At 62.6% G+C, this 55952-nt stretch carries 60 protein-coding genes and 1 tRNA gene (1 of these 61 running past the window's edge); 54 read left to right on the forward strand and 7 right to left on the reverse strand.

Translation table 11 applies throughout. The annotated features are described in order from the left end of the window. Positions 1-549: 549 nt before the first annotated feature. From rplB to ruvB, 40 genes are all read left to right on the forward strand, one after another. Entirely contained in the window at positions 550-1380 is an 831-nt protein-coding gene (gene rplB / locus NFR19_RS01685; RefSeq protein ID WP_251212048.1) for a 50S ribosomal protein L2, read from the forward strand. Between the two features lie 18 nt (positions 1381-1398). Then, positions 1399-1671, forward strand: coding sequence for a 30S ribosomal protein S19 (rpsS, locus tag NFR19_RS01690; RefSeq protein ID WP_251212049.1), 273 nt, complete (start codon positions 1399-1401; stop codon positions 1669-1671). 12 nt (positions 1672-1683) lie between these two features. Further along, positions 1684-2025 carry a 50S ribosomal protein L22 gene (rplV, locus tag NFR19_RS01695; protein WP_251212050.1) on the forward strand — a complete coding sequence of 114 codons (342 nt, stop codon included), beginning with the start codon at positions 1684-1686 and terminating at the stop codon, positions 2023-2025. A 3-nt stretch (positions 2026-2028) separates the two neighbouring features. Next, on the forward strand, positions 2029-2745 hold the full coding sequence (gene rpsC / locus NFR19_RS01700) for a 30S ribosomal protein S3 (protein ID WP_251212051.1): 717 nt from the start codon (positions 2029-2031) through the stop codon (positions 2743-2745). Next, positions 2746-3171: a 50S ribosomal protein L16 gene (rplP, locus tag NFR19_RS01705; RefSeq protein WP_251212052.1), complete on the forward strand. Its 426-nt coding sequence runs from the start codon at positions 2746-2748 to the stop codon at positions 3169-3171. It abuts the gene before it with no gap. After that, a complete protein-coding gene (gene rpmC, locus NFR19_RS01710; protein ID WP_251212053.1) occupies positions 3172-3366 on the forward strand; it encodes a 50S ribosomal protein L29 in 195 nt (64 codons plus the stop codon). A 12-nt stretch (positions 3367-3378) separates the two neighbouring features. After that, positions 3379-3639, forward strand: coding sequence for a 30S ribosomal protein S17 (gene rpsQ, locus NFR19_RS01715; RefSeq protein ID WP_251212054.1), 261 nt, complete (start codon positions 3379-3381; stop codon positions 3637-3639). A gap of 42 nt (positions 3640-3681) precedes the next feature. Next, positions 3682-4050, forward strand: a complete 369-nt coding sequence (gene rplN / locus NFR19_RS01720; protein ID WP_165062843.1) for a 50S ribosomal protein L14 — start codon at positions 3682-3684, stop codon at positions 4048-4050. A gap of 12 nt (positions 4051-4062) precedes the next feature. Then, entirely contained in the window at positions 4063-4404 is a 342-nt protein-coding gene (rplX, locus tag NFR19_RS01725; protein ID WP_432762713.1) for a 50S ribosomal protein L24, read from the forward strand. 257 nt (positions 4405-4661) lie between these two features. Next, complete coding sequence (gene rplE / locus NFR19_RS01730) at positions 4662-5213, forward strand: 50S ribosomal protein L5 (protein WP_432762714.1); 552 nt, start codon at positions 4662-4664, stop codon at positions 5211-5213. 73 nt (positions 5214-5286) lie between these two features. Beyond that, the gene (locus NFR19_RS01735; RefSeq protein ID WP_251212055.1) at positions 5287-5472 is read left to right on the forward strand and encodes a type Z 30S ribosomal protein S14; all 186 of its coding nucleotides are present in this window, start codon (positions 5287-5289) and stop codon (positions 5470-5472) included. Between the two features lie 110 nt (positions 5473-5582). Then, entirely contained in the window at positions 5583-5981 is a 399-nt protein-coding gene (gene rpsH / locus NFR19_RS01740) for a 30S ribosomal protein S8 (protein ID WP_251212056.1), read from the forward strand. A gap of 15 nt (positions 5982-5996) precedes the next feature. Next, a complete protein-coding gene (gene rplF, locus NFR19_RS01745) occupies positions 5997-6536 on the forward strand; it encodes a 50S ribosomal protein L6 (RefSeq protein ID WP_251212057.1) in 540 nt (179 codons plus the stop codon). Between the two features lie 12 nt (positions 6537-6548). Then, the gene (rplR, locus tag NFR19_RS01750) at positions 6549-6920 is read left to right on the forward strand and encodes a 50S ribosomal protein L18 (protein WP_251212058.1); all 372 of its coding nucleotides are present in this window, start codon (positions 6549-6551) and stop codon (positions 6918-6920) included. Between the two features lie 10 nt (positions 6921-6930). Further along, positions 6931-7452, forward strand: a complete 522-nt coding sequence (gene rpsE / locus NFR19_RS01755; RefSeq protein WP_251212059.1) for a 30S ribosomal protein S5 — start codon at positions 6931-6933, stop codon at positions 7450-7452. Between the two features lie 2 nt (positions 7453-7454). Continuing rightward, positions 7455-7646, forward strand: a complete 192-nt coding sequence (rpmD, locus tag NFR19_RS01760) for a 50S ribosomal protein L30 (protein ID WP_251212060.1) — start codon at positions 7455-7457, stop codon at positions 7644-7646. A gap of 40 nt (positions 7647-7686) precedes the next feature. After that, positions 7687-8136: a 50S ribosomal protein L15 gene (gene rplO / locus NFR19_RS01765; RefSeq protein WP_251212061.1), complete on the forward strand. Its 450-nt coding sequence runs from the start codon at positions 7687-7689 to the stop codon at positions 8134-8136. Then, the gene (gene secY, locus NFR19_RS01770; protein WP_251212062.1) at positions 8130-9410 is read left to right on the forward strand and encodes a preprotein translocase subunit SecY; all 1281 of its coding nucleotides are present in this window, start codon (positions 8130-8132) and stop codon (positions 9408-9410) included. Before rplO ends, secY begins: the two co-directional genes overlap by 7 nt. Before the next feature lie 203 nt (positions 9411-9613). After that, on the forward strand, positions 9614-10243 hold the full coding sequence (locus tag NFR19_RS01775; protein WP_251212063.1) for an adenylate kinase: 630 nt from the start codon (positions 9614-9616) through the stop codon (positions 10241-10243). 237 nt (positions 10244-10480) lie between these two features. Continuing rightward, a complete protein-coding gene (locus tag NFR19_RS01780) occupies positions 10481-12718 on the forward strand; it encodes a cytochrome C oxidase Cbb3 (RefSeq protein WP_251212064.1) in 2238 nt (745 codons plus the stop codon). Between the two features lie 77 nt (positions 12719-12795). Next, a complete protein-coding gene (gene nagB, locus NFR19_RS01785; protein WP_251212065.1) occupies positions 12796-13527 on the forward strand; it encodes a glucosamine-6-phosphate deaminase in 732 nt (243 codons plus the stop codon). A gap of 230 nt (positions 13528-13757) precedes the next feature. Beyond that, positions 13758-14705 (forward strand): ABC transporter permease, encoded by a 948-nt coding sequence (locus NFR19_RS01790; protein WP_251212066.1) that lies wholly within the window; start codon positions 13758-13760, stop codon positions 14703-14705. A gap of 178 nt (positions 14706-14883) precedes the next feature. Beyond that, positions 14884-16833, forward strand: a complete 1950-nt coding sequence (locus tag NFR19_RS01795) for a dipeptide/oligopeptide/nickel ABC transporter permease/ATP-binding protein (protein ID WP_432762716.1) — start codon at positions 14884-14886, stop codon at positions 16831-16833. Then, complete coding sequence (locus NFR19_RS01800) at positions 16830-17867, forward strand: ABC transporter ATP-binding protein (protein WP_251212068.1); 1038 nt, start codon at positions 16830-16832, stop codon at positions 17865-17867. The genes NFR19_RS01795 and NFR19_RS01800 overlap by 4 nt, the downstream gene beginning before the upstream one ends. Before the next feature lie 86 nt (positions 17868-17953). Beyond that, positions 17954-18913, forward strand: coding sequence for a dihydrodipicolinate synthase family protein (locus tag NFR19_RS01805; protein ID WP_251212069.1), 960 nt, complete (start codon positions 17954-17956; stop codon positions 18911-18913). Positions 18914-19036: 123 nt separating this feature from the next. Beyond that, positions 19037-20083 (forward strand): FtsB family cell division protein, encoded by a 1047-nt coding sequence (locus NFR19_RS01810; protein WP_251212070.1) that lies wholly within the window; start codon positions 19037-19039, stop codon positions 20081-20083. Further along, positions 20083-21057, forward strand: a complete 975-nt coding sequence (locus NFR19_RS01815; RefSeq protein ID WP_251212071.1) for a Ppx/GppA phosphatase family protein — start codon at positions 20083-20085, stop codon at positions 21055-21057. The genes NFR19_RS01810 and NFR19_RS01815 overlap by 1 nt, the downstream gene beginning before the upstream one ends. Before the next feature lie 76 nt (positions 21058-21133). Continuing rightward, positions 21134-22189, forward strand: coding sequence for a polyprenyl synthetase family protein (locus NFR19_RS01820; protein WP_251212072.1), 1056 nt, complete (start codon positions 21134-21136; stop codon positions 22187-22189). Between the two features lie 19 nt (positions 22190-22208). Then, entirely contained in the window at positions 22209-23102 is an 894-nt protein-coding gene (locus NFR19_RS01825; protein ID WP_251212073.1) for a peptidoglycan-binding domain-containing protein, read from the forward strand. A gap of 11 nt (positions 23103-23113) precedes the next feature. Continuing rightward, a tRNA-Leu gene (locus tag NFR19_RS01830) sits at positions 23114-23197 on the forward strand. Between the two features lie 31 nt (positions 23198-23228). Further along, positions 23229-23723: a PH domain-containing protein gene (locus NFR19_RS01835; RefSeq protein ID WP_432762715.1), complete on the forward strand. Its 495-nt coding sequence runs from the start codon at positions 23229-23231 to the stop codon at positions 23721-23723. Then, positions 23724-25724, forward strand: a complete 2001-nt coding sequence (locus NFR19_RS01840) for a PH domain-containing protein (protein ID WP_251212075.1) — start codon at positions 23724-23726, stop codon at positions 25722-25724. It begins immediately after the preceding gene. Between the two features lie 242 nt (positions 25725-25966). Further along, on the forward strand, positions 25967-27232 hold the full coding sequence (leuC, locus tag NFR19_RS01845) for a 3-isopropylmalate dehydratase large subunit (RefSeq protein WP_251212076.1): 1266 nt from the start codon (positions 25967-25969) through the stop codon (positions 27230-27232). 26 nt (positions 27233-27258) lie between these two features. Continuing rightward, positions 27259-27753: a 3-isopropylmalate dehydratase small subunit gene (locus tag NFR19_RS01850; protein ID WP_251212077.1), complete on the forward strand. Its 495-nt coding sequence runs from the start codon at positions 27259-27261 to the stop codon at positions 27751-27753. A 164-nt stretch (positions 27754-27917) separates the two neighbouring features. Continuing rightward, positions 27918-29024: a 3-isopropylmalate dehydrogenase gene (gene leuB / locus NFR19_RS01855; protein WP_251212078.1), complete on the forward strand. Its 1107-nt coding sequence runs from the start codon at positions 27918-27920 to the stop codon at positions 29022-29024. Positions 29025-29120: 96 nt separating this feature from the next. Next, on the forward strand, positions 29121-30440 hold the full coding sequence (gene hisS / locus NFR19_RS01860; RefSeq protein WP_251212079.1) for a histidine--tRNA ligase: 1320 nt from the start codon (positions 29121-29123) through the stop codon (positions 30438-30440). Between the two features lie 186 nt (positions 30441-30626). Then, positions 30627-32414: an aspartate--tRNA ligase gene (gene aspS / locus NFR19_RS01865; RefSeq protein WP_285813426.1), complete on the forward strand. Its 1788-nt coding sequence runs from the start codon at positions 30627-30629 to the stop codon at positions 32412-32414. Between the two features lie 136 nt (positions 32415-32550). Further along, the gene (gene ruvC, locus NFR19_RS01870; RefSeq protein ID WP_251212080.1) at positions 32551-33087 is read left to right on the forward strand and encodes a crossover junction endodeoxyribonuclease RuvC; all 537 of its coding nucleotides are present in this window, start codon (positions 32551-32553) and stop codon (positions 33085-33087) included. Continuing rightward, positions 33084-33674: a Holliday junction branch migration protein RuvA gene (gene ruvA / locus NFR19_RS01875; RefSeq protein ID WP_251212081.1), complete on the forward strand. Its 591-nt coding sequence runs from the start codon at positions 33084-33086 to the stop codon at positions 33672-33674. The genes ruvC and ruvA overlap by 4 nt, the downstream gene beginning before the upstream one ends. A gap of 83 nt (positions 33675-33757) precedes the next feature. Further along, on the forward strand, positions 33758-34822 hold the full coding sequence (ruvB, locus tag NFR19_RS01880) for a Holliday junction branch migration DNA helicase RuvB (RefSeq protein WP_349665495.1): 1065 nt from the start codon (positions 33758-33760) through the stop codon (positions 34820-34822). Positions 34823-35039: 217 nt separating this feature from the next. Here the strand turns inward: ruvB and NFR19_RS01885 are convergent, their stop codons facing one another. The 5 genes from NFR19_RS01885 to NFR19_RS01905 form a co-directional block, all read right to left on the reverse strand. Beyond that, a complete protein-coding gene (locus NFR19_RS01885; RefSeq protein WP_251212082.1) occupies positions 35040-35243 on the reverse strand; it encodes a cold-shock protein in 204 nt (67 codons plus the stop codon). Positions 35244-35392: 149 nt separating this feature from the next. Next, positions 35393-35827: a hypothetical protein gene (locus tag NFR19_RS01890; RefSeq protein WP_251212083.1), complete on the reverse strand. Its 435-nt coding sequence runs from the start codon at positions 35825-35827 to the stop codon at positions 35393-35395. A 70-nt stretch (positions 35828-35897) separates the two neighbouring features. Next, complete coding sequence (gene queA / locus NFR19_RS01895) at positions 35898-36983, reverse strand: tRNA preQ1(34) S-adenosylmethionine ribosyltransferase-isomerase QueA (RefSeq protein WP_251212084.1); 1086 nt, start codon at positions 36981-36983, stop codon at positions 35898-35900. Beyond that, complete coding sequence (locus tag NFR19_RS01900; RefSeq protein WP_251212085.1) at positions 36980-37174, reverse strand: hypothetical protein; 195 nt, start codon at positions 37172-37174, stop codon at positions 36980-36982. The genes queA and NFR19_RS01900 overlap by 4 nt, the downstream gene beginning before the upstream one ends. After that, the gene (locus NFR19_RS01905; RefSeq protein ID WP_251212086.1) at positions 37167-37925 is read right to left on the reverse strand and encodes an epoxyqueuosine reductase QueH; all 759 of its coding nucleotides are present in this window, start codon (positions 37923-37925) and stop codon (positions 37167-37169) included. Before NFR19_RS01905 ends, NFR19_RS01900 begins: the two co-directional genes overlap by 8 nt. 66 nt (positions 37926-37991) lie before the next feature. Between NFR19_RS01905 and NFR19_RS01910 the strand changes: the two genes are divergently transcribed. The 4 genes from NFR19_RS01910 (at position 37992) to NFR19_RS01925 (ending at position 42632) form a co-directional block, all read left to right on the forward strand. Further along, on the forward strand, positions 37992-38915 hold the full coding sequence (locus NFR19_RS01910; protein WP_251212087.1) for an HAD family hydrolase: 924 nt from the start codon (positions 37992-37994) through the stop codon (positions 38913-38915). Positions 38916-38921: 6 nt separating this feature from the next. Then, on the forward strand, positions 38922-40067 hold the full coding sequence (tgt, locus tag NFR19_RS01915) for a tRNA guanosine(34) transglycosylase Tgt (RefSeq protein ID WP_251212088.1): 1146 nt from the start codon (positions 38922-38924) through the stop codon (positions 40065-40067). A gap of 12 nt (positions 40068-40079) precedes the next feature. Beyond that, positions 40080-41414, forward strand: coding sequence for an MFS transporter (locus tag NFR19_RS01920; protein WP_251212089.1), 1335 nt, complete (start codon positions 40080-40082; stop codon positions 41412-41414). 105 nt (positions 41415-41519) lie between these two features. Further along, positions 41520-42632, forward strand: coding sequence for an aminoglycoside phosphotransferase family protein (locus NFR19_RS01925; RefSeq protein ID WP_251212090.1), 1113 nt, complete (start codon positions 41520-41522; stop codon positions 42630-42632). A gap of 72 nt (positions 42633-42704) precedes the next feature. Here NFR19_RS01925 and NFR19_RS01930 read toward each other — a convergent pair whose 3' ends face one another. Continuing rightward, positions 42705-43490 carry a tyrosine-protein phosphatase gene (locus tag NFR19_RS01930; RefSeq protein WP_251212091.1) on the reverse strand — a complete coding sequence of 262 codons (786 nt, stop codon included), beginning with the start codon at positions 43488-43490 and terminating at the stop codon, positions 42705-42707. A gap of 260 nt (positions 43491-43750) precedes the next feature. On the opposite strand from NFR19_RS01930, the gene secD reads away from it, so the two are divergent. Next, the gene (gene secD / locus NFR19_RS01935; RefSeq protein WP_251212092.1) at positions 43751-46624 is read left to right on the forward strand and encodes a protein translocase subunit SecD; all 2874 of its coding nucleotides are present in this window, start codon (positions 43751-43753) and stop codon (positions 46622-46624) included. Continuing rightward, entirely contained in the window at positions 46621-46953 is a 333-nt protein-coding gene (locus NFR19_RS01940) for a DUF1292 domain-containing protein (RefSeq protein ID WP_251212093.1), read from the forward strand. Before secD ends, NFR19_RS01940 begins: the two co-directional genes overlap by 4 nt. Here NFR19_RS01940 and NFR19_RS01945 read toward each other — a convergent pair. Then, positions 46916-48439, reverse strand: coding sequence for an ABC transporter ATP-binding protein (locus tag NFR19_RS01945; RefSeq protein WP_251212094.1), 1524 nt, complete (start codon positions 48437-48439; stop codon positions 46916-46918). The two genes, NFR19_RS01940 and NFR19_RS01945, sit on opposite strands and share 38 nt — an antisense overlap. A gap of 144 nt (positions 48440-48583) precedes the next feature. Here NFR19_RS01945 and NFR19_RS01950 point away from each other — a divergent pair, with 144 nt between their 5' ends. From NFR19_RS01950 to atpF, 8 genes are all read left to right on the forward strand, one after another. Then, positions 48584-50035, forward strand: coding sequence for an FAD-dependent oxidoreductase (locus NFR19_RS01950; RefSeq protein WP_251212095.1), 1452 nt, complete (start codon positions 48584-48586; stop codon positions 50033-50035). Further along, positions 50032-52695 carry an FAD-dependent protein gene (locus NFR19_RS01955; RefSeq protein WP_251212096.1) on the forward strand — a complete coding sequence of 888 codons (2664 nt, stop codon included), beginning with the start codon at positions 50032-50034 and terminating at the stop codon, positions 52693-52695. The genes NFR19_RS01950 and NFR19_RS01955 overlap by 4 nt, the downstream gene beginning before the upstream one ends. Positions 52696-52806: 111 nt before the next feature. Beyond that, complete coding sequence (rpiB, locus tag NFR19_RS01960) at positions 52807-53244, forward strand: ribose 5-phosphate isomerase B (RefSeq protein WP_251212097.1); 438 nt, start codon at positions 52807-52809, stop codon at positions 53242-53244. Between the two features lie 144 nt (positions 53245-53388). Beyond that, positions 53389-53862 (forward strand): deoxycytidylate deaminase, encoded by a 474-nt coding sequence (locus tag NFR19_RS01965; protein WP_251212098.1) that lies wholly within the window; start codon positions 53389-53391, stop codon positions 53860-53862. A gap of 234 nt (positions 53863-54096) precedes the next feature. Continuing rightward, the gene (locus tag NFR19_RS01970) at positions 54097-54378 is read left to right on the forward strand and encodes a hypothetical protein (protein WP_251212099.1); all 282 of its coding nucleotides are present in this window, start codon (positions 54097-54099) and stop codon (positions 54376-54378) included. A 17-nt stretch (positions 54379-54395) separates the two neighbouring features. Continuing rightward, positions 54396-55181, forward strand: a complete 786-nt coding sequence (gene atpB, locus NFR19_RS01975) for a F0F1 ATP synthase subunit A (protein WP_251212100.1) — start codon at positions 54396-54398, stop codon at positions 55179-55181. 135 nt (positions 55182-55316) lie between these two features. Then, on the forward strand, positions 55317-55535 hold the full coding sequence (gene atpE / locus NFR19_RS01980; RefSeq protein WP_251212101.1) for an ATP synthase F0 subunit C: 219 nt from the start codon (positions 55317-55319) through the stop codon (positions 55533-55535). A 53-nt stretch (positions 55536-55588) separates the two neighbouring features. Continuing rightward, positions 55589-55952 carry the 5' portion of a F0F1 ATP synthase subunit B gene (gene atpF / locus NFR19_RS01985; RefSeq protein WP_251212102.1) on the forward strand. Its footprint extends 248 nt past the window's final position, so the window shows 364 of its 612 coding nt (coding positions 1-364); the start codon lies at positions 55589-55591; the stop codon falls past the right edge of the window.

The raw sequence follows: 55952 nt of genomic DNA on the forward strand, positions 1-55952 counted from the left end.
GCAAGAGTCGTAAGGGGCATACGAAGCGCAAGCGATGTATGCGGCATAAGGGCGCGTGGAGCTGAGCGTTGGGTGTTCAGCTCTACCGTTCTTTCAAGGTTCACTCGTCGTTCGATCATGCGTCCGAATGAGGGCGGCAGCTACATATATATGGAGATATATGAATGAGGACGACAGCTGCATGGAGGTATACCTATATAAAGGTATACCTCCATTTTCGTTTGCCAGCTGCTTCCGCGTATGCACCATACTCATTCATCACTTGCTTTCGCGTACGCACCATCTTTGTCCATCGCTTGCTTCTGCGCATGCACCGTCTTCATTCGCCATTCGTTCGACATTTCTTTTGTTCGGAAGGAACATTCTGTGCTACACTACTCATTCGCGTCTGTCCGTGTATAGACACACCCGGGCGCGTGGTAAGGCCGCGTCGCAGTTCAGAGCCTCTTACTCTGACGAAGTGGCCATGGTCTTGCCGGAACGTAAGGAAGAAACGGCTGGTGTGCGGAGAGGCGCGCGAGCAGTCGTTTCAAAGAAGAAGGGAACAACGTGGGCGTTAAGCAGTACAAGCCGACCAGCCCCGGGCGTCGCTTCCAGACGGTTTCCGACTTCGAGGAAATTACCACCTCGAAGCCCGAGAAATCGCTGCTGGCGAAAAAGCCCAACAAGGCAGGTCGCAACAACAACGGGCGCATCACCACGCGCCACAAGGGCGGCGGAGTGAAGCGCCGTTACCGCATCATCGACTTCAAGCGCGATAAGGATGGCGTACCCGCGAAGGTCGCCACCATCGAATACGATCCCAACCGCTCGGCGCGCATCGCGCTTTTGCACTATGTGGACGGCGAGAAGCGCTACATCATCCACCCCAAAGGCCTGAAAGTGGGCGATACGGTCATGAGCGGCCAAGAGGCCGACATCAAGCCTGGCAATGCTCTGCCGCTGGAGTTCATCCCCGTAGGCACGCTGGTGCACTGCGTTGAGCTACAGCCCGGCAAAGGTGCCAGCATGGCCCGCTCTGCTGGTACCAGCATCCAGCTGATGGGCAAAGAGGGTAAATACGCCATCCTGCGCATGCCCTCATCTGAGATGCGCCGCGTGCTGCTGACCTGCCGCGCAACCATTGGCGAGGTGGGCAACGCCGAGCATTCCAACATCAAGATCGGCAAGGCTGGCCGCAACCGCTGGAAGGGCATCCGTCCCACCGTTCGCGGTACCGTCATGAACCCGGTCGACCACCCGCACGGCGGCGGCGAGGGCAAGAACAAGACCTCCGGCCGTCACCCGGTCACCCCGTGGGGCGTTCCCACGAAGGGTCACCGTACCCGCAACAAGAAGAAGGCTTCGAGCCGCCTCATCATCAGGCGCCGCAAGAAGTAACCGAGCAAGGAGATCGAATTGAGCAGAAGTCTGAAGAAAGGCCCATTCATTGAGCCGCGCCTTCTCGGTCGAATCCAGGCGATGAACGAGGCAGGCGAAAAGAACGTCATCAAAACATGGAGCCGCGCAAGCACCATCTTCCCGGAGATGGTCGGTCACACCATTGCGGTGTACGACGGCCGCAAGCACGTGCCCGTGTATGTAACTGAGAGCATGGTCGGCCACAAGCTGGGCGAATTCGCGCCCACCCGCACCTTCAAGGGTCATTCCGCCGACAAGGGAAAGCGATAGGAGGCGCCGCACATGGAGGTTAAAGCAGTTTCCAAGTACGTTCGCGTGTCTCCGCGCAAGGCCCGCGTCGTCGTGGATCTGATCCGCGGCAAGCAGATCGAGAACGCCCGCGAGATCCTGGCGTTTTCCGAGCGCGCGATCGCCGAGACGGTGTTGAAGACGCTGAACTCGGCCGTGGCCAACGCAGAGCACAACAACAACCTTCGCGCCGACAACCTGGTCGTGAAGACGGCATTCGTGGACGAGGGCCCCACGCTCAAGCGCATTCGTCCGCGCGCCAAGGGCAGCGCTTCCCGCATCAACAAGCGCACCAGCCACATCACGATCATCGTCGCACCGCGAGAGGAGGCTTAAAGCATGGGTCAGAAAGTAAGCCCTACCGGTTTCCGCCTGGGCATCACCGAGGACTGGCGCAGTCGCTGGTATGCCGATAAGAACTACAAGGAGACCCTGGAGAACGATCTTGCTATCCGTAAGTTCCTGGATAAGCAGCTGGCCCGCGCCGCCGTCTCCAAGACCGAGATCGAGCGCGCTGGCGACAAGATCACCGTCACCATCACCACGGCTCGCCCGGGCATCGTGATCGGCAAGAAGGGCGCCGAGATCGACGCACTGCGCAAGAAGCTGGAGAAGGTCGCCAATGGCACCGTCGCCGTGAACGTGGTGGAGATTCGCCGCCCCGAGCTGGACGCTGAGCTGATCGCTCAGAGCGTGGCCGAGCAGTTGGAGGGCCGCGTGGCTTTCCGTCGCGCCATGCGCAAGGCAGTGCAGTCTGCCCGCAAGTCCGGTGCCAAGGGCATCCGCATTCAGTGCTCGGGCCGCCTGGGTGGCGCCGAGATGAGCCGTCGCGAGTGGTATCGCGAAGGCCGCGTGCCGCTGCAAACGCTGCGCGCTAAGATCGATTACGGGTTCGCCACCGCGAACACCCAGATGGGCGCTATCGGCGTGCAGGTGTGGGTGTACCACGGCGATGTGCTGCCCGGCCAGAAGGCACCCGAACCGGCGCTGGAAGGCTCCAGCCGTCCGGAGCGTCGCGGTGGCCGCGGCCGTCGCAACGAAGGAGGTCGCAGATAAATGCTAATGCCTAAACGTGTGAAGCACCGCAAGGTGCAGCGCGGCTCTATGAAGGGCAACGCCAAGGGCGGCACGAAGCTGAACTTCGGCAGCTATGGCATTCAGGCCCTGGAGCGCCATTGGATCACCAACCGCCAGATAGAGGCTGCCCGTATCGCCATGACCCGTCACATGAAGCGTGGCGGCAAGGTGTGGATCAGCATCTTCCCAGATAAGCCCATCTCCAAGAAGCCCGCTGAGACCCGCATGGGCAAGGGCAAGGGCGCGCCCGAGGCGTGGGTGGCTGTGGTCAAGCCCGGCCGCATCATGTTCGAGATCGACGGCGTGGACGACGAGACCGCACGCGAGGCGCTTCGCCTGGCCATCATGAAGCTGCCCATCAAGTGCAAGATCGTCACTCGCGAGAGCCAGAAGCAGGAGGACTAAATGAAAGCATCAGAGATCCGTGAGCTTTCTGCAGAAGACTTGACCGAGAAGCTCAAAGACGCCCGCGCAGAGCTGTTCAACCTGCGCTTCCAGATGGCAACCAGCCAGCTGGACAACACCGCGCGGGTCAAGCAGGTCAAGAAGGACATCGCGCGCATCCTCACCGAGCAGCGTGCCCGCGAGTTGAGCGCGTAAAGGAGCAGATAGATGTCAGAAACCAGGAATCTACGCAAGGTGCGTCAGGGCGTTGTGGTCAGCAGCGCTAACGACAAGACCATCGTGGTTGCCGTGGAAGAGCGCAAGCCGCATCCCATCTATGGCAAGATGATCACCACCACCAAAAAGTACCATGCCCACGACGAGGGCAACGAAGCCGGCAACGGCGACACCGTTCAGATCATGGAGACCCGCCCGCTTTCCAAGATGAAGCGCTGGCGTCTCGCCAAGATCGTCGAGAAGGCCAAATAGCGGCTGCTTGCGAGCACTGCTTACCGTAGTAGGAGGAATAGCATGATTCAGATGCAATCCATGCTCAACGTGGCCGACAATTCCGGTGCCCGCCGCGTCCAGTGCATCAAAGTGCTGGGCGGCAGCAAGCGCCGTTACGCCGGCCTGGGCGACGTCATCGTGTGCTCCGTCAAGGAAGCGCAGCCCAATGGCGCCGTCAAGAAGGGCGAGGTTGTGCGCTGCGTCATCGTGCGCGTGAAGAAGGAAGTTCGTCGCGCCGATGGCAGCTACATCAAGTTCGACCAGAACGCATGCGTGCTGATCAACAACGATGGCACGCCGCGCGGTACGCGTATCTTCGGGCCGGTTGCCCGCGAGCTGCGCGATAAGAAGTACATGAAGATCGTGTCGTTGGCACCGGAAACGCTGTAGGAGGTGCTGAAGATGACGAAGAAGACGAACGAGCGCAACGTGCTGCCCATCAAGAAGGGCGACACCGTCACCGTGCTCGCCGGTAAGGACAAGGGTAAAGAAGGTAAGGTTCTGCGCACCGTGCCCGAGACCGAGCGCGTGGTGGTGGAGAAGGTCAATATGATGAAGAAGGCCATGCGTCCCACGCAGGCCAATCCGCAAGGCGGTATCTCCACCATAGAGGCCCCGCTGGCGGTCAGCAACGTGATGCTGGTGTGCCCGCATTGCAAGAAACCCACGCGTGCTGCGCGCCGTCGTACCGACGAGGGCAAGAAGATTCGCGTGTGCAAGAAGTGCGGCAAGGATATCGACTAGTTCCGTCGGCCTCGACGGCCGCCGGAATTGCTTGACGCTGACGTACTGGCGAACAAGCAAGTCACTTATTGCGGAAGAGCGGTCGCGGATATCACCGCAGCGCGATTCTGCAGCGCAAGAAGAACGTGATACCTCGTCGCATTCTTCGATGCGCGAAGCCAAGCGCAAGGCGATACCCGCGACCGCTTGGGAAGAATGCCTTTAAGGGCAGGAGGTCGGAAACCCCCTGCCGAGCGAAAACGAAGGAGAGCAAGACTATGGCAGAGATGCCCCGTTTGAAGAAGAAGTACCTGGACGAGGTCCGTGGGAACCTTCAGAAGGAACTCAACATCGACAACGTGATGGACGTTCCGCGCCTGAAGAAGATCGTCGTGAACATGGGCGTGGGCGAAGCTGCTCAGGACAGCAAGCAGCTGGAAGGCGCCATCAACGACATTCGCGTCATCACCGGTCAGCAGCCCATGGTCTGCAAGGCCAAGAAATCCATCGCAGGCTTCAAGCTGCGCGAGGGCCAGCCGATCGGCTGCAAGGTGACCCTGCGCGGCGACCGCATGTGGGAGTTCTTCGACCGCCTGGTGGCAACCGCCATTCCGCGTATCCGCGACTTCCGCGGCATGTCTCGCACCAGCTTCGATGGGCGCGGCAACTACTCTATGGGCGTGACCGAGCAGTTGATCTTCCCGGAGATCGACTACGACAAGATCGATCACACGCGCGGCATGGATATCACATTCGTTACGAGCGCGGCAAACGACGAGGGCGCCCTTCAGCTGATGAGCGACCTCGGTTTCCCGTTCAAGAGCAAGTAAAGCGGCTGGCCCTGAGGGGCCTTCCGTGTAACCTCGACCCGGGCCTGGCAGGCCCACAAGAAAGAAGGAATGCATGGCTAAGAAATCGATGATTGCCAAGGCCAAGCGCGAGCCCAAGTACAGCACGCGTCAGCACAATCGCTGCATGCGCTGCGGTCGTCCTCGCGGCTACTATCGCAAGTTCGGCCTGTGCCGTATCTGCTTGCGCGAACTGGCCAACGAAGGCAAGCTGCCCGGCGTCACCAAGTCCAGCTGGTAAACGACACGGTCGACGCAATAAGGGTGTGCCCGCGCCGCAGGCGCAGCCGCTATGGGCGGCATGCGAACCGAGGCGCTGTGGCTCATCACTGAACAAAGGAGAAACCTGAAATGACAATGACCGATCCTATAGCAGACATGTTGACGCGCGTGCGCAACGCCCAGTCTGCGGCAAAGGACACCGTGTCCATGCCCACCAGCAAGAAGCTGGTCGAGATCGCGCGCATCATGGACGAAGAGGGCTACATCAACGGCTACGAGGTGGAAAACGGCGAGCCGCGCGGCACGCTGACCATCACCTTGAAGTACGGCCCGAAGAAAGAGAAGACCATCCGCGGCATCAAGCGCATCAGCAAGCCGGGTCTTCGCATCTACGCTGGCAAAGACGAGCTGCCCCGCGTGCTGGGCGGTTTGGGCACGGCCATCATATCCACCTCTAACGGCGTCATGACCGATCGCGATGCTCGCAAAAAGGGCATCGGCGGCGAGGTCATCGCCTACATCTGGTAGGAAGGGGACACGCATATGTCACGTATCGGCAAGATGCCCATTCCCGTACCGTCCGGGGTGGAAGTGAAGATCGACGGCACCACGGTGACCGTCAAGGGCAAGAAGGGCGAGCTCACCCGTACCTTCCAGCCCACCATGATCATCAAGCAGGAGGGCGACGAGGTTCTGGTCAGCCCTGCCAACGATGAGCGCCAGACCAACGCCTATTGGGGCCTGACCCGCAGCTTGCTGCACAACATGGTGGTGGGCGTCTCTGAGGGTTACAGCAAGAAGCTGGAGCTGGTGGGCGTTGGCTACCGTGCCGCGCTCAAGGGCCGCGACCTGGAGATGCAGCTGGGCTTTTCCCATCCGGTGCTGGTGAAGGCGCCGGAGGGCATCACCTTCGAGGTGCCCTCGCAGACCGAGATCACCGTATCGGGCGCCTCTAAGGAGCAGGTGGGCCAGGTGGCCGCCGACATCCGCAAATGGCGCAAGCCTGAGCCGTACAAGGGCAAGGGCATTCGCTACGAAGGCGAGTACGTCCGTCGCAAGGCCGGCAAAGCCGGTAAGGAATAAGGGAGGCTGGACATGCAGAAGAACATCCTCAAGCGCCAATCCGGCCTGGCCCGCCGCCATCGCCGTGTTCGCGGCAAGATCAGCGGCACCGCTGCGCGCCCGCGCCTGTGCGTGACCCGCAGCAACAACAACATCTACGCTCAGGTGATCGACGACGTGGCCCGCGTTACTATTTGCGGCGCGTCCACCATGGGCGCCGACTTCAAGAAGACTGGTGCGAAGGCTTCTACGGTGGCAGGCGCCGCCGAGCTGGGCACCATCATCGGGAAGTTGGCGCAGGAGAAGGGCGTCAAGGAAGTCGTGTTCGATCGCGGTGGCAATCTGTACCACGGGCGTGTTAAGGCCCTGGCTGACGCAGCCCGCGAAGCCGGCCTTAAGTTCTAGGAGGAGACGAATGGCCCGTAAACAACAGGAAAACGCTGTTCCCGAGCTGGAAGAGCGCGTCGTTAGCATCAACCGCGTCTCCAAGACCGTCAAGGGCGGCCGTCGCATGCAGCTGACGGCGCTCGTCGTGGTGGGCGACGGCAAGGGCAAGGTCGGCCTTGGCCTTGGCAAGTCGCAGGAAGTGCCCAACGCCATCAAGAAGGGCGTGGAGGACGCGAAGAAGAACATGTTCACCGTGCCCCTGACCGACGAGGGCAGCGTGCCGCATGAGATCATCGGCGAATACGGCGCTGGCCGCGTGTTGATCAAGCCAGCTGTGCCTGGTACTGGCGTTATGGCTGGTGGCCCGGTGCGCGCCATCATGGAACTCGCTGGCGTGAAGAACGTCATCACCAAGAGCCTGGGCACGTCCAACGCCATGAATATCGTGAAGGCTGCTGCCGAAGGCCTGAAGGCCATGGAAAGCCCCGAGACGGTGGCTGCTCGCCGCGGCACCACGGTGGACAAGATGTTCGGCAGGAAGGATAAGTAGCCATGGCTGAAGCGAAGAAGACCCTGCGCCTCACGCAGGTGAAAAGCCAGATCGGCCGCAAGTACGATCAGGACCGCACGCTGCGTGCCCTGGGCTTGGGCCGCATCGGCAAGACGCACGATATCGTGGATAACGAGTCCGTGCGCGGCATGATCTTCAAGGTCAAGCACCTCATCGAGGTAGAAGAGATTTAAGTGAAAGCGAGCGCCTGAGGGCGCGACAAAAAGGAGCAACATGGAGATCAAAGATCTGAAGCCCGCAGAGGGTTCCACTCATCGCAAGAAGCGCGTTGGCCGCGGCCCCGCATCCGGCAAAGGCAAGACCGCCGGTCGTGGCATGAACGGCCAGAAGAGCCGCGCTGGTGGTGGCAAGGGCAACGGTTTCGAGGGCGGCCAGACGCCGCTGGCTCGTCGTCTGCCGAAGCTACCAGGCTTTCGTAATCCCAACAAGGTGTACTACATCGCGGTGAACGTGAGCCGCCTGGATGCGAAGTACGACGCGGGCGAGACCGTGGATGCCGACAGCCTGAAAGCCAAGGGCATCATCAAGCACACTACTGACCCGGTGAAGGTCCTCGGCGACGGCGAGATCACGAAGGCGCTCACCGTCAAGGTGGACAAGATCTCTGCTTCGGCGAAAGCCAAGATCGAAGCAGCTGGAGGAAAGGTCGAAGAGCCTTGCTAAGCTCGATTATCGACGCGTTCAAAGTACCGGAACTGCGCAAGAAGATCCTCTTCACGCTGGCTATTCTTGCGCTGTACCGCTTTGGCGCTTACGTGCCGGTCCCCGGCATTCCGTTCAACGAGTTCGCCACCGCCTATCAGGATTCCGGCGTTGCCATGAGCATGCTCGACCTGTTCACCGGTGGCGCGCTTTCCAACTTCAGCGTCTTCTCGCTGGGCATCATGCCCTACATCACCGCATCCATCATCATGCAACTGATGCAGGGTGTCATTCCGGCCGTGGGCCGCTGGGCCAAGGAAGGCGACTCGGGCCGCAAGAAGATCACGCAGGTCACGCGTTACCTGACGCTGGGCCTGGGCCTGATCAATGCGGTCGGTTATCTGTTGCTGTTCCAGTCGCCTGCATACGGCGTCACGTTCAGCGACCAGGTGCCCTATGCGCTGACGGCCACCATCATCGTGTTCACGCTGGTGGCGGGCACGGCATTCATCATGTGGATGGGCGAGCTCATCACGCAGCGCGGCATCGGCAACGGCATGTCGCTGATCATCTTCATCAGCATCGTCAGCGGCGTTCCGCCTGCCATCTTCAGCTCCATCAACCTGACGGCTGATCTGGGTATGGGCATCGCCGTGACCGTGTTGATCCTCATCGTGGTGCTGGCGTGCATTCCGGTCATCATCTTCATCGAACGCGCACAGCGCCGTATTCCGGTCAACTACGCCAAGCGCGTGTCCGGGCGCAAGATGATGGGCGGCCAGAGCACCTACATTCCATTGAAGGTGAACGCAGCGGGCGTTATCCCCATCATCTTCGCAAGTTGTATCCTGTATCTTCCGGCACAGCTGGCGGCCATCTTCAACGTGGGTTGGCTGACCACGTTCGCTGATTGGTGCTCCACTGGCTGGCTGAACTGGATCCTGACGCTGCTGCTGATCGTGTTCTTCTCGTACTTCTACACCTCCATGGTGTTCAATCCCGAGGAAACGGCTGACAACCTGCGCAAGCAGGGTGGCTTCATTCCGGGCGTGCGTCCGGGGTCGGCCACGGTCACCTACATCAAAAACACACTGCGGCGCATCACGCTGCCAGGTGGCATCTTCATCGCGTTGATCGCGGTGGTGCCCACCATCATCTTCTTCTTCACGAACAACCAGCTGATCCAGTCGTTCGGCGGTACGTCCATTCTGATCATGATCGGCGTGGCGCTCGACACGATGAGCAAGGTGGAGAGCCAGTTGAAGATGCACAACTACGAAGGATTCTTCAAGTAGGATTCAACCTGCATCTGGGAGGACCCTGCTGGCATGCTCGGTCGCTCGAACAGTCCTCGCTCGGCGGGAATGTCCACTGGACGTTCCCGTTTGCTGCGTGACTTGCTTGGTGAGCACGCCACCAGGGTCCAATCGGTTGGAGGACATCCCATGGCGATCGGTGTGGTTGTGCATCGTTCGCTTATAAATCGAAAGGATTAAGGATGAATATCGTGCTTTTGGGCGCTCCCGGCGCTGGGAAGGGCACACAAGCTGCCAAGTTGGTGGAGCAGGAGGGCCTGTGCCACATCTCCACGGGCGACATCCTGCGTCAGGCGGTGAAGGATCAGACCGAACTGGGCATGAAGGCGAAGGCATTCATGGACGCGGGCGATCTGGTGCCTGACGAGCTGATCATCGACCTGATGCGCGAGCGCATCCAGCAGCCCGACACCGCGAAGGGCGTTATCCTGGACGGGTTCCCGCGCACGACGACGCAGGCGGTGGCGCTGGATACCATGCTGTCCGATCTGGGACGTCCGCTGGATGCGGCGTTGCTGATCGACGTGGACCCCGAGGTGATCGTGGGCCGTCTGACCAGTCGGCGCATGTGCCGCGATTGCGGTGCTATTGGTACGGCAGCTGATGGTGATGCGTGCCCGAAGTGCGGTGGCGAGATGTATCAACGCGACGACGACAATGAGACCACGGTACGCAACCGCTTGGATGTATACGAGAAGTCCACGAGTCCGCTGATCGACTATTATCGCGGATGCGATCTGCTGGTCACCATTGATGGCGACCGCGATCCGGAAGTCGTGTACGCCGATGTGAAGCAGGCGCTTGATCTGTAAAGCTGCTTTCGTTCGCGCAGATCGGCATGAACGCGGTGCTTGAGTTGTAAGATTGCTTGCGCGGACAAGCATGAAGACGCCGCTTGAGTCGCAGAGCGCTTTTTCTTGAGCATATTGTTTTGAATGGAGGGAAGTCGCAAGTGGCTTCCCTTTCTTGATGTTGCGCACTTTCACTCTTTCGTACCTTCGCACCAACCGTGCGCTTCCCGCAGCGCCCGCAGCATATATAATCAACCCATGCCAACTATCTGGGAAAACCTGTGCTATTTCTGCCGACGCATGATCGTGCCCTACCGGCGCGTCATCGGGTACATGGCGAAATGGGTGGGCATCATGGTATGCGTGGCGTTGGCGCTCGAGGTGCTCGTCTTCAACTTCAACTACTTCGCCACCGCAGGCTACCAGCCGCTGAACATGCGGTCCCACATCAAGCTCTACGAAGGCCCCGACGAAACCTTCCGCATCACCGAGGCGCGCAACACCATCGAGTTCAAGAACCTCAATAAAGAGGTGCACAACATCTACCTCGATTTCGCCGCCGACCAACCAGCCCAGAACGTGCCCATCAAGATCCAGTTCACCGACGAGGCGCACCTCACGTACTTCGACAGCACGGAATACTCCGAAGGCGTGCCGGTGGTCGATGTTGCCACCAACTCGTGGCAAAGCCAGTTCATCAACCTCAACACCACCGGGCTCATGAACAACCTCAAGATCGAAGTGGTGGGTGACGACGTGCAGTACCCAGTGCGTCTGCGCACCATCATTTTGAACGCGCACCATCCGTTCATCTTCAGCGGGTTGCGGTTTGGCCTTACGCTCGGGGCGCTGCTGGTGGCGTTCATGTTCCGCCCGAAGAGCGTGCTGTATCGCCTGCGCATCGTGGAGCACCCCCGACGGTCGAAGGCGGGCATCATCGCCGCGAACGTGGTGGAAGTGGCCATCATCTGCGCGCTTCTGTTCTACGGCAGCAATCTGGTGGGCGTGGCCACGCCAGGCTACAACCAGGGTGACTGGGATGGCCAGTCCATCGTCAACACCTTCGAGGTGGGCGGCGACAACGCCCAGCAATACGCCGAGCTGGCGAAGAGCTTCACCGAAGGTAAGCTCTATCTGGAAGAAGAGCCGCCGCAGTGGCTGCAAGACATGGCCGACCCCTACGACAAGGGCGCGCGCGACGAGGCGCAAAAGGAAACGGGCGAGCCCTATCTATTCGATGTGGCGTACTACGAGGGCCACTACTACGTGTACTTCGGCGTGGTCCCCGTGCTCCTGTTCTACCTGCCGTTCTATCTGCTGACCGGGGCGAACTTCCCCACGGCCATAGGGGTGCTGGTGGCGGCCATCATGTTCACGCTGGGGTGCTCGGCCATGCTCGACCGCTTCGCGCGCTATCACTTCAAGCGCGTGAGCCTGGGCGTCTACCTGCTGGTGCAGATACCCATCATCTTCTGCAGCGGCGTGCTGTACCTGGTGAAGTTCCCCACGTTCTATTCGCTGCCCATCGCGTGCGCCATGGCGTTTTCCGTGTGGGGCCTGTATTTCTGGATGCGCGGGCGCGAGAGCAGTCGACGCTGCCTGATGTTCGCGTTGGGGTCGCTGTGCATGGCGCTGGTGGCGGGGTGCCGTCCGCAGTTCTTGCTGCTGAGCTTGCTGGCCATACCGCTGTTCTGGCGCACCTATCTGACGAAGCGCCGCCTGTTCACGCGCGCGGGCGCCCGCGAGTTCGCCTGCCTCGTACTACCCTACGTGGTGGTAGCCGTGGGCATCATGGCGTACAACTACGCGCGCTTCGGTGGCTTCACCGATTTCGGCGCCAACTACAACTTGACCATGAACGACATGACGCAGCGCGGCTGGGTCTGGGGGCGGCTGCCCGGCGCGTTCTTCAGCTACTTCCTCCAACCGGCGAACATGGTGGGCGTCTTCCCGTTCTTGCAGCCAGCCTCGTTCGCAACCACCTACATGGGCCAAACCATCAAAGAGGTCACCTTCGGCGGCATCTTCGCGTGCCTGCCGGTGCTGTGGGTGCTGTTCTTCGCCGCGCCCATCGTGCGTTTGCGCAACGCCCAGCGCGCAACGCGCACCATCAGCGGCGTCATCGTGTGCCTGCTGGTCAGCGGGGTGGCCATTGCCATGGTGGACGCGCAAATGGCGGGTATTTTGCAGCGGTACTATGCCGATTTCAGCTTCATGTTCCTGGCGGCGGTGGTGCTGCTCGTGTTCATCGTGAACGAGAACGTAGCCGACGATCCGCTGCCAAGCCGCCTCGTGCCCGCACCCGACACGGCGGCTCCCATGCCGCTGGGCGATCGGCGCACGCGCGCGCTGATGACCCGGGCGCTGCTGGCGCTCGCGGCGCTGAGCGTTGCGTACAGCCTGCTGCTGTGCTTCGTTCCCGAGACGGGGTGGTATTCTGATATCTATCCTTGGGCATACCAAGATGTGCTGGAGACGTTCCTGTTCTGGACCTGATCGCGCAGGCCCGGGTACAACGCCGAAGGCGGGAAGCGCAGGCGAGAGAGAGCGGCCGCATGCCGCAGGAGGCGAACATGGAATTCATCATCACCGAAACCTACGATCAGATGAGCCGTGCGGCAGCGGATGCCATAGCGGCGAAGGTGCGCTCGTGTCCCGATTGCACGCTGGGGCTCGCCACGGGGTCCACCCCCATCGGCACCTATGCTTGCCTAGTGGCCGACCATAAGGACGGCACGCTTGATTTCAGCGACGTGACCACGTTCAACCTGGATGAGTATGCCGGTCTTGCGCCGGAGCACCGCCAGAGCTACCGCTACTTCATGAATGACAACTTGTTCGACCATGTGAACATCGACAAGGCGCGCACGCATGTGCCCAACGGCGCCAATGCCGACGCCGATGCGGTCTGCAACGGCTACGAGCAGGCCATCTGGGACAACGGCGGCATCGACTTGCAGCTGTTGGGCCTGGGTCACAACGGGCACATCGGCTTCAACGAGCCAGCTGACGCCTTTCCGGTGGGCACCCATGCGGTGCAGCTGACCGAGAGCACCATCAATGCGAACAGCCGCCTGTTCGACAGTATCGACGATGTGCCGCGCAGTGCCTACACCATGGGCATCGGCACCATCATGGGGGCGCGCGAGGTGCTCGTGGTGGTCAGCGGGGCGGATAAGGCCGATATCGTGGCGAAGGCGTTCTGCGGGCCGGTCGTGCCGCAGGTGCCCGCATCGGTGCTGCAACTGCACCCTGCGTGCACGGTCATCTGCGATGCGGAGGCGGCATCGAAGCTGCCGCGTTAGAGACTAAGGTGTCCGCATCGAAGCTGCCGCGCTAGAGACTGAGGCGCTGGTGCAGTTCGTGCGGCCCTGCTCGGCTTTGCCCGATCTCATCAGCTCTCGCGTGGCTTCGCCCGATCCCGTCTGTTTTCGCTCGATTCTGCACGCGTTCCCCGCTGCTCTTTGATTAGCGCTATCACGGCACCCGTTTCTCGTGTACACTAAGGCGGTAACGTCAAGGTAAGGGGAATCGCGTGAATAACCTACTTCGTTTGATAGGTAATCGCATCCTGTGGTTACCTGTCATGATCTTGGGTGTCACCATCCTCGTGTTCTTCATCATGTCACTCTCGCCTATCGATCCGGCATATTCGGTTCTGGGCGAGAATGCCACGGTGGAACAGGCGCAGGCCTATCGCGAGCAGATGGGACTCAACGACCCGATCATCGTTCAGTACGGCAATTTCCTGTTAGGGCTTTTCCAGGGTGACCTCGGAACGTATGGCGCGTCGCGCATGAGCGTGACCGACCGCGTGCTCGAGGCGCTGCCCGTTACGCTGCAGCTGACCTTCATGGGTCTTATCTTCGGCGTGATCGTGGCTGTCATCTTGGGCGTGGTCTCGGCGCTGTACCGCGACCGCTGGCCCGATCAGGTCATCCGCATCCTGTCCATCGCCTGCATCGCAACGCCGTCCTTCTGGTTGGCGGTGCTGCTGATCCTGGCGTTCCAGGGCGTTTTGCCCGCATCGGGCAAGCTGCCTGATCTCTTCGTCGACCCCAGCGGCTGGTTCATGCGCATGTTGCTGCCCGCCATCTCGCTTGGCGTGCCGGTAGCAGGCCAGCTGACGCGCGTGGTGCGCACGTCCATGGTGGAGGAGCTGGACAAGGACTACGTTCGCACGGCGCTCGGCGCGGGCATCCCGAAAAGCGTGGTCGTGGCGCGCAACGTGCTGCGCAATGCGCTCATCACGCCCGTTACGGTGCTGGGCCTGCGCATCGGTTACCTCATCGGTGGCGCGGTCATCATCGAGGTCATCTTCAACCTGCCTGGTATGGGCATGGCCATCGTGTCGGGCATCCAGTCGAACTACCTGTACCTGGTGCAGGGCGTGGTGCTCACCGTGGCCATCGCATTCATCATCATCAACATCATCGTCGATATGCTCTACATCCTTATCGACCCGCGCATAAGGACGGTGTAGCATGGCCTCAGACGAGCTGTATACCCCTAAAGACGAAGCGAAGGCGCCCCTGTACGGCACCGACGCTGCGGCAGCGGCCACCGAGCCAGCTGCTGGTGGCCCTGAGTTGGGCCCGAAGCTGCGCGAGAAGACCACCGAGAAACTGGAAGGCAAGGTGCGCTTCCGCCGCTGGAAGAACATGCCCATCAGTTCGCGCGTGGCGCTGATCATCCTGATCGTCATCGTGCTGATCGCGGTGTTCGCGAACTTCCTGGCACCGTATAACCCCTACGAGATCACCGTGGCGCGCGAAGCGCCCGATGCTGCGCACCTGTTCGGCACCGACGACAAGGGCCGCGACGTGCTCTCGCGCATGATGTACGGCGGGCGCTACTCGCTGGTCATCGGCTTGGGCGCAACGGCGTTCGCGCTGGTGGTGGGCAGCATCATCGGCTCGCTGGCAGCCGTGGTGCGCAGCTGGATCTCTAACCTGATCATGCGCATCCTGGACATCATCATGTCCTTCCCGGGCATCGCGCTGGCCGCCACGTTCGTCATCGTGTTCGGCAATTCGGTGCCCTCGCTCATCTTCGCCATCGGTTTCTTGTACATCCCGCAGATCGCGCGTATCGTGCGCGCGAACGTCATGAGCGAGTACAACCAAGATTACGTGCGCGCGGTCATCGTATCGGGGGCGCGCGCTAATTGGATCTTGGTGAAGCACGTCATTCGCAACTGCATCGCACCAGTGCTGGTGTTCACCATCGTGCTGGTGGCTGACGCCATCGTGTTCGAGGCGTCGCTGTCGTTCATCAGCGCGGGCATTCCCGAACCCACGCCCACCTGGGGCAACATCCTGGCTGACGCGCGCGACGGCGTGCTGGCAGGGCGCTGGTGGCAGGCGCTGTTCCCGGGCCTTGCCATCATGATCACGGTGCTGTGCCTCAACATCTTCTCCGAGGGCATCACCGACGCCATGGCCGCACCGGCGAAGGCGCCGGTGGACGCGGGCGACGACAAGCTGGCCGGTGGCCGCGAGGCCGACCGCATGGTGGCCGATCCGAAGCTGGCTTATGCCGCGCAGGCTGAGATGCTGGAGAAGCGGCTGGATGCCCTGCGCGCCATCGAGGCGCAGCGCAACGACCGATTCACGGCCAAGACCGACGTACCGCCGGTGCTCGAGGTGAAGAACCTGTGCATCCGCTTCCCGCGGCATGGTGACGTGAACGTGGTGGACAACGTCAGCTTCGTGGTGCGCCCGCGCCAGACTATGGGCTTGGTGGGCGAGTCGGGATGTGGCAAATCCATCACCAGCCTTGCCATCATGGGGCTGCTCGATCGCAGCGCCACCATCACCGGTGAGGTGCTCTATAACGGCGAGAACCTGCTGAAGCTCAACGATCGCGAGATGAATCGTCTGCGCGGCCGCGAGATCGCCATGATCTATCAGGACGCGCTGAGCTCCCTCAACCCGTCCATGCTGATCCGTGCGCAGATGAAGCAGCTGACCAAGCGCGGCGGCACGCGCAGTGCCGAAGAGCTGCTTGAGCTGGTAGGCCTCGATCCGAAGCGCACGCTCGATTCCTATCCGCACGAGCTCTCCGGTGGTCAGCGCCAGCGCGTGCTGATCGCTATGGCGCTCACGCGCGACCCGAAGGTCATCATCGCCGACGAGCCTACCACCGCGTTGGACGTGACCGTGCAAAAGCAGGTGGTCGATCTGTTGAACCGCCTGCAAAAGGAACTGGGCTTCGCCATGGTGTTCGTCAGTCACGACCTGGCGCTGGTGGCCGAGGTGGCCAATTCCATCACGGTCATGTACGCCGGTCAGGTGGTGGAGCAAGGTCCGGTGATCGACATTCTGACCAACCCCATCCACGAGTACACGCGCGGCCTGCTGGGCAGCGTGCTCTCCATCGAGGCGGGCGGCGATCGTCTCCATCAGGTGCCGGGCAGCGTGCCCAGCCCGAAGGATTTCCCCGAGGGCGACCGCTTCACCCCGCGCAGCAGTCATCCCGACAAGGTGTCGCCCATTCGCCCGAAGCTCAAGCGCTACCAGGATACCGATCATTACTTCGCCGAGCTGCCTGACAGCGAGTTGGCGCGCCTTGGCATAGAGCCCTATGTACCAGGAGGTCCGATCGAATGAGCGACCGTAAAACCCTCAGCGAAGAGATGGTAGCCGCCGCGGGCGGGGCTCTTGCATCCGACAAGGCGAAGGTGCGCAGCGACGCCGAGCTGTATGAACGCGCAACGATCGAAGCGGGCGGTGCGGCTACTGATGCGTGCGGCACGGACACCGATGGCGCGGTCGCGTGCGAGACGCCAGCAAGCCACGAGGCGATCGAGGCGGAAGAAGAGGCATTCGAGCGCGAAGGCGTTGAGCCCATCATCTTCTTGGATAACATCGAAGTGACGTTCAAGACGCGCACGGGCAGTCTGCTGCATCCGAATCTGGTGCATGCGGTGCGCGGTCTTACCTTGAAGCTATGGCCTGGCGAGACCATCGGCATCGTGGGCGAGTCCGGATGCGGCAAGTCCACCACGGCCAACGTCATGTGCGGCTTGCAGTCGCCGACCTCGGGCCGCGTGTTCTTCAAAGGCAAGGACGTCACCCATCGCACCGCAGCCGACCGTCGCGTCATCGGGCGCGTGATCTCGGTGGTCTTCCAAGACCCCGCCACGGCGCTGAACGCGCGCATGAGCGTACGCGAGCAGTTGCTCGATCCCATGATCGTGCACAAGGTGGGCACCAAGGAAGAGCGCGAGCGCCGCGTGCATGACCTGATCGGCATGGTCGGCCTGCCGCAGAGCGCCCTTGAAGCGTTGCCGGGCCAGCTGTCCGGCGGCCAGCGTCAGCGCGTTGCTATCGCGCGTGCGCTCGCCCTGAAGCCCGACGCCATCATCGCCGACGAGCCCACCAGCGCGCTCGACGTGTCGGTGCGTGCGCAGATCCTCAATCTGCTGATGGATCTGAAGAAGGAACTGGGCCTTGCCATGGTGTTCATCAGTCACGACATCCAGACCGTTCGCTACATTTCCGATCGCATCATCGTCATGAATGCGGGGCGCGCGGTGGAACGCGGTACCGCCGAGCAGGTGTTCAACGATCCGCAGGACAGCTACACGCGCCTGCTGTTGGGCGCCGCGCCGTCGCTGCTCCACCCGGAACTGGGCAAATGATGTTGCTGAGAAGCTCCCGATGCGGGGGCTTCTCATTTGTTGTACCATAACCTGCTCTACCATCGAAACGAAAGCGAAAGGCCGACATGGAAGATCTGAAGAAGTTCAGCGGTGTCATCCCTCCGGTTATCATTCCTCTGAAAGGCGATCGCACGCTCGACCCGGTATCGTTCGAGCGCAGCATTGACCGCATGATCGATGCGGGCGTGCACGGGTTGTTCTTCTTGGGGTCAAGCGGGGAAGTGGCTTTCCTGACCAACGATGAGCGCGAGCGCGTGCTGCGCGCCGCTCTGGAGATCGTGGATGGTCGGGTGCCGGTTCTGGTAGGCATCATCGATATGGAGACGATGCGCGTGATCGACCAGGCCAAGCGCGTGTCGCGCTGCGAGGGCGTGGATGCGCTCGTGGCAACAGCGCCATTCTATGCGCTCGGCGGTCCAACCGAGACAGAGCGGCATTTCCGTGCCATTCGCGAGAGCACCGAGCTGCCGTTGTTCGCCTACGACTTGCCGGTGAGCGTGCATACGAAACTCAACCCCGAGATGCTGATCCGCTTGGGCACCGATGGCGTGCTGCAAGGCGTGAAGGATTCATCCGGCGACGATGTGCAATTCCGCTGGCTCATGATCGAGAACGAGGAAGCGGGCCATCCCATGCAGCTGCTGACCGGGCACGAGGTGTGCGTGGACGGCGTGCTTCTGGGTGGTGCCGATGGCAGCGTTCCCGGCCTGGCGAACATCGATCCGCACAGCTACGTGGAGATGTGGCACTGCGCGAAGAAGGGCGAGTGGGATCGCGTGACCGAACTGCAGGATCATCTCGCACGTCTGATGATGATGACGCGCCGCGTGAAGGCCACCGTCGGCTTCGGCGCGGGCGTGGGCGCTTTCAAGACGGCGCTGTGGCAGATGGGCATCTTCGAGACGAACCAGATGCGCGAGCCGGTGGCTGCGCTGCAGGGCGAAGACGTCATGTCCATCGTCCGCGTGCTGCGCGAAAACGGCGTGGTTCCCAAGGATTCCCTCATGCGTCAAGCATGGGATTGAAGCCGTTCTGCATTATTTTGACGCTTCCGGATGCGCGGGTTCCCCAGCGGGCTCGCGCATGCTAAGCTATAGACGCTCTTTATCGCATCACTGCAGCTGAAACACACCATGCCAAGGAGCAGTTTGGCCACAAGGAACAACATCGTCACGTTTGAAGAGGCGCGCCGATCAGCGAAGCGGCGCCGACCTGCCGTTTCTGGGTCAGTCTCTGTTTCCGAATATGCGGTCACCACCAAACTTGAAGAGAAGAAGTCGACGCGTGGCATGCGCACGCGCAAACGTGTTCATGCTGAGAAAGCGCCGGTCGAGAAGGCATCTGCGCGCACGACGGCTGTCAGCGCCTCGACGAGTGCGCGCCTCGCAGCAACCAGCGCCCCGACGAACATGCTCACGCGCATCGTTTCGGCAGGGCGCAAGCACGTCGCATCCGGTGCTGCGCGCGCTGAGGCACCCGCGCCTGAGCGCAGCGCCACTCGCACGTCGCAAACGGCGCGAACAGAGATGCGCAGCACTGCGCACGAATCGGCAAAGCGCTCCAACAAAGAGGCAGCCAAGCGCCGCCGCGGCAAAGCCCGTGCCGAGAAGAAGTTCACGAAGCTCTACGGCAAAGGCGAGGCGAGCGCGTCCGCTTCGAACTCGGAGGGCGGCCCGCGCGCGGCGGTGTATCAGGCCAAGATGGGCGCAAAGCATCGCAAAGCGGCGCAGGCGTTGCAGCAAAAGGCCGCTCAAGGCATCTCGGCCGCATCCGGCTTCATCGGCGGCATCACGCTGCCCGATCTCAAGGCGCTGCCCAAGCGCACGGTGCGCATCTTGACGGTCATCGGATGCGCTGCGTTTCTGACGTTCATGCTGTACGCGCCAGCGCAGCAATGCTACCAGCAGGTGCGCGAGCGCGACCGGGTGGCTGCCGAGTACGCAGCGGTCATGGACCGCAACCAGGCGCTGGCTGATTCGGTGGATATGTTGCAAACCGAAGAGGGCATCGAGGACAAGGCGCATGCTGAATACGGCATGGTGAAGGATGGCGAAGAGGCCGGCAGTGTCAGTGGCATCGACGTACAGAGCAGCACCGATTTCGTGGCGAACGTGGTGCCGGGAGGCGTAGCGGCGCCTGATACCTGGTATTCCGGCGTGCTCGATCTGCTCTTTGGGTATTCCAATCCGCAATGATGGATGACACGCATACCACCGGCCTGCGTGATGGGCGCTATGCCGCCATCGACATCGGCACGGTGACCTGCCGCATGATGGTGGCAGATGTTCGCGCGGGTCGTCTTGAAGTGCGCACGAAGGAGTACTGCATCACCAATCTGGGCGAAGGTGTTGATGCGACGCATCGGTTGCGGCCTGAGGCCATGCAACGGGTCGAAGAGGCGCTGCGAACGTTTCTGGCGGTTCGCGCACGCTACGAGGTGCCGCGGTGCAACGCCATGGTCGTGGCCACTTCGGCTGTCCGTGATGCTGAGAATGCGGATGCGTTTCAGGAGATGCTCGCCCGCTTGGGCTTGCCGTTGCGCGTGATCAGCGGTGCCGAAGAGGCGGCGCTCACCTTCGCGGGCGCGACGGCCGCGTTCGCAGGTCAGCGCGTGATGGTGGTGGATGTGGGCGGCGGCTCCACGGAGCTTTCCATCGGGCGTGCGGGCGCATCTGCCGAGGTTGCGCATTCGTTCGACATTGGCTGCCGCCGAGCTACCGAGCGTTTCCTTCACGCTGACCCGCCCTCGCGCGCACAGCTGGAAGCGACACGCGCCTGGATGCAGACTGCGTTCGACGCGTGGCTTGCGGGGGTGCGCGGGCAGGGCATCGCGCCAGCGGATCGTATGATCGCGGTGGCGGGCACTGCCACAACGGCGGTGAGCATTCGCGAGCAGATGGCGGTCTATGACAGCGAACGGGTGGATGGCGCGCGCGTGTCGGCGATTGAGCTGCGCGACATCGCCGAGCGTTTGGCGGCGCTGCCCCTGGCGCAACGTCGGCAGGTGGTGGGTTTGGACCCAGGCCGCGCGCCCGTCATCGTAGCGGGCATGTTGATTCTCGAATCTGTGATGCATGCGGCCCAGATGGACGCGTTTACCGTCAGCGAATCGGATATACTGGATGGCATGATCCTGCGGCTTGCAGCTGAGGCAGCCGAGCAGCCCTGAACACGGGGCGGCATGTTCAGATGTGCACCGCAGCGGCAATCGTTTACGCATACAATGCACAAGCCAGATGAGGACTATGAGAACAGCAAGCGAGCTTCTGAATACCGCGACAGAACCCTTCGACAGCTTCGAGGCCTATCTCGATTGCTACGCCGAAGATGTGGGAGAATTGGTGAATCAGTACATCCAGCGGGGCAGCCATCCCGATATGGACCGCTATCTCTACGATCCGCTGATGACGTACAGCAAGAATGGCGGCAAGCGCCATCGACCGCTGATCACGTTCGCGGCATGCCTGGCGGTGGGGGGAGATGTTGATCGCGCCACCTCGGCGGCAGCGTCCGTCGAGCATTTCCACACCGCCGCGCTCATTCATGATGATATCGCCGACGAGGCCGAGATGCGTCGCGGTGAGCCATGCCTGCACCTGACGGAGGGTGAGGGCCTTGCCATCAACATGGGCGATTTAGCATTGGCGCTGGCGGTGGGCCCGGTGATCGACGACCCGCTGCTGGATGATACGCAGAAGATACGCGTTACCAGCGAGCTCATCACCATGACGCGCCGCACGGTGGAAGGCCAGGCCATGGACATCGGTTGGGCGCGCGATGGTCGCTACGATATCACGCCTGAGGATTATCTGGTGATGGCCACGCATAAGACCGCGCACTATTCCGGCGCGGTGCCATTGGCGATCGGCGCCATCGTGGGAGATGGCACCGAAGAGCAGATACAGGCGTTGCGCGACTATGGCCTGCGCACGGGCTTGGCGTTCCAGATACAGGACGATCTGCTGAACCTGGTGGGGGCCGAAGAGGCCACGAAGAAGGATTTTCGCAGCGATATCACCGAGGGCAAGCGCACGCTGATGGTGGTGCATGCGCTCCAGCATCTGGACGGCGCACCGCGCGCTCGGCTCATCGAGATACTCTCATCGAAGGAGCGGCAGCCCGAGGGGCTGGCCGAAGCGGTCGAGCTGATGGAGCATGCCGGGTCCATTTCGTATGCGCGCGAATACGCCGAGGGGCTTACCGACAGCACCAAGGGACACCTGATCGAAGTGGTGGCGCCGAGCCCTGCGCGCGATCTGCTCATCGGCATGGCTGACTGGTTCGTGAAGAGATTGAAATAGACAACAGGTAGGCGACGATATGGCGGCGATGGATTCTATCAAGCGCGGCGACACGGGAGCGGCGGTTGAAGATGTGCAGGAGCGCTTGGCGTTGCTGGGACTGCTCGCACCCGAGGCGGTCAGCGGCGTGTTCGACGAGGCCACCGCGAAGGCGTTGAGCGCGTTTTGCCGCGCGCAGGACATGCCCCCTTGTGACGAGGTGACCAGCAAGGTATGGGCGGCGCTGGTGGATGCCACCTATCATATGGGTGACCGTACGCTGTACCTGCGCATGCCTTACTTACATGGCAACGACGTGCTGGAATTGCAGCGGGCGCTGGGCGCGCTCGGGTTCGCCTGCGGGGCAGATGATGGCATCTTCGGTGCCATCACCGAGATGGCGCTGCGCAAGTTCCAGGTGAACATGGGCCTGCCCTCCGATGGCATCGCGGGCGCCTACACGTTCGCGGCGCTGCGCCATCTGGAGCATTCCTGGGCCGGCAAGGAGCCGCCTCACGCCACGCGCAGCTTGGGTTTCGCGCGCGCCGCTGATGTGCTCGAGGCTCATGCGCTTTGCCTGTTCGGCACCGACAGCTTCACGCGCGAAGTGGCGCAGCGCATGTCGAATCTGGCGCTTGCCACCAATCCGGCATCGCGCATCGTCAGCGCTGACGCGCTTTCAGTGGCGCCTGACGAGGACATGCTGCTGGTGCAGATCGCCTTGGAGCCGGGAGAAGATGCGGTGCCTGAGGTGATCTACGACGAAGAGACGCTGCCACGTCGGTTGTCAGCGGCCATTCAGACCGCGCGTGCCGCGAAACCGCTGCGCGTGAAGGTGGTGCTGCCGGGGCCAAGCTGGATGGATGCGGGCGAGCAGCGCTCGGCCCAGCACTATGCCATCACGCTTCTGGATGGGCTGTGCGCCGTGCTGTAGAATGAACGTGTGGGGGCGTGGTGGAATGGCAGACACCGAGGTCTTAAAAACCTCTGCCGCAAGGCGTGCGGGTTCGAGTCCCGCCGCCCCTACCAATCTTTGATCGTATCTGCTGCGTAAGGAAGGATGCTCATGCGCGAGATGCCGCACGAAATGTTGGACCCCAAGATCAAGAACGTGTGGCGCATCAACGATGCCATCTGGATCGTGGTGTGCTTTCTGGCTTGCTTCGTCCCGTTCGTCATCGTGGCCAGCAGCGAAGATGGATCGTGGGCCATGGTGGTCATGGCGGTCATCGCTGCGCTGTTCGCGGTGTTCGCCATCATCTTCTTGGTCGTGCTGCCGCCGATTCGCTATGCGCGTTGGCGCTACGAGATGTCAAGCGATTTCCTTGATATCGCGCGGGGCATCATCTGGCGCAAGCGCTTCGTGATCCCGTTCATTCGTGTGCAGAATACCGACACGCGCCAGGGGCCCATCATGCGCGCGTTCGGGCTATCAAGCGTTACCGTGGCAACGGCAGCGGGCGAGCATGAGATACCCGGCATCAGCACAGCGCAGGCCGAACAGCTGCGCGATCGTGCGGCCGAGTTGGCTCGCATTGCGCGTGAGGATATCTAGATGACGAGCGCATACAACGAGAAATACGGTACGGCCGCTATGCCTGCGTCCACACCGCAGCCGGAGCAGGCGCCGGTGATGCCAGCGGTAGGCGAGCAACCGGTCGTTCAGCCGCCGGTGCCCGCACAGCTGGGACAGGCGACGCGCTCGGCGCAATCGGCGCAACCCATTCAGCCGTTCGGGCAGGAAGGCGGCCTTCCCGCCTATCATGTGCATCACAGCTACATTTGGCTCGGCACCATCCGCGCGCTGCTGGCTGTCTTCTTTGTGTTGATGATCTCGTCGTTCTCATCGGTGGCGGCGGTGGTGGACGAGATCGGCTACTCCGGCATCGGCATGGTGGGCGTGGTGCTCGGCGGCACGGGCGTGTTGTTCCTCATCTTCGTGGGGCTGGTGGTGCTGGTGCACGTGCTGGCGTACAAGCGCCTGTACTTCACGCTGGGGCCGAACGAGTTCAGCTTGTATAGCGGCATCATCACGAAGAAGCGCGTGCATGTGCCCTACGATCGCGTGCAGTCAGTCGATGCGCGCGCCAGCTTGATCCAGCGCGCATTCGGCGTGCGCAACGTGTTCATCGACACGGCTGGTGGCGCGTCGAACAAGGCGGTGCTGATACCGTACGTGACGAAAGCGCAAGCCGAGTGGCTGACCGCCGAGCTATACGCTCGCAAGCGCCAAGCGCTACAACCGCACGCCGCTCCGGTACCAGCTGCGGCGGTGGCTACCATGCAGGCGCACGGCGCACAGTCAGAGGCGAGCGCTGGGGCGCAACCCGGTGCGGTGCCGCGACCTGCCAACGTGCTCGACTATGGCAAGCAGGCATGGGATGAAGTGGGCGGCGTGTTCGCGGGTGCGCCCCAGCAGGAAATGACCCCACGCTACGAATACGGTCTGACGAATGCGCAGTTGTTCTTGGCGGGCATGTCCAGCAACACCTCGTTCGTGCTGCTGGTGGTGGGATTCATGGCGGGCGTGGGCCAGCTCTTTCAGTTCGCGAGCGATCTCTTCCCCGAGCAGACCGGTCAGGTAGAGCAGACGGTGGGGACGCTCGTTGCGCAGGGGGCCGATCCGCTGATGAGCACCGGCATCGCGTTGTCCGTCGTGGGCATTTTGGTCGTGCTCGCCCTCTTCTGGCTTCTGTCGGCAGTGGGTCAGTGCATCAACTATGGCGGGTTCCGCGCGCGCCGCGTGGGGGATCGCGTTGAGGTGGAGCATGGTCTGTTGCAGCACACGCGCCAGAGCATCAGCATCCAGCGCGTGCAGGCGGTCGTGGTGAAGCAGTCGGTCATTCGCCGACTGATCGGCTATTGCGAGGTGTCGCTCGACAAGATCGACGCGGCTGCCTCGGATGATGCGGGCCAGCAGAAGAACAGCCTCAACGCGACCGGGGTGGTCGTGCATCCGTTCTGCAAGCTGGCCGATGTGCCAGGCATCTTGCAGGGCCTGGTGCCCGAGTATGCGGGTATTCCGCAAGGGCGCACGCCCGTGGCACCGGTGGCGCTGCGGCGCGGCATCATTCGTCGCTGCATCGTCCAGGGCGGCGGCTTCTGGCTGGCCGTGATCGTGGCGGTGTTGCAAGCGGTGGTGAACATGGTGTTCGCACCCGAGGCCGGGCTCACCACGAATACGGCGGAGGCGGACGCGGTGTTCGTGGGGTGGTGCAACATCATTTGCACGGGCCTGTACGTGGTGGCCGCTATCGTGTTCGTTCTTGAGCTGATAAGTGCATTGCGCTGGGCGCGCGAGTCGGGCTTCGCGGTGAATCGCCAGTTCATGAAGGTGGTCAATGGCGGCTTGTCGCGCGAAGAGCGCAGCTTCCCGCGCGCCAAGATCCAATACGGCTACACGCGTACCAATCCATTCCAGCGCCTGTCCCAGGTGGCTACGCTGAACGCGCGCACGGCCGCGGGCGTGGGCGGCACGACCATCACGTTGTGGGACGTGTCGGCAGAGGATGCGGCTGCGTGGCTCGCGTGGCTCGAGCCGCGTCGGCAGGCATAGCGTCAGCAGGCAGAGCGTCCGCAGGCAGAAGGAACGCGGGCGCATTCCGCATATCCAAAGCAGAGAGGCATGTCTCGTTGAGCGACGGGCAGGAGGTCGTGTGGCGAGCGCCAGAAGGCGCACTCGTCGAAGCGGGACCTTGCGGTGGCGGCTGTTCGGAGTTTCTGCTACAGCGCACTGCTTCCTGCGGTGTGCAGTGGTAGAATCTCCACCACACAACAGAGTTTGAATGGAGGTTGCTTATGGCGCGTGCCATGACCATGGCAGAGAAGATCCTCGCGGCCCATGCCGGGCTTGATGAAGTGGAACCAGGACAGTTGATCGAATGCGACCTTGACCTGGTGCTGGCAAACGACGTAACGGCACCCATCGCCATTCGCACGGCCACCGAGATAGCGGATGCGGTGTTCGATCCGCAGCGCGTTATCCTCGTGCCCGACCACTACGTTCCCAACAAAGATATCAAGAGCGCCGAACAGGCCAAGATCGTGCGCGATTTCGCACATGCGCAGGGCATCACGCACTTTTACGAAGTGGGCTGCATGGGCGTTGAGCATGCGCTGCTGCCCGAGCAGGGCGTGGTCGGCGCGGGCGATCTGATCATCGGTGCCGACAGCCATACCTGCACCTATGGCGCGCTGGGCGCGTTCAGCACCGGCGTGGGTTCCACCGATGCGGGCGTGGGCATGGCGACGGGCAAGGCGTGGTTCAAGGTGCCCGAGACCATCAAGTTCGTGGTGGACGGCCAGTTGGCACCGGGCGTGACCGGCAAGGACGTCATCTTGCACATCATCGGCATGATCGGCGTGGATGGCGCGCTGTATAAGGCCATGGAGTTCACCGGCAGCGCTATCGAGGCGCTTCCCATGGATGAGCGCATGTCCATCTCCAACATGGCCATCGAGGCGGGTGGCAAGGCGGGCTTGATCCCGGTGGACGACGTCACGCGCGCGTATATGGATGGTCGCGTGGAGCGGCCCTCTACCGAATACCATAGCGACGCGGATGCGGAATATGCCGATGTCATCCACATCGATGCGGCCGACATCGTGCCCACCGTGGCCTTCCCGCATTTGCCCAGCAATACGCGCCCGGTCGCTGAGGCGCGTGAGGTGCGCATCGATCAGGCGGTCATCGGCAGCTGTACGAATGGGCGCTTGGACGATATGCGTCAGGCGGCCGAGGTGCTGCGCGGACGCACGGTGCATCCCGATGTGCGTTGCATCATCATCCCCGCCACGCAGCAGGTGTATCGGCAGTGCATCGAAGAGGGGCTGATGGACGTGTTCCTTGATGCCAACTGCGCTGTGAGCACGCCCACCTGCGGTCCGTGCTTGGGCGGGTACATGGGTATTCTGGCCGCAGGCGAGAGAGCCATCGCCACGACGAATCGCAACTTCGTCGGCCGCATGGGCGACCCCACCAGCGAGGTGTATCTGTCCAGCCCTGCGGTGGCCGCTGCGAGCGCGGTGTTGGGGCACATCGGCCTGCCCACTGACTTGGACTAGGCGAAGACGGATCGGAGGGAGAGAGAGTGGAATTCAAAGGCAACGCATTCCGGTATGGGCGCGATATTGACACCGATGTCATCATCCCGGCGCGCTACCTCAATACATCGGATCCGGCCGAGCTGGCCAAGCACTGCATGGAGGATCTGGACACCACCTTCGTCGAGCGCGTGCAGCCTGGCGATATCATCGTGGCCGACGAGAACTTCGGGTGCGGTAGCAGCCGCGAGCATGCACCGATCGCCATCAAGGCGGCCGGCGTGGATGCGGTCATCGCGAAGAGCTTCGCCCGCATCTTCTATCGCAATGCCATCAATACGGGGCTGGCTATTCTGGAATGCCCCGAGGCGGCGGACGCTATCAGCGAAGGCGACGTGGTGCGCGTGGACACCGAGACGGGCACCATCACCGATGAGACCACGGGGGCAACGTTTCAGGCGCAGCCATTCCCGCCGTTCATCGCCGAGATCATCGAGAAGGGCGGACTGGTGAACCGCTGGAAGGAGAAGCTGGCCAATTGATCTTTGGCGAGCACGTGATGTGCCTCAGGGCCATGCTCTCGCTGCTCGCTTCGCTCGTGCGCTTCGTTGGCTTCATGCATTCATGCAGCGCTTTGCGCTTTTAAAGTTTGTGTTCAGGCGACCTTTCAGCACATTATGTGCTCGCCTACGATTGGAGAAACTAGATGACGACTTACAAGATATGCCTCTTGCCGGGTGATGGTATCGGCCCGGAGATCATCGCCGAAGGGTGCAAGGTGCTCGATGCGGTGGGTGCGAAGTACGGTGCGAGCTTCGAGTACACCGAAGCCGCCATCGGCGGATGTGCCATCGACGAGTTCGGTACCGCGCTGCCCGATGAAACGCTGGCGGTGGCGAAGGCAAGCGACGCGGTGCTGCTGGCCGCGGTGGGCGGTCCGAAGTGGGACACCACCGACCCTGAGCGTCCGCGTCCCGAGCAGGGTTTGCTCGGCATTCGCAAGGGCTTGGAGCTCTACACCAACCTGCGCCCGGTGCAGATATTCTCAGCGCTGTCCGAGGCGTCCACCTTGAAGCCTGAGGTGATCGATGGTGTTGATCTGATGATGGTGCGCGAGCTGACCGGCGGCGTGTACTTCGGCATGCGTGAGCGCTTCTACGATGAAGAAGGCGCGGGTCCGAACGGCAGCAACGGCCAGCGCGCCTACGACACCATGGAGTATCGCGAGTACGAGATCGACCGCATCGCGCGCCAGGCGTTCGAGGCTGCGCGCAAGCGTCGCAACAAGGTGACCAGCGTGGACAAGGCGAACGTGCTGGAATCCAGCCGCCTGTGGCGCGAGATCGTGCATGCGATCCACGATAAGGAATACCCGGATGTGGAGCTTGAGGATATCCTGGTGGACAACTGCGCCATGCAACTGATCACGCGTCCGGCCGATTTCGACGTCATGGTCACCGAGAACATGTTCGGCGACATCCTCTCCGATGAGGCGGCGCAGCTGACCGGGTCGCTGGGCATGCTGGCAAGCGCCAGCCTGGGCGATAGTACGGCGCTCTACGAGCCGAGCCACGGCAGCGCGCCCGATATCGCGGGTAAGGGCATCGCCAACCCGCTGGCGCAGATTCTCTCGTGCGAGATGATGCTGCGCTACAGCTTCGATATGCAGGATGCGGCCGATGACATCCGCCGCGCGGTGACGGCTGTGTTGGATGCGGGTTGGCGCACGGGCGATATCGCCGATGCGGCCACGCCAGCTGACAAGGTGGTGGGCACGGTGCGCATGGGAGATCTGGTGGTGGAGAACCTCTAGGCGTATCCGACAGAGTCCAAGCGACGCCCGCAGCTCAGTTGCGGGCGTTTTCTTTGCGCTACAATGGGCTGATCGAGCAAAAGGATAGGAGCGAACATGGTGATGCACGCACCGGAGGGCACGCGCGATCTGCTGCCTGATGAGGCGCTGTTCTGGGAAGAGTTCAAGCGCACGGCGGCCGAGGTCTTCGGGCGGTGCGGGTATGTACCCCTTGACACGCCCATCATCGAGCAGACCGAGCTGTTCGTGCGCGGCATCGGCGAGGCGACCGATGTGGTGGGCAAGGAGATGTTCACGGCCATCAGCGGCGCGAACCTAGCGACGCTGCTCGAGGGCGGCTCCATCAAGAATAAGAGCCGCTTGAGCTTGCGACCCGAGGGCACGGCGGGCGTGGTGCGCGCGGTGGTGCAGCATGACCTGGTGCCGCAGGGCGCACCTCCGGCGAAGCTGATGTACGCCGGTCCGATGTTTCGCGCGGAGCGCCCCCAGCGCGGGCGGCAGCGTCAGTTCAATCAGGTCGGCATCGAATGCCTGGGCACCGACGACCCTACGGTCGATGCCGAGGCTATCATCATGCTCATGCGCTTCTATGCGACCATGGGCATGCCCGCCGATGCGATGCGGCTGCTGGTCAACTCCATGGGCTGCGAGGCGTGTCGTCCGGCGTATCGCGATGCGGTGCGCGCGTATATGGAACAGCATGCCGAGGGACTGTGCGAAGATTGCCACCGTCGCATGGAGACCAATCCGCTGCGCGCGTTCGATTGCAAGAATGAGGGGTGCGCTGCGGTGATGGCGGGCGCGCCGAAGATCACCGATCATCTGTGCGAGGATTGCCAAGCGCACTATGGGCAGGTGAAAGCGCTGCTCGATGGTGCGGGCGTGTCGTATCACGAGGATGCGGCGCTCGTGCGCGGGCTGGATTACTACACGCGCACGGTGTTCGAGGTGCAGGTGGACAACGGCAAGCGCAGCCAGAGCGCTATCGGCGGCGGCGGCCGCTACGACAAGCTGGCCGAAGAGGTGGGCGGGCGTCCCACGCCAGGCTTCGGGTTCGCGCTGGGCTACGAGCGCACCATGCTGGCCTTGCAAGAGGCAGGGGTGGAGTTTCCCGCAGCGCGCCGCTGCGATGCGTTCGTGGCATGCGTGGATGATGCAGCACGGCCGCAGGCGTTCGCGGTGGTGGAGCAGCTGCGCGAAGCGGGCATCAAAGCCGACATGGACCACCAACATCGCAGCTTGAAGAGCCAGTTCAAGCTGGCCGATAAGCTGGGTGCGCGCTCTGTGGCGGTGCTCGGGCCCGACGAGCTGGCGGCAGGCGTTGCCAATCTGCGCAATATGGCAACCCATGAAGAGCGCCGCGTGGCGCTCTCTGCGCTCGCGGGAGAGCTGGCGGTTGAGCGCAGCGAGAACTGACCGTGCTCGCGCCCAGCGCTTTGGCTGACAGCTTCGATATGAGCCGCGGTCTGTAGGAGCCGCGTTCGAGTTGCTTGGCGGTCATTGGGGGCCAAAGCGGGTTTAGCGGCGCTGGTGGCATATGCGCCTGGCAGCAACTGTCGTACAATAGTGCGGTTGCGAACGAAACGATACAGGAGACATCGCATGGCCGAGAACACCGACTACATGAACGAATACAGCATGCACACTGCGACGTGCGGGCAGCTGCGCGCGAGCGATGTGGGGCGGCAGGTGACGCTGTGCGGCTGGGCATGGCACAACCGCGACCATGGCGGTCTTATCTTCATCGATCTGCGCGACCGCACGGGCTATGCCCAGATCGTGGTGGACCCAGATTGTGTGAGCGCGGAGGATTTCGCGTGCGCTGAGCACGTGGGGCGCGAATACGTGTTGCGCGTGGTGGGTACGGTGCGCGAGCGTGCGGCCGATGCGGTGAACCCGAACATGGCTACCGGCGAGGTGGAGGTGTTGGCCAGCAAGCTTGAGGTGCTGAACACCAGCGTGACGCCGCCGTTCCAGATCGAGGATGGCATCGAAACCGACGAGACCACGCGCATGAAGTGGCGCTATCTCGATCTGCGCCGCCCAGAGATGTTCTCGAACATAGCGTTGCGCCACCGCGTGATGCAGGCGATGCGCCGTGCGCTCGACGAGCGCGGCTTCATCGAGGTGGAAACGCCCATTCTGGCGAACTCCACGCCGGAAGGCGCGCGCGACTACATCGTGCCGAGCCGTCCGAATCCGGGCACGTTCTACGCGCTGCCGCAGAGCCCGCAGCAGTTCAAGCAGATGCTGATGGCGGGCGGCGTGGAGCGCTACTTCCAGATCGCGCGCTGCTTCCGCGACGAGGATCTGCGCGCTGATCGCCAGCCCGAGTTCACCCAGGTTGACGTTGAGATGTCGTTCGTCACCGAAGACGACGTGATGACCATGATGGAGGACGTGCTGCATGAGGTGTTCGCGGCCGTGGGCACAGAGCTGCCGGTTCCGTTGCCGCGCATGCCCTATGCCGAGGCCATGGCGCGCTACGGCAACGATCGCCCCGACGTGCGCTTCGGTATGGAGCTGCACGATATCACCGACATCGTGCGCGATTCGGGCTTCAAGGTGTTCGCCAGCGTGGCGCAAAGCGGCGGCGTGGTGAAGGCCATCAACGCGAAGGGCGCGGGCGATTGGAGCCGCGGCGACGTTGAGAAGCTGGCGACCATCGCTGAGGCGAACGGCGCGAAGGGCATGGCATGGGTGGCGTTCACCACCGCAGGCGAGGAAAAGAGCCCCATCAAGAAGTTCTTCACCGACGAAGAGTGGGCGGCGCTGAAAGCCGAGATGGACGTTGAGCCGGGCGACTTGCTGTTGTTCGCCGCCGATCAGCCTGCGATCGCCAACGCGGTGCTCTCCGCGCTGCGCCTGCACATGGCTGATACGCTGGATGTTCCGCGCGAGGGGCATGCGCTCTTGTGGGTGGTCGACTTCCCCATGTTCCGCTACGACGAGGACGAGAAGAAGTACGCGGCCGAGCATCACCCGTTCAGCAAGGTGGTCGACGAGGATATGGACCGCATTGAAAGCGATACGCTCAGCGTGAAGAGCTACGCCTACGACGTGGTCATGGATGGCTATGAGCTGGGCGGCGGGTCGGTGCGCATCCATAACGCCGACGAGCAGCGCCGCATCTTGCGCGTGCTGGGCCTCACCGACGAGCAGATCGACGAGAAGTTCGGCCATTTGATCCACGCGCTCGAGTTGGGCACGCCGCCGCATGGGGGCATCGCGCTGGGACTCGATCGCTTGGTCATGCTGCTGGCGGCCAAGGATTCCATCCGTGACGTGATCGCCTTCCCGAAGACGAGCAGCGCGAGCGACCCCATGACGGGCGCTCCCAACGAGGTGACCGCGCGTCAGCTGAAGGAAGTGGGTCTGCGCCTGATGTAGGGTGCGTCGGCACGTGGATGACAGGCCATTGCTCGCTGTGTCCGACGGGCTCCGCGGCTGCGCGAAACGCATTCTTGAATTCAGCAAACATTTGTTCTATAATGCCGAAAGCTGATCGGAGAGGGAACGGAGCAGCGTGGCATTGGACAGGCTCATACTCGGCATAGACCCGGGCCTGGCGAATACCGGTTGGGGTGTGGTGCATCAATCGGGCAGTCGCTTGGCATGCGTGGCCTATGGATGCGTGTCCACCTCAGCGCAGCACGATCTCGCAGCGCGTCTGCTCAAGATCCACGATCAGATCGGGGCGGTCGTGCGTCGCTTCCGTCCCACGTGCGTTGGCATTGAAACGGTCTGGTTCGGGCAGAACATCACGGCGGCGTTCGCCACCGGTCAGGCGCGCGGCGCGGCGCTGGTCGCGTGCGCGCAAGGTGGCCTTGAAGTGGGCGAGTTCTCCCCCAAGCAGATCAAGCTGGCTGTGGTGGGCACGGGCGGCGCTGAGAAGGAGCAAGTGCAGTACATGGTGCAGAAGCTGCTCTCGCTCGAAGAGGTGCCTCGGCCCGATCACGCCTCCGACGCGCTGGCGGCCGCCATCACGTTCACCACTCATTCCGGTGTCGCCGAGCATCGCCTGGCGGAATTGGTGGCGCAGGCGGAAAGGAAGTCCGCATGATCGCGTTTCTCAAAGGGCAGCTCGCAGCTAAGACGCTCTCATGCGCCGTTGTAGAAGTGAGCGGCGTTGGGTATCAGGTGCTCATGTCGCAAGATGCCCTCTCAAAGCTGGGGCAGACCGGTTCTGAGGTGCAGGTGCTCACGTATTTGCACGTCAGCGATAGCGGCATCGCGCTCTATGGCTTTTTGACCGAAGACGAAAAAGCATTGTTCGAAAAGCTGATCGGCGTGTCGGGCGTGGGGCCGAAAATGGCATTGGCGGCGCTCTCAACGTTCAGTCCGCGTGCGTTGGCCGATGCGGTCGCTGCACAAGATGCAACGCAGGTGTCGAAGATCCCTGGGGTGGGCAAGAAAACAGCGCAGCGCATCATCTTGGAATTGAAGGGCACGTTAGAGGTGGGCGATGGCGGCCTTTTCGCAGCTGACGACGCGCCCTCGGTGGTGGATGCGCGCCTGACGGGCGCGTCTGAGGCGCTGCTCGCCATGGGGTTCACTGCTGCTGAGGCAGAGTTGGCATTGAAGGGTGCCCCGGAAGGCGCTACGGAAAGCGCACTGGTAAGATATGCGTTGAAGCGGCTTGGCGGATAGCGCTTCTGGTGCGCGCAGGCGGGTAGAGCGTTGCAGCGCTGCGCCGAAGCAGCAAGAAGGTAGAAAGCGGTCTGGTAGGCACGATGGACGAGATAGAGGGCATGATCTTTCAGGCAGAGGCTGACGGTGCGCCATCTGATGCTGCGCACACGCGTGCGCTCGCGCCCGAGCTGATGGAGGAAGATATCGCCTTCGATCGTTCGTTGCGTCCGAAGCGCTTTGATGATTATCTGGGGCAGTCCAAGGTGAAGGAATCGCTCGAAGTCATGATCCAGGCAGCCCGCTCGCGGGGAGACGTGGTAGATCATATCCTGTTCAGCGGCCCTCCGGGGCTTGGCAAGACCACCCTGGCGGCGGTTGTGGCAAGCGAGCTGGATGCCAACATTCGCACCACCAGCGGGCCAGCTATTGAACGCACGGGTGACTTAGCAGCCATCTTGACCAATCTTGAAGAGGGCGATGTGCTCTTCATCGACGAGATACACCGCCTCAATCGCATGGTGGAAGAGATCCTGTATCCAGCCCTTGAGGATTTCAGCTTGGATATCATGGTGGGGAAGGGCCCGGCTGCGCGTTCCATCAGGCTGGATATCCCTCGCTTTACCATGATCGGCGCCACCACGCGCACCGGGCTTCTGACCGGTCCGCTGCGCGACCGCTTCGGCATCGTGTATCGCTTGGAATACTACACGCCCGACGAGTTGGCCGATATCGTGGAGCGTTCAGCTACCATCTTGGATATCGGCATCGATCGGGAAGGAGCGCTTGAGATCGCACGACGCTCGCGCGGCACGCCGCGTTTGGCCAACCGAATGCTCAAGCGCGTGCGCGACTGGGCTCAAGTGCGCAGCGATGGACGTATCACGGAAGATGTCGCAGCTCAGGCGCTGAGTTTCTTCGAGGTGGATAATCTGGGCCTTGACGCCATGGATAACCGCATTCTCCAAACGCTGTGCGTGCAGTTCTCGGGAGCGCCGGTGGGGCTGACCACGTTGGCGTCCGCGCTCTCGGAGGAAACCGACACGCTCGAAGACGTGTATGAGCCATACCTGATGCAGCAAGGGCTGCTCATTCGCACGCCGAAGGGGCGCGTTGCCACTGCGCGCGCATTCGAGCATTTGGGCATGATGCCGCCAGCGTCTTCGTAGCGGCGTGCTCGGTGCGCCCGCATGCGGCTGCCTTGGTCGGTGTGTCCGCGTGCTGCAGGCTTGCTCGGCGCGTCTGCGCATTGCTGGCTTGGACGGGTAAACAATGCGAAGCGTTGGAGGCTGCGGTGCGCACCTGCGGATGCTCTCGCAGAGCACGCGCAAAAAAATGACCCGCCGGAGCGGGTCATGCAGGTTCTGAATATATGCTCAGTTCCAGCTATTTCTTCATGACGTTGCTGGCTTGCAGCTTGCCATTCTGGCCAGTCGTGATGTCGAATGTGACCGCTGCGCCTTCGTCGAGGGTCTTGAAGCCGTCCATCTGGATCTCAGAGAAGTGAACGAACAGGTCTTCGCCGTCGTCCTGAGAGATGAAGCCGTAGCCCTTGTCGGGATTGAACCACTTAACAGTACCTTCAGCCATGCTAATTCCCACTTTCTTCCCCCGCCTACCGGGGGATCACACAGCGATGCGCACCCCGCGCACCGTCGCTTCGCTTTGAAGCACCGCATAACTATACGCTACTTGCTCAGCATTGACGGCGCGATTCTCGCAGAAAGTGAAAGATTTAGCTAATCGTTACTTTGATTAAGGAACGCCTTCATGGCTTGGTCCGCATCATCGGAAGACGTACCGGCGCCATCAACATCCATGTCTGAGATATCGTGCCCGTAGGCAGTGGCAAGAGCGCGTGCTTGGTTGGCGCGCAGCTCTGCGAGCTCAGCTTGTCCGGCCTCGCTGCGGTAGGAGGCTGCCAACATGAGCGAGCGAGCCATGTATTCGGTCAGCGCCGGTTCGGTACCTGATACCTGAAGCACGGTAGCCATGGACTCTGGCGCTAAGGCCAGCAGGGCATCGCCGTCGATGTCAACCGCCTGGCCAACCGCCGCTTCCAGCAATTCAGCCCCGCCGCGTGGGTCGCGCTCTTCGGTCTGTCGCTGCATGGCGCGCATGATGCCTGCCGCAAAATCAACCAGCATACGCACCAGATAGTCCTGTGTCAGCATGGGTCCTCGTTTCGTCGCGTGTGTCCGTCCATTGTAACGGTCGGCTCTGTGCGAAGTGTGATGATGCGCTCTACACGATGAGCATGGCGTCGCCGAACGAGAGCATACGATAGCGCTCGGCGATGGCGTGTTGGTAGGCTGCCATGATCTGCTCACGGCTCGCGAACGCTGACACCAGCATCATGAGCGTCGAGCGCGGCACGTGGAAGTTGGTGATCAGCGCATCCACCACCTGAAAGGTGCTGCCTGGCAGCAAGAAGAGCGAGGTGGCAGCGCGCTCTTTCGCCTCGATGCGCTCGGTCTGCGCGTTCCAGGCGCTCTCGAGCGATCGCACGCTGGTCGTGCCGACTGCCACCACGCGCCCGCCCGCCTCTTTCGTGCGCTCGATGGCGCGCACCGTGCGCTCGGGCACCGTGTAGAACTCGGTGTGCATAGCGTGGTCTTCGGCGTTCTCTTCATCGACCACACGGAAGGTATCCAGCCCCACCTCAAGCTCGACCGTTTCCCACCCAATGCCGGAAGCTTCGCACCGCTCGATCAGCTGCGGCGTGAAATGAAGCCCGGCGGTAGGCGCAGCAGCCGAACTCTCGCGCTTGGCATAGACGGTCTGATACATCTCGGCATCGCCTGCGTAGTCTTTGATGTAGGGCGGCAGCGGCGTGGTGCCTACCGCATGAAGCGCCTCATCCAGCGAGGGCAGCTCTGTGGTCAGGCGCGCCAGACGCTCGCCCTTCTGCGCACCGGGCGCCCAGTCGATGATCTCGGCCGAAAGCGCCACCTGCCCGGTCGCATCGGCGAAGTCGACCACTGCGCCCGTGCCTGGCTTCAAGCGTTTGCCCGGTCGCACGAGCACCTCCCAGAACGCACGCTGATTCGTGCGCGGTTCAGGCCCGGCGGCCTCGCGCAGCAAGAACACCTCAGCGGCCCCACCCGTGCCCCGCTTGGCACCGAGCAGCCGCGCTGGCAACACGCGCGTTTCATTCGCCACCAAAAGATCGCCCGGTCGCAGGTAGTCGATCACGTCGTGAAAGATGCGGTCCTCCAAGCGCCCGTCGGTCCGATGCAGCACCAGCATGCGGCACTCATCGCGCACGGGCGCCGGTGCTTGCGCGATTAACTCCGGGGGAAGGTCGTAATCGAAATCAGCAGTTCTCATAGCAGGTCATACCTCTTGTATCGCTCGAGCATTGATGCAAGCGTCATCTTCTGGGCAAGCAACTGGCGAAACGTCGCCGTTCTCTCCTTGCCCTCTGCGCGCAGCTTGTTCATGAGCGCGATGGTCTCGTCGTGCTCCGTCACGATATCGTCACGCATGAGCTGGAACGCTTCCAGCGCGCCGTCACGCATCGGGATGCTCCTTTCGGTGGGCCCGGAGCGCTTTGAGCACCGCGCGCTTGTGCGCCTGCTTGGCATCATAGGCGGCTCGCTGCGCGCGACGCGCGGCCAAGCGACGCTCTTCGGGCTCGCGTGCTGCGGCGCGCCGCGCCTTCTCGGCCTCGCGCGCGGCCGCACGTTCCTCCCGCTCGGCTGCCGCCTCCGCCTCAGAGAAGCGGCATCCGCAGTAGACCTGACGGTACATGCCCGCCTCTCGACTGCGCCGGGTAGCCTCCGCGTAATGGGGGGAATAATCCTCGAAGAAACTCCGAATGCCCGCCTGCTCGCAGGCGCGCTCCAATTCTTCGCGAATGATCCATCCGTACTGGTAGGGGCTGACCGAGAGCGTGGTGCCCAGCGCGCCGAAACCATGCGCGGCCGCATAAGCAGCCGATTCCTCGAAGCGCACCCGATAGCAGGCCCGGCAGCGGGCCTGACGCTGCGCCTCTGAGCCATCCGAGGCCTCGCCGATGCGTCCCGCCGTTGCTTCCCACGCATCAGGTGCATAGGTCCCCTCAGCAAAGGACAGCCCTATCTCGGTCGCCCAGGCGCGGATGGTGTCGCGGCGGCGTGCGTATTCGTCCGCAGGGGCGATGTTGGAATTGGCATAATGGATGTGGGGCTCTATCCCACGCTGGCGCAGCAGGCGCACCGGCTCTAAGCTGCACGGCCCGCAGCAGGCATGCAGCAGCAGATGAACGGGTTTTTCCTCAGTTGATTCCACGGCGCTATACTACCATGTTACCCATACAGAACACGCGCTGCGACGGCGGCGCTCGACGGAGGCGTTATGCGAAACGAGAAGAGAGAATACCGCGCGATCTGCTTCGATCTGGACGGTACGCTGCTGCCGATGGATATCGACGAGTTCATGCAAGCGTACTTCGGCCGCATCGCAGCGTTCATGGCAGCGCACGGCTGCGATGCCGAGCGCTTCATGGCGGCGCTGAAGGCGGGCACCAAGCAGATGGCCCTGCATGATGGCTCGCGCACGAATAAGGAAGCATTCTGGGATGAGTTCTTCGTGGTGTATGGCGAAGACGATCCAGCAGAGCAGGAGCGCCTGCAGCAGCTTTCGGTCGAGTTCTACGATCGGGAGTTCCCGCACATCGGCGATGGATTCCAAGGCGATCCGGCGGCCGCGCGTGCGGTGGCGAAGCTGGCGGCCAAGGGCTACCCGCTCGTATTGACCACCATGCCCATGTTCCCGCGCCGCGCGGTCGAGCATCGGCTGGCATGGGCGGGGATCGACCCGGCGGCGTTCGAGCGCATCACCTCGTACGAGAACTCGCGCGCGGTGAAGCCGAAGCAGACCTATTATGCCGAGAACGTGGCGGCCATGGGCGTGCGCGGGGACGAGGTGCTCATGGTGGGCAACAACACCATGGAGGATATGTCGTTTCTCGATCTGGGCGCCCACGGGTATCTGGTGACCGATTGGCTGCTCGATCCGATCGGATTCGATCTGGACACCATCGAACACGGGAGCATGGCCGACTTCGAGGTGTGGGTGGACGAATTGCCCGCCTGCGCTGATCCTGCGCAAGGCATCGTGCCGGGGGCGATCGAGCCTGCGGCCATGCAGGCGGCGTTGCAGGCGAACGCGCTGCCCGAGATGGATCTGGCCGATGCTCAGCGCAAGGCCGCGCTGGTGGCGGATGCGGTGGCGGGCGACCACGAACCGGGTGCCGCCAGCGCTGTGAGAGTGGGGTAGCGCAGCATGGCTTTGTTCGATTGCAAGGTGGATGCGCGCAGCGGCCACGCCCGTGCGCTCACCTACACCACGGCGCACGGCGACTTCCACACGCCGATGTTCATGCCGGTGGGCACGCATGCCACGGTGAAGGGCATCACGCCCGATCAGCTGACCGCACTGGGCGCGCAGGTGGTGCTGGCGAACACGTACCATCTGGCAATGCGCCCTGGGGCTGAGGTGGTGGCAGAGGCTGGTGGCGTGCATGCGTTCATGAACTACCACGGGCCCATGCTCACCGACTCGGGCGGCTTTCAGGTGTTCAGCCTGGCCGACACGGTGAAGCTGAGCGCCGATGGCGTGGAATTTCGCAGCATCTACGATGGCAGCCGCGTGTTCTGGACGCCGGAAAAGAATATGGCGATACAGCAGCTGATCGGGGCCGATATCGCCATGCAGCTCGACCAGTGCGCGCCCTATCCGGCCGAGCGGGACTTCGTTGCTCAGGCTGTTGTTCGTTCGCACAAATGGGCGCGCCGGTGTTTGGCTGCCCACACCAAGCCCGACCAGACGCTCTTCGGTATCGTACAGGGAGGAATGCATCTTGATCTGCGATTGGAGAGCGTGCGTGGATTGCTGGACATAGAACGCGAATCGCAAGCTGTGGGTGGTCGGCGCTTCGGCGGCTTCGGCATCGGTGGGTACTCGGTGGGTGAGAGCCACGAGGTGATGTTCGAGACGCTTGGGCAGGTGGCGCGCGCGCTGCCGGATGACCGGCCGCGCTATCTTATGGGCGTGGGCAACCCTACCACGTTGGTGCGCGCAGTGGGCGAGGGAGTGGACATGTTCGATTGCGTGCTGCCCACGCGCACCGCACGTATGGGCACCGCCTTTAGCAGCACGGGCCGCATGAACATGCGCAATGCCAAGTTCGCGCGCGATTTCACGCCGCTCGATCATGCGTGCACCTGCTACACCTGCACGCATTTCACACGCGCGTACCTGCGCCATCTGGTGAAGCAGGACGAGATGCTCGGCGGCATTCTGCTGAGCCTGCATAACCTGCATTACCTGCTGGATCTGATGCGCCGCGCGCGCGAGGCGGTGCTCGAGGGCGCCTATGATGCCTTCTTGGCCGCATGGATGGCAAGCCCTGCTGCGCGGGATTACTAGGCAGGGCGGTGCATGAGCAGCTTCAACCCCAAGGTCTATGCTGATCTGCTGCGCGTGCGGCAAGCCTACGCCTTCGAGGCGGGTTGCTTCCTCATGCGCTTTTACGCCTACATGATGAACATCGGCACCGTGACCATGTTGACGCTGGCGGGGTATTCGTTCTTCGTGGCCGGGCTGACCTCGTCGATCATCGCGCTGTCCACGTTCTTCATCGCGCCGCGCGTGTCGAAGCTGGTGGACGAGCGCGGGCAGCATCGTGTGGTGCCGGTGGCGGCGGCCATCACCATGGCAGGGCTGGCGGCTATGCTGGTCAACATTGCTGCGCACGGTCCGGAATGGGCCCTGTTCGTGGCGGCGTTGCCCATGGGCTTCGTGCCGAATCCGCAGGCGCTCGCCCGTGCGCGCTGGACGTTTTTGATCCGTTCGGGGCGGCTCGGGGATGCTGCGCCCGATTTGCGCACCATGTTCAGTTACGAAGGCGTGCTCGATGATATCGGGTTCATGTTCAGCCCCTCCATCAGCATCGCGCTCGCCTCGGCCATAACGCCGGTGGCAGGCCTGCTCGCAGGTGGTATTTCGTTCGCGGTGGGCACAACGCTGCTCACGCTTTCGCGTAGCACCGAGCCAGTGCCGGGATGGAGCGATGCGGCGCGCTCGGCGGGCGCATCGCGGGCAGTCGATGCTGCGGGAGCTTCGGGCGCAGATGCAGATGCGGCAAGCGCGGCGAAGGCCGCTCGCCCCAAAAGCGTGTTGCGCACCTCAGGTGTGGTGCGGATGCTGTTCGCCGTCATGTTCTTCGTGGGAGCGTTCTTCAGCGTCTTCGACGCCACCACCGTGGCGCTCTCCGAGGAATTGGGCAACCCGAACATCGCCAGCGTGGTGCTCATCGTGGCGTCGTGCGTATCCATGGTGACCGGATTCCTCTTCGGCATGGTGCGCCTGCGCATTCCGCAGTACGCGCAACTCTTGGTCACCGCTGTCATCATCGGCTGCGCGTACGGCAGCATGTTCTTGGTCGATTCAGCGCTCTCGCTGTTCATCATGTCCACCATAGCGGCGCTGTTCTACGCCCCACTGCTCATCACGGTGAACGCCACGTGCGAGCGCGCGGTACCTGGCAGCCGCATTACCGAGGCCATCACGTGGATGAACGCCGGTATGTCGTGCGGTATGGCGTTCGGGCCGTCGGTCAGTGGCATCATCGTGGATACGTGGGGCGCTGCGGCCAGCTTCGATTTCGGCGCCGTGCTCGCATTTGCGGTGCCGGTGACGGCGCTTCTGGGCGCGCGCATTCTGAAGCAAGGGCTCCAGAAGAGCTACGAGGTGGTCGGTCAAGAGCACCTTTGATGGGGCGAAGGGACGCTGTTCGCGCCGCATTGGTCGATATGGTCTACTATAGGCATCAGGCGAACAAAAACGCGAAGGCGAACCCATAAGCGAAGGCGGATGGCAATGGCGACGAATGCGTACGAACGTGAGCAGGAGCGCGCAGAAGCGCAGGCGCAGGCGTACCTCAACGGTGCAGCGAGCGCGGGATTGCGCGCGGCGCTGAGTATTCCGACTGATGCACCGCTCGTGCCGCATCTGCTGGGCATGGGCGAGCACAACATCAACGTCTGGTTCGCCGCGCCGGATGACCATCGCTTCGTGCTGCGCATCAACGTGGCTACCCAACCCTTCCACACCAACCAGATCCGTTATGAATACGGCGCCCTTGAAGCGGCGTGTCCTAGCGGGTGCACGCCAGCGCCGCTGTTCTTGGACGATTCGGCACAGGCGCCGGGCAAAGGCGTGCTGGTGGAGACGTTCTGCGCTGGCCAGCAACTCGATTTCGATGACCTGCGCCCCGGCGATGTGCGCTGCGCTCTCCAGATGATGGCCGACGTGCATGCGGTTGAGATGCCTGCTGCTACCACGCTGTTCCGCCCGGCCGATCCGCTGCGCGAGATGTTCGACGAATGCGCGCAGCGCTTCGCCAGTTACCGCGCATCAGGATTCGAGGATGCGCGCATCACGCGCTGGACCGAGCGGTTCATGGCGGCAACGCGCGCCATGCTCGATGCGGTGGCGCCTCCGCAAGACATCGGGCACCTCATCAACACCGAGACGCTGCCTTCGCACTTCCTGATCCCCGCGGACGCGGCGGCGCGTGCGGCTGCGGCACCTGCGGCGGGTACGGGACGCTTCTGCGAAGCGCCGGGATGCTTCGTCGACTGGGAGCGCCCGGTGATCGGGGAAGTGGCCCAGGATGTCGCCTACTTCGTTTCTCCGACCACCACGTTTTGGGACAGCAGCTTCCTGTTTCCCGTCTGCGATGTGGCGGGCATGATCGACGAGTACTGGCGCGCGGTGGACGGGCGCTTCCCGCGCACGGATTTCGAGAGCCGCTTCCGCGCATGGCGCATGATGACGGCGCTGAAATCGACCACCTGGTGCGTGCAGGCCATTCCGCGCTACTCGTCCAACACGGGCGCGCACACTACCGAGAAGACCGCGGGCAAGCTGCCGGTGTATCTGTCAGATGAGTTCATGGAGCTCATCGCGAAGGAATGCTTTTATCTGTGAGGTTGGCTGGATCTGTGAGGCTGGTCAGGCAGGTGAAGGCGAGGCGTCGAGCCGGAATCTGCCTGACCAGCCTTATAAAGCCGCTGTGCATGTTTCGCGGATGCGCGCTCGCATATCGGCGTTGATGCCGAGCTGCTGGCGGATGAACCGCTCCATGCTGCCGCAGCGCTCGTCGACGGCCGCATAGAAGGCCGCGAGCGTCTCCGGGCGGGCGCGGTGCGAGGTGACCAGTTCATGCGCAAGCGCCTCATCGCCGTCGGCCAATCGTAGGAACCGCGCGAACAGCTGGTCGTAGCGTTTATCGCGCGATTCGTTGGTCAGCAGATAATCCTCCAAGACGTCTTCGTCGGATGCGCCGAGCACCTTCAACACCAGCGCGCTCAGCACGCCAGCACGGTCCTTCCCGCCGCTGCAATGCCAAAGCACCGGCTGTCGCTCACAAGCGTGTGAGAAGATGCATCGCACCGCTTCGCGCATCTGCTTCACGGTCAGCGGGTTCACCAGCGAGGGGTAGAAGCGCAAGGGGTTGCAGGCCACATCGCGGCCAACCACCTTGGTGCCAGCTCCGGGTTCGGTGTATTCGATGCCCACTTTGGCAAGATCGTAGAAGGGGATGTGCTGGTGATTCACGCCCTGCACGCTGATGGGCGGTTTGGCTTCGCGCTCCCAGCCGCAGCGCAAGTCGATCACGCAGCAAATGCCGCGCGCGCCGAAGAGCGCCTGGTGGTCCGACTCGGTGATGTTGCCTAGGTGGGCGCCGCGGAAGAAGAGGCCGTGGGCTACCATGCGTCCATCCCCTACGGCGATGCCGCCCAGATCGCGCACGTTCTCAACCCCCTGAAGCGCTACGACCCCCATAGCCACCTTTCTTCGCGTTCGTGCTTCCCTCGATTATAAGCCCAGGGAGCGATTGCATGGTTTCCGACGCCGTAGCGCGCAGGCGCATCTGTTCAGATGCGTGAGGGGCGCGGCAGTCCTGCTTTCGTGACAGTGCCGCTTCTCGTGGATGATCTGCGCAGATATGCGATGTGCGCGCGCAGGTTCCTTGATTGTGGCAAAATATGAAAGTTAGCGCCGATGGGCGCTTTTGATACGTGAAGATAACAGGAGAACCGGGCATGGCCTTAGAGCGCAACGTCAAGAAGAAGAAAACGAACAACGCGAACAGACGCAACGTCTGGCTGATGATACTCACCACGCTGTTAGTGGTCGTTTCGGTGGTGCTGTTCACACCGCCAGGAGAAAAGATCAATCAGGGTCTCGATATCCGCGGTGGCTTGTCGGTGGTGCTTACGGCGAAAACCGACGACGGCAGTGCCATTACCGCCGAGGACATGGAGACCAGCCGCGCCATCATCGAGAACCGCGTGAATGCGCTCGGCGCGAGCGAGGCTACCGTGCAGGTGCAGGGCACCGACCAGGTGCTGGTGCAAATCCCTGGTCTGGAGGACACGCAGACGGCGCTGTCCACCATCGGCCGTACCGGTCAGCTGGTGTTCACGCGCCTCGATAGTATCACCGACGAGGCGGTGGCCGAGGACATCCAAAGCGGCAATTATGGTCAATACGCCACGGTGGAAGACGATTACGGCAACAGCTTCCGCGCTGAGAACCCGGTGCCGCTCGAGATCAGCCCCGATAGCTACACGCCGCTGATCACCGGCGACCAGATCACCAACGTGAGCGTTGACCGCGCCAGCGAGACGAGCGCGTACTACGCGGTGAATATCACGCTGAACGGCGAGGGCACCACTGCATTCGCTGAGGCTACCGCCGAGCTTGCCTCCACCAACGGTCAGATCGTCATCATCTTGGACGACGAGGTGCAAAGCGCGCCTGCGGTGCAGTCCGAGATCCCCAATGGCAATGTGTCCATCACGGGCAATTATGACCTTGACGAGGCCCACAGCCTCCAGACAGTGCTGGAGAGCGGTAGTCTGCCCGTCAGCTTCGAGTATGCGCAAAGCCAGGTGGTCGGCCCCACGCTCGGCCAAGATGCGCTGGCTGCCGGTCTTATCGTGGTGCTGATCGGTTTGGCGCTGGTCATGCTGTACCTGCTGTTCTTCTACAAGGGCCTCGGTCTGGTGAACGCTGGTGCCATGCTGGTGTTCGCCGTGCTGTATCTGGGCATTCTGGCCGGTCTTTCAGCATTCGGGCTGTTCAGCCTCTCGCTTGCCGGTCTGGCGGGCATGGTGCTGACTATTGGCATGGCGGCCGACAGCTCCATCCTCACGGTGGAGCGCTTCCGCGAAGAGATCCGCATGGGCCGCAGCGTGCGCGCGGCGTCCATCACCGGCGTGAAGCACGCCATCATGACCTCCATCGACGCCGACCTGGTGTCCATGGTCTCGGCGCTCTCGCTGTTCTTCCTGGCAAGCGCGTCGGTGAAGGGCTTCGGCTTGACGCTGGCGCTGGGCATCATCTGCGACATCGTCATGATGCTGGTGTTCAAGGCGCCGCTCATTCGCCTGTTGGCGCCGAAGGCCATCGCGAAGCATCCCGGCTTCTGGGGCATCCGCGACAGCCTTGAGGCGGCGAAGGACTACGAGGCTATCGCCGCAGCGGAAGGCGTTGATGTGGCCGAAGCTGAAACGGCCGAGCAGATGGATGCGGCCGAGGCCGACCGCCTGGCGCTTGCGCGCGGTGGTGCGGAAGCTGAATCCAAGGTGGTCAATGCGGCGAAGAAGATCAAGGGTCGCTTCATAAAGCACGACATCAATTTCTTGGGCCATCGCAAGATCTTCTTGAGCATCGCGGCGGTGGCCGTGGTGGTCTGCTTGGGCATCATGGGCATCCGCGGATTCAACTTCGGCATCGAGTTCGTCGGTGGCTCATCTATTACCTACACCAACACCGGCGACCTGCAGACCGAAGAGCTGCGCCAAGCGTTCAACGAGGCTGGCGAGCCCGATGCGGTCATCCAGACCACGTCCACCAACGGGGTGGATGGCTTCCTGGTGCGCATCACCACCACCGATGCCGAGGCCGCAGCGTCCACCGGTGCGCAGGTGGCTGAGAAGGTGGGCGTTGCCGCAAGCGACGTGAGCGTGGACACTATCGGCCCAGACTGGGGTGCTAGCGTGATCCAGTCGTCGCTCATCGCGGTCATCGTGTCCATGTTGCTGATCATCGCCTACATCGCGGTTCGCTTCGAGTACAAGATGGGCATCATCGCGGTGGTGGCCCTGCTCCACGACCTCATCTTGGTGCTCGGCATCTACGCGCTGGTGGGTCGCGAGCTGAACCCGAACGCCATCGCGGCACTGTTGACCATCTTGGGGTACTCGCTCTACGATACGGTGGTCGTGTTCCATCGCGTCAGCGACAACATGAAGGGCGAGGCCATCCGCTGCACCTTCATGACCATGGCCAACCATTCCATCAATCAGGTGCTCGTGCGCACCATCAACACCACGCTGACTAGCTTCGTGCCGGTGTTCGCCATGCTGCTGTTCGGTGGCGAGACGCTGAAGGACTTCGCGTTCGCCATGTCCATCGGCCTGCTGGCGGGCTCGTATTCGTCGTTCGCGGTGGCAATGCCGCTATACAGCATGTGGAAGTCGCGCGAGGCGAAATTCGCCAAGCTGGAGAAGAAGTACGGATCGAAGGTCGGCCTGTTCCAGTTCGACAGCGCACATTCGCCCGAGATCGAGCAGGTGCCGCTGGCTCGGCTCGAGGCCGAGGCGAAGGCACAGACGAAGGCGCAGCGCCAGGCCGATAAGGGTACCGATCTAGTGGCAGAGGCGGCTGGTCCTGCTGAGGAAGCGGTCAGTGACGCCATCGCCGCGGCGAAGAAGGGAAGCGCCAAGCCGCAGATCAAGAAGCAAGGAAGGCGCCCGAACAAGCCGAAGGCGAAAGGCGCGCAGAAGAAGATGCCGCAGTCGTCCGCAGAGGAAACGTCTCAGGCGCGCGGCGGCACGGGCATCGACGGCATCCGCTTCGTGCGCGATGACGAGACGGACGCCCCGGGTACGCAGGACAACGATTCATGAGCACACAGGTACGCGAAGGGAGCGCCCCCAACTTTTGCCCGCCGGTAGAAGAGGGGCTCTCCTTCACCTTCCAGGATCAAAACGGCGATACGGTGCAGCTTGAGTTCTTGGGGCTGCTGATGCACGAGGATGCGCGCTACGGCTTCTTCTTCCAGATAGACGAAGAGGCTCCCGCGCTGTCCTCGGGCGAGGTCGTGGTGCTTGAGGTGACCGAGCTTGACGCCGATGGGCAACCGGACGCCTTCGAGTTCGTTGAGGACGAGGCCGTGGTGCGCGATGTCTACGAGGCGTTCAAGCAGGCAACGCGCGACCTGTATCGATTTGAATAGTGCGCGTGGCCAGGTCGGCCACATCTTCCAGATCGTGCGACACCATGATGATGGTCTGGCCGCCTTCATGGAGCTGGCGCAGTAGGTCGCGCATGGCCGCATGTGCCGCAGGGTCGAGTCCCGCGCACGGCTCGTCGAGCACGAGCACCTCAGGGTGCATCGCCAGCACGCCCGCGATGGCAGCGCGACGTTGCTGGCCGCCGGAAAGCTGGAACGGGTTGCGCGCTGCCAGTTCGTCGTAGTCGAGCCCGACCTGGGCCATGGCCTCTTTCACGCGTGCCTCCACTTCGTCTACGCCAAGCTCCTGATTACGGGGTCCGAAGGCGATATCGTCGTAGACGGTTTGCGCGAAGAGCTGTTGCTCGGGGTACTGGAAAACGACCCCGATGCGAAACCGCGCCTCATTGGCAGCGAAGCGGTCGGCCAGGTCATTCCAATTGGAGAGCACCCGGCCGTACGTGGGGTGCAGCAGCCCGTTCATATGCTGGATGAGCGTTGATTTGCCGCTGCCGGTGCTGCCGATGATGCCGATGAACTCGCCCAGCTGGATGGTCAGCGAGACGTTCTCGAGCGCGCGAATGGCCGCATCGGTGCCGTTGTCGTAGATGTAGGTCACATCGTCGAAGCGCAGAATGGGCATGAGGGCATGCCCTTGGATAGGGTCGATGGCCTGCGCGTTGAGGATCTCTTCGGGGGTGAGCTGTGGTGCTGGACGTGCGTGGCGCCCACGTGGTGGGGTCGGGTCGTCTTCGGGCTCGCGCGTAGGGTCTTTGGCGGCGATGCGCGTGAGGTCCTCCGAGAGACCCAGTTCTGCCTCGATCGGGTTGCCAGCGAAGGCGATCGTGCCGCCGTCCAGGCGCACCACGCGATCGGCCAGCGCTGCTTCGCGTGGGGAGTGGGTCGCCATCATGATGGTCATGCCACCATCGGCTAGTTGGCGGATCAAGCGCATGAAGTCGTAGCGGCTCTCGGGGTCGAGCATGCTCGTGGGTTCGTCAAGAAGGAGCACGCGCGGGCGCATGGCGAGGGCCCCCGCCAGCGCGAGGCGCTGTTTCTGGCCGCCGGAAAGCGAATGGGTTTGACGGTCCTCGAAGCCACCGAGACCCACTACGGAAAGCGCCCAGGTAACGCGCTGTGCGATCTCGTCGGGCGGCAACCCGAGGTTTTCCGGCCCGAAGGCCACCTCGTTGCGCACCACCGAGGCGACCAGCTGATCGTCGGGGTTTTGGAAGACGAACCCGCAGTGGCGGCGTGCCTCGAAACCGCCGTCGTCGGTAGTGGCGGCGTCGAAGATGCGCACGGTGCCCGCATCGGGATGCAAGAGTCCGCATGCGAGCAGCAACAACGTGCTCTTGCCGCTGCCATTTCCACCGGTGAGGGCAACCATCTGACCGGCACGCACGCGCAGGGTGATGTTGTCGAGCACCAGTCGGGCACCGTAATGAAATGATGCTCCCTCGATGTCTATGGCTAGCGGTTCTGGCACACGTTCCCCCGTCGTCTTCGATCTTGCGTGCATCTTATACCAATCTGGTGCGATCCTGATCGTCGATCGTGCGATTTCCCATTCGGTTGCGGTGTGGCGTATGGGGCGCCTGTGCGTTTTATAATGGGTGTCATGGAATGGGATGTGGCGATAATCGGCGGAGGGGCAGCTGGCTTGGCGGCGGCGGTAGCGGCGGCCGAGGCTGGCGCGCGCGTGTGCGTGCTGGAAGCGTCCGACCGCATCGGGCGCCCTATTCTGGCAAGCGGTAACGGACGCTGCAATTTCAGCAATGCGCGCATCGAGGCCGCACAATACCATAATGCTGCTTTCGTCGCTGATGTGCTGGCCGTCTTCGAGCAGACGGTTCGCACGGACACGAAGCTAAATGCGCGCGCAACGCAGGCAAGGAGCAGCCAACGCATGCCCCACTCGCGCCGCGCGGACCATGATGACCAGGTAGGCGCGCTCGGTATGCCAGAGTGCCCCAACGGGGTCGTGGCATTTTTCCAGCAGCACGGATTGGCGTGGCGCGAAGAGGCTGAGGGGCGCCTGTATCCGCTTGCCAACAAGGCGAGCGCGGTGCTCGATGTGCTGCGGGCCGCTTTGGATGCGCGTGCGGTTGAGGTGCGCTGCAATGCGCGGGTAGAGCGTCTCGAACCATGCTTCGGGAAGCGAGGTTCGTTCACGCTTCGCCTGGAAGGGAGCACCACGGTGCGGGCGCGGGCAGTGGTGGTCGCCTCGGGCGGTGCCACCGCACGAACGCTGCTGCCCGATGCGTTTTCCTATACGACGACACGGCCGGTGCTCGGTCCCATTGCCACCGATGCGCGGTTCGTGCGACGCTTGGACAACATTCGCGCGAAGGGCACGGTCGCCCTGGAGCGTCAGGGGCGCATGCTCGCGTGCGAGCGGGGCGAGATCATGTTTCGCTCGTATGGCATCTCCGGCATTGCGGCATTCAACTTGTCGCGGCATATGCAGCCAGGCGATGTTTTGCAGATCAACTTGCTCGGCCAACTACCAGGGGTGCAGGGATGTGTTGCTGCGGCGCACGGTGAACCGAGCACCGCGGGCACGGGTGGTTCAGAGTATGCGCATCGCGCTGATGCCTCCGCGAAGGCGAGCGCCTCTGCTGCTTTCGCGGGTGCGAACGCCTTCATGCGACGCCGCGCAGATGATCTGCGTGCGGTCTACGGGGAATCCCTGACCTGCGCAGAGGCATTGCGTGGGTTGGTGTTGCCCTCGGTGGCGAACGTGGTTGCCGAGTATGCGGGCGTACGCATGGATGCCGTGCTTGATGACGCCGCGCTTGATGCGCTCGCGGGGGCGCTCACGAACTTCCGCATATCGGCGTGCGGCATTGGTGACGCGCGTGTTTGTCAGGTGCATCGGGGCGGTTTCGCGGTCGAGTCGTTCGCCCCTCAGACGCTTGAAGCGCTGCGCCAGCCGGGGCTGCATGTGGTGGGTGAAGCACTGGACGTTGACGCGCCCTGCGGGGGCTACAACCTGCATTGGGCGTTTGCGACGGGCATTCTTGCGGGGCGTGCGGCAGCTCTTGGTGGCGCCGCTCGGCGCAAAGCGAAGGACGCGCGATGATCTACGAGGCGTCGAACATAGCGGTGTCGCTTGCGGCCCTCACGCCCGGCAAGCGCAAGGTGCTGCGACGCGAGGTGGCGCGCGCGCTGGGGGCGGACATGGCGCAGTTGGGCGATGTGCGCATCGTGCGGCGCAGCGTGGATGCGCGCAAGAAGAACAACGTGCATTTCGTGATATCGGTCACGTTCAAGCTGATGGGCCTTGATGTGTGTCAGTTGCGGCCTGTGAAGGGCGTCAGCGTGCAGCCGTGGGAGGCGCCTTCAGGCCCTTCGATCCCTAACCTCGCAGCGGCACTCGCGCGCAGCGAAAAACCGCGCCCGGTCGTGGTAGGCGCGGGCCCGGCGGGGCTTTTCTGTGCGCTGTGGCTTGCGCGTGCGGGGTTGCGGCCGCTCGTGATGGAACGCGGCCAGGCCGTGGAGGATCGTACGCGCACAGTGCGCAGCTTCGATGAGGGTGGCGCACTGGATCCGCAGAGCAACATCCAATTCGGCGAGGGCGGCGCGGGCGCTTTCAGCGATGGCAAGCTGACGTGCGGCAAGAACGACCCGCACATTCGCCAGGTGTTGCGGGCGTTTGTGGATGCGGGTGCGCCTGAGGATATTCTGGTTGACGCTAAACCGCACATAGGCACCGACTACCTGCCCGCCACGGTGCGCGGGTTGCGCGAGGCCATCCAGGCGGCGGGCGGCGAGTTCCGCTTCGACACGCAGCTCGTTGGCATCGTGTGCTGTGCTGACACGCGCATCGACGAAGATGGTGATGGCGGCACGAGCCAGGGCGATCGAGCGGGCGTGAGCCAGGACGCGCATGGTACGAGTTCTTTTGTACGCTCTGCTGTGGCCGGAACTGTTTCACGTGAAGCATTCGTTCGCGCTCAGGTTGCCGTGCAGAGCGAAAACCCTTCCCGTTCAGACGATATGTTTCCAGCGTATGAGCATCGTGTGTGCACGGGCATCTTTCGCGATCTGGCCACAGAAGAAGAATACGAGCTGCCGGTGGATACCTTGGTGCTCGCCATCGGCCACTCTGCGCGCGATACGGTCGCAATGCTGCATGATGCGGGCATGGTTATGCAGCGCAAGCCGTTTGCGGTGGGCGTGCGCATCGAGCATCCCCAAGCGCTGATCGACCGTGCACAGTATGGGCGTGCGGCGGGTCATCCGGCGCTGCCGCCTGCGGAGTACAAGCTGAACGTGCGCACGGCGGCCGATCGGGGCGTGTACACGTTTTGCATGTGCCCCGGTGGAACGGTGGTGGCAGCTGCGAGCGAGCCGGGCGGCGTGTGCACGAACGGCATGAGCACGCACGCGCGCGACGGGCGCAATGCCAACAGCGCGTTGCTGGTCGAGGTGCGCCCTGACGATCTTCCCGGCGAAGACGTATTGGCAGGCATTCGGTTCCAACAGCAGCTTGAGCGTGCCGCCTACCGTCTGGCTCAGGCTGCGGCTCAGCAGGCTGGCACGGAGGCGCTCGCCTATGCGGCTCCTGCCCAGACCGTTGGCAGCTTCCTGTACGCTGCTGTATCCGATCGTATTTCACGTGAAACATCGCGGAAGGCCGAAGCGGCGCCGTGCACGGAAGCGACACAGAAGACCGAGCCGCCAGCGGCGACCGCCCCGGTTCAGCCCACCTATCCGCGCGGCACGGTATCGGCCGATCTGCGTTCGTGCTTGCCCTCCTTTGTCGTGGACGCGCTCGTCGAGGCATTGCCGAAGCTCGATCGCAAGCTGCACGGGTTCGCCGATCCCGGTGCGGTGCTGACGGCGGTGGAGGCGCGCAGTTCAAGCCCGGTACGCATGATGCGCGACCGTCGAACCCTCCAATCGCTTGCCATGGGTGGCGTGTTCCCCGCAGGCGAGGGCGCTGGCTATGCGGGCGGCATCATGAGCGCGGCAACCGACGGCATTCGCGTCGCCGAGGCCATCATGGGCGCCTTCGCGATGGAGCAGACCGTTGCTGGCCCTGATGCTGCTCTTCACCATGCACGCACCGGCGCGCCGCTCATCTTCGATACGGATACGGTGGTTGGCCTAGGGGTGGCGGTGCGCTACGCGCAGACGCTCGCGCCCCTCTACGAGCTCAAAGGCCGCAGCACGGGCAAGCCCATCGCGTGGCTCGTTGACAGCCCGCGTGCGCTCGACGATTTCGGTGCGAATGTGCCGCCGTATGCGCATCGGTTGGCCGAGCGCTTCTGGCCGGGGCCTTTGACGCTCATCGTGCAGGCGCGCGAAGGGCTCTTCTCCGAAGAGCTTCCTTCCGAAGAACCCCCTGCCGAAGGCCCTTCCCCAGAAGACCCCTTCCCGCAAGGCTCCCGCTCCGCGTTCGTTGTCAACGAGGGCACGTTGGGCCTGCGCATGCCCGATCATCCGCAGATACAGAACTTGATCGCCCAGGTGGGACCGCTTGCCACTACGTCGGCCAACCGCTCGGGTGCGCCCGCTCCGCGCGCGCTCGACCAGGTCGATCCGGCGCTGCTGTTGGAGGTGGGATGCGTGCTGGCGTCATCTTCTGCCACCGCCGATGCGCGAGATGAGGCACACGCCTCGGGCGTTGCGTCCACGGTGGTGGACTGCACCGGACCTGCGCCGCGCATCCTCCGTGAAGGCGACCTTGCAGCTGAGGTGCTGCGCGTCTGCGCCGAAGAGGCACAGGCACGCTGAACGCAGCTAGGGAGTCCCGCATGTCTGTGCGGCGTTCCGACGTGCGTGCGGGCCGCTGGTATACTGGTGGCATGAGGGTCACCAAAGGTGACCGAGACAGAAGGAGACCTTATGCGCGTCAGCATCGCGAGCGATCACGCTGGTTTCGATCAAAAGCAACACTTAGCGCACTACTTGCGCGATGAAGGCTTCGAGGTGGCGGATCTGGGGCCTGCCACCGACGATCGTGTCGACTACCCCGATTTCGCTCGTGCGGTAGCCGAGGACGTGGCCGCGGGCAACTCCCGATTCGGCGTGCTCGTGTGCGGCACCGGCATCGGCATGGCCATTGCTGCCAACAAAGTGCCTGGTATTCGCGCCGCTAACGTGATCGACCCTCGTTTCGCCGAACTGACGCGCCAGCACAATGATGCCAACGTCGTGACGCTGAGCGGTCGGTTTGTCTCGCTTGAGGATAACCAACGCATCGTGAACGTCTTTCTGAACACGGCATTCGAGGGCGGTCGTCACGCCGACCGCATCCAGAAGATCTCCGATTTGGAGCAGTAGCGTCGAGGATGCCCGGCGATGTTCGCCGAGCGCTTTTCGCAGGTTGGAAGAGAGGCCTGAGCAGCCTTCGCAAAGCGAGTCCTGCGATGCGACCGAGCGCCCTTTGAACCTTTCTTCCCGATGAACAACAAGAGGAGCAACGCTATGACGACCGACCATACCGATAATCGCCCCAGCTGGGACGAGTACTTCATGGACCTGGCCAATCAGGTGGCTAGCCGCACCACGTGCCTGCGCCGCGGCGTGGGCGCCGTCATCGTGAAGGACCGGCGCATCTTGGCCACCGGCTACAACGGCGTGCCCTCGGGCCTGCGCCATTGCGCCGAAACCGGCTGCCTGCGCCAGCAGCTGGGCATTCCGTCCGGCCAACGCCACGAGATCTGTCGCGGCCTGCATGCCGAGCAGAACGCCATCATCCAGGCCGCCCGCTTCGGCACCGACATTGACGGCGCCAGCATCTACGTGAACACGCAACCTTGCGTGGTATGCGCCAAGATGATCATCAACGCTGGCATTCGCGAGATCATCTACCAGAACCCCTATCCCGACGAGTTGGCTCAAGAGCTTCTGGCCGAGTCGGGCATTCTCCTGCGCGAGTTCACTCCCGAAAAGCGCTAGGTCCGCCGCTAGCTGCTACGAGGTCCGCCGCCAACCGCCACTCGATGCACTGCCGACCGCTCCTGGGTCCGCTGCTCGATGCGCCGTCGACCGCCGCTCGTCGCGGCACACCCTCACCGTTCACCGTTGATTGTTTCAAAACGGTAACGTGCACGGGTGAATCCGTTTATCATGCAGTCAGGTTTGGAGGCAAGCCGTGCTCGCGCACGGCGGCGCACAGACGAGGTACGATAGATGATTCTCGCGGTTCTGCTTGGTATTGCAGCTGGCCTGATCGGATTCGTTCCGCTGGTCATCGGCCTGAAGCTGACCAAGCGCACGACTCATGGCGGCACCGCCGCATCCATGATCGTGCTTCTGCTCGGGCTCGTCGTCTCGTTCGCGCTGCTGTTCGCATTCGCGGCCCTGTTCTTCGGATTCGACCATGAAAACGGCATCGCATTCCTGTTCGCCGAGGTCGTAGCTCTCAGCGCTGCTGCTATCGGCTACGCCTTGTGGCAGATGCTGAGAAGGTAGAAAAGAAGGGGACAAGCGTGAACGCACTTGAAGTATTGTCGGAGCACGTACCTGAGCTTCAGGAGTCATTCAATTCGGCCATCGTCATCGGCAACAGCACGTTCGGCCTGACGCAGTACACGCTGTGGATGATCATCTGCTGGATCTTGACGCTGGTCGTTGTGCTGGTGGCAGGGCGCAAGCTCACCCTCATCCCGACCAACAAGTTCATCAACACCGTGGAGTACGGCTATCAGTTCGTGCGCAACGACATGGGCGAAGGCGTCATCGGCCACGGGTTCAAGAAGCACGTGCCGTTCTTGGCTACGCTGTTCTTCTTCATCCTGATCAGCAACTTCGTCGGACTGATCCCCGGCTGCAAGACGCCCACCGGCACCATCTCGGTCACCTGGGCGCTCTCGCTCATTTCGTTTCTCTACTTCGTGTTCTGGGGCGTGAAGGCGCACGGTGGCCTGGGCTACCTCAAGTCGCTCGCTCCAAGCGGGCTGCCCATCGTCATGGTGCCCATCATCTGGTTCCTAGAGCTCATCTCCACGGTCATCCGTCTGCTGACGCTGGCCGTCCGACTGTATGGCAACATGTTCGCAGGCCACATGGTGCTCGGCATCTTCGCGCTGGCAGCCAGCGTGTTCCTGACCGTGGGCATCCAGTCGTTCGACCTGGTCAGCGGCGTGCTCTCGGTGCCGTGGTTCCTGCTGCTCATCTTCATGTATGCCCTGGAGACGCTGGTCGCCTTCCTGCAGGCATACGTGTTCACCACGCTCAGCTCGGTGTACATCTCGCTGGCAACCTCGGCCCACTAAGGGTCCACTGCGGCTGTCTCGCGCAGCCCTGCGCTACGGCGCATCCCGTTTGGGTTCATCCGGCTCTCCGGCCGGTGACCATAAGAAGAAATGTTTTTGGGAAAACAGGCTCAAAAACGGTAAAAGGAGGAAACTGTGGAAATCGCACTCGTACTCTCTGCCCTGAAGGTGGTCGGCTACGGCCTCGGCGCCATCGGCCCAGGCATCGGCATCGGCATCGCCTGCTATGGCTGCTGCGTTGGCACCGCCCGCCAGCCCGAGCTGCAGGGCCGTCTGTTCACCAACTTCATCCTTGGTGCTGCTCTGGCAGAGGCGCTGGCCCTGATCGGCTTCGTGCTCGCGTTCATCATGTAACTCATCTGGCTTATTCGGTACATCTTGCCGCTAGGCTAGAAGGAGGTAATCACGTGAGAACAAGAGCGAAGAAAGCAGGTCTGATCGGCGCGGCTGCATGCGCGCTGACGGCTGCTCTCCCCGTGCTCGCGTTCGCTGCGGAAGGCGAGGAGGAAGCGGGCGGCCTGTCCGTCATTCTTCCTGACATGCTGGAATTCATTCCCATGTTGCTCGCGTTCATCATCCTCTGGATCATCCTCGCGAAATTCGGCTGGCCCATGTTCAATGGCATGCTGGAGAAGCGCGAGAACACCATCCGCGAGGCTCTGAAGAAATCAGAGGAAGCGAAGATCGAAAGCGAGCGCGTGCTCGCCGAGTACAAGGAGCAGCTGGCAAGCGCCAAAGCTGAGGCGACCCAGGTGGTGGCCGATGCGCGTG

Origin of the sequence: Adlercreutzia murintestinalis, assembly GCF_943192905.1 — a bacterium.
GTDB lineage: Bacteria > Actinomycetota > Coriobacteriia > Coriobacteriales > Eggerthellaceae > Adlercreutzia_A > Adlercreutzia_A murintestinalis.

What these genes read in the sequence shown, in the direction of transcription:
- NFR19_RS01910 (WP_251212087.1), top strand. Translation starts at nt 37,992, where the DNA reads ATGCGAAACGAGAAGAGAGAATACCGCGCGATCTGCTTCGATCTGGAC.
- rplN (WP_165062843.1), top strand. Translation starts at nt 3,682, where the DNA reads ATGATTCAGATGCAATCCATGCTCAACGTGGCCGACAATTCCGGTGCC.
- secD (WP_251212092.1), top strand. Translation starts at nt 43,751, where the DNA reads ATGGCCTTAGAGCGCAACGTCAAGAAGAAGAAAACGAACAACGCGAAC.
- NFR19_RS01805 (WP_251212069.1), top strand. Translation starts at nt 17,954, where the DNA reads ATGGAAGATCTGAAGAAGTTCAGCGGTGTCATCCCTCCGGTTATCATT.
- NFR19_RS01820 (WP_251212072.1), top strand. Translation starts at nt 21,134, where the DNA reads ATGAGAACAGCAAGCGAGCTTCTGAATACCGCGACAGAACCCTTCGAC.
- NFR19_RS01840 (WP_251212075.1), top strand. Translation starts at nt 23,724, where the DNA reads ATGACGAGCGCATACAACGAGAAATACGGTACGGCCGCTATGCCTGCG.
- NFR19_RS01795 (WP_432762716.1), top strand. Translation starts at nt 14,884, where the DNA reads ATGCCCATCAGTTCGCGCGTGGCGCTGATCATCCTGATCGTCATCGTG.
- rplE (WP_432762714.1), top strand. Translation starts at nt 4,662, where the DNA reads ATGGCAGAGATGCCCCGTTTGAAGAAGAAGTACCTGGACGAGGTCCGT.
- NFR19_RS01965 (WP_251212098.1), top strand. Translation starts at nt 53,389, where the DNA reads ATGACGACCGACCATACCGATAATCGCCCCAGCTGGGACGAGTACTTC.
- ruvB (WP_349665495.1), top strand. Translation starts at nt 33,758, where the DNA reads ATGGACGAGATAGAGGGCATGATCTTTCAGGCAGAGGCTGACGGTGCG.
- rpsH (WP_251212056.1), top strand. Translation starts at nt 5,583, where the DNA reads ATGACAATGACCGATCCTATAGCAGACATGTTGACGCGCGTGCGCAAC.
- NFR19_RS01815 (WP_251212071.1), top strand. Translation starts at nt 20,083, where the DNA reads ATGGATGACACGCATACCACCGGCCTGCGTGATGGGCGCTATGCCGCC.
- NFR19_RS01775 (WP_251212063.1), top strand. Translation starts at nt 9,614, where the DNA reads ATGAATATCGTGCTTTTGGGCGCTCCCGGCGCTGGGAAGGGCACACAA.
- leuB (WP_251212078.1), top strand. Translation starts at nt 27,918, where the DNA reads ATGACGACTTACAAGATATGCCTCTTGCCGGGTGATGGTATCGGCCCG.
- rplX (WP_432762713.1), top strand. Translation starts at nt 4,063, where the DNA reads ATGACGAAGAAGACGAACGAGCGCAACGTGCTGCCCATCAAGAAGGGC.
- NFR19_RS01930 (WP_251212091.1), bottom strand. Translation starts at nt 43,490, where the DNA reads ATGGGGGTCGTAGCGCTTCAGGGGGTTGAGAACGTGCGCGATCTGGGC.
- rpiB (WP_251212097.1), top strand. Translation starts at nt 52,807, where the DNA reads ATGCGCGTCAGCATCGCGAGCGATCACGCTGGTTTCGATCAAAAGCAA.
- rpmD (WP_251212060.1), top strand. Translation starts at nt 7,455, where the DNA reads ATGGCTGAAGCGAAGAAGACCCTGCGCCTCACGCAGGTGAAAAGCCAG.
- NFR19_RS01825 (WP_251212073.1), top strand. Translation starts at nt 22,209, where the DNA reads ATGGCGGCGATGGATTCTATCAAGCGCGGCGACACGGGAGCGGCGGTT.
- rplF (WP_251212057.1), top strand. Translation starts at nt 5,997, where the DNA reads ATGTCACGTATCGGCAAGATGCCCATTCCCGTACCGTCCGGGGTGGAA.
- NFR19_RS01885 (WP_251212082.1), bottom strand. Translation starts at nt 35,243, where the DNA reads ATGGCTGAAGGTACTGTTAAGTGGTTCAATCCCGACAAGGGCTACGGC.
- NFR19_RS01890 (WP_251212083.1), bottom strand. Translation starts at nt 35,827, where the DNA reads ATGCTGACACAGGACTATCTGGTGCGTATGCTGGTTGATTTTGCGGCA.
- NFR19_RS01955 (WP_251212096.1), top strand. Translation starts at nt 50,032, where the DNA reads ATGATCTACGAGGCGTCGAACATAGCGGTGTCGCTTGCGGCCCTCACG.
- rplO (WP_251212061.1), top strand. Translation starts at nt 7,687, where the DNA reads ATGGAGATCAAAGATCTGAAGCCCGCAGAGGGTTCCACTCATCGCAAG.
- NFR19_RS01800 (WP_251212068.1), top strand. Translation starts at nt 16,830, where the DNA reads ATGAGCGACCGTAAAACCCTCAGCGAAGAGATGGTAGCCGCCGCGGGC.
- rplP (WP_251212052.1), top strand. Translation starts at nt 2,746, where the DNA reads ATGCTAATGCCTAAACGTGTGAAGCACCGCAAGGTGCAGCGCGGCTCT.
- rplV (WP_251212050.1), top strand. Translation starts at nt 1,684, where the DNA reads ATGGAGGTTAAAGCAGTTTCCAAGTACGTTCGCGTGTCTCCGCGCAAG.
- leuC (WP_251212076.1), top strand. Translation starts at nt 25,967, where the DNA reads ATGGCGCGTGCCATGACCATGGCAGAGAAGATCCTCGCGGCCCATGCC.
- queA (WP_251212084.1), bottom strand. Translation starts at nt 36,983, where the DNA reads ATGAGAACTGCTGATTTCGATTACGACCTTCCCCCGGAGTTAATCGCG.
- rpsQ (WP_251212054.1), top strand. Translation starts at nt 3,379, where the DNA reads ATGTCAGAAACCAGGAATCTACGCAAGGTGCGTCAGGGCGTTGTGGTC.
- ruvA (WP_251212081.1), top strand. Translation starts at nt 33,084, where the DNA reads ATGATCGCGTTTCTCAAAGGGCAGCTCGCAGCTAAGACGCTCTCATGC.
- NFR19_RS01970 (WP_251212099.1), top strand. Translation starts at nt 54,097, where the DNA reads ATGATTCTCGCGGTTCTGCTTGGTATTGCAGCTGGCCTGATCGGATTC.
- NFR19_RS01735 (WP_251212055.1), top strand. Translation starts at nt 5,287, where the DNA reads ATGGCTAAGAAATCGATGATTGCCAAGGCCAAGCGCGAGCCCAAGTAC.
- rplR (WP_251212058.1), top strand. Translation starts at nt 6,549, where the DNA reads ATGCAGAAGAACATCCTCAAGCGCCAATCCGGCCTGGCCCGCCGCCAT.
- nagB (WP_251212065.1), top strand. Translation starts at nt 12,796, where the DNA reads ATGGAATTCATCATCACCGAAACCTACGATCAGATGAGCCGTGCGGCA.
- NFR19_RS01780 (WP_251212064.1), top strand. Translation starts at nt 10,481, where the DNA reads ATGCCAACTATCTGGGAAAACCTGTGCTATTTCTGCCGACGCATGATC.
- NFR19_RS01835 (WP_432762715.1), top strand. Translation starts at nt 23,229, where the DNA reads ATGCTCATGCGCGAGATGCCGCACGAAATGTTGGACCCCAAGATCAAG.
- tgt (WP_251212088.1), top strand. Translation starts at nt 38,922, where the DNA reads ATGGCTTTGTTCGATTGCAAGGTGGATGCGCGCAGCGGCCACGCCCGT.
- NFR19_RS01900 (WP_251212085.1), bottom strand. Translation starts at nt 37,174, where the DNA reads ATGCGTGACGGCGCGCTGGAAGCGTTCCAGCTCATGCGTGACGATATC.
- rpsC (WP_251212051.1), top strand. Translation starts at nt 2,029, where the DNA reads ATGGGTCAGAAAGTAAGCCCTACCGGTTTCCGCCTGGGCATCACCGAG.
- aspS (WP_285813426.1), top strand. Translation starts at nt 30,627, where the DNA reads ATGGCCGAGAACACCGACTACATGAACGAATACAGCATGCACACTGCG.
- hisS (WP_251212079.1), top strand. Translation starts at nt 29,121, where the DNA reads ATGGTGATGCACGCACCGGAGGGCACGCGCGATCTGCTGCCTGATGAG.
- NFR19_RS01940 (WP_251212093.1), top strand. Translation starts at nt 46,621, where the DNA reads ATGAGCACACAGGTACGCGAAGGGAGCGCCCCCAACTTTTGCCCGCCG.
- rpmC (WP_251212053.1), top strand. Translation starts at nt 3,172, where the DNA reads ATGAAAGCATCAGAGATCCGTGAGCTTTCTGCAGAAGACTTGACCGAG.
- NFR19_RS01925 (WP_251212090.1), top strand. Translation starts at nt 41,520, where the DNA reads ATGGCGACGAATGCGTACGAACGTGAGCAGGAGCGCGCAGAAGCGCAG.
- rpsE (WP_251212059.1), top strand. Translation starts at nt 6,931, where the DNA reads ATGGCCCGTAAACAACAGGAAAACGCTGTTCCCGAGCTGGAAGAGCGC.
- NFR19_RS01920 (WP_251212089.1), top strand. Translation starts at nt 40,080, where the DNA reads ATGAGCAGCTTCAACCCCAAGGTCTATGCTGATCTGCTGCGCGTGCGG.